Origin of the sequence: Acrocarpospora pleiomorpha (genome assembly GCF_009687885.1) — a bacterium.
Classification (GTDB): Bacteria; Actinomycetota; Actinomycetes; order Streptosporangiales; family Streptosporangiaceae; genus Acrocarpospora; species Acrocarpospora pleiomorpha.
Map to the genome: position 1 here is coordinate 1 of NZ_BLAF01000042.1, position 57,671 is coordinate 57,671.

A 57,671-nucleotide genomic window follows, 5' to 3' on the forward strand; every position below is an offset into this window, starting at 1 on the left:
CCCCAGGAGCCCCCGAATCCCACCCCGCCTGAGCTGCCCCACGCTCCCTCCGCGCCGAAATCGACTCTCCGCCACCTGGCAAACCGGGAGCGTCCAGATCCCACTCCGCCCGAGCGGCCGAGTCCCCCCGCCTCGGGCCTTCGGGAGCCCCCGAGTCCCGCCCCGCCTGAGCTGCCCCGCGCCCCCTCCGCACCGAAGCCGACTCCCCGCCACCCGGCAAACCGGGCGTCCCCAAATCCCACTCCGCCCGAGCCGCCCCACGCTCTCTGTACTCCGAAGCCGAGTCCCCGCGCCTCGACACCTCGGGAGCCCTCGAATCCCGCCCCGCCTGAGCTGCCCCGTGCTCTCTCCGCGTCGAAGCTGACTCCTCGCTACTCGACATGGGGGTGCCCAAATCCCACCCCGCCCGAGTTGCTCTGCCCCTCGGCGCCTCGGGAGTCCCCAAGTCTCGGTCCGTTCCGCGCTCTTTGGGTTCCGAAGCCGAGTTTCCGCCGTTCCATGCCGGAGGCGAACCCACGGCTAGATCACCCTGAACAGATTCATCGTTTGACGAACCCCCAGGGAACTCGCCGCCTTGTCGGCCTCGGGGTGGGCCTTCGGTCAGCGGGGCTCCCGACAAACCCGGAATCCGTCGGTCTGTCGGGAAGTTTCGGCCTTTTTGGTCCACCGTCGAATCCGGGTCCGGCCAGTTCACCTCGGAACCGGGGATCCGCTGATCGCGCGGTGAACCGTTTCCCTGGCGTCCTCCATTCGCTCCCACGCCTGGCCAAGGCCGCGTGTAGCCCTCTTGCCTGTCAGCGAACCCGGTGGCTTCGCGATCTTTCTGCGAGCCCGGTCCGTAACGATCACTTGGCCGATCCGTGCGACCTGAGTCCTGCGGTGGAATCTTGATGGAGTTCCAGGGTCTGGGGTCGCTGGACGGGTCTAGGGGTGGGCGTGGTGTGTGGTCGTCTTGGGGGGTTTCGGTCTTTCGGTCGGCATACCAGGCTCGGACCCAGTCGGTCTTGGGGGTTGGGGCGGGACGAGAGGGTTCGGGTGTGGTCGGCCGAGGCACGAAGGCACCCGCGACGGGGACGTCCCCTGGCTCGCCGGGGTTGCCTCGTTGGGGTGGGATTGAGGGTGTGGACTGGGATTGGGGTGAGGTTTGGGATCGGGGTGGGATCTGGGCTGGTGGTGGGATTTGGGCTGGTTGCCAGGGTGTGTCCGGGTCTGACTGAGGGTGAGGGGTGGGGTTGCTGGGCATGCGTCAGACCTCCCCGGGTGTGTGGGTGGTGGTTGGCCTTTTCAGGGTGGTGACCGGCCGTGGAGTAGGCCAGCGAGTCGACCGGATCGGCATAGGGATCATGCGTCCCCCTCGTCGGGGATCGCGGTCGCGGTGGCGACCATGTCAGCGCCGCCGAAGCCGATGACGGCCAGGAAGAAAGCGTCCCAGTGCACGCTGACGCCCACGGTCACCTCGGTCTGGCCGCCGCCGACCGTACATTCGGTCAACTGCACGCCGTCCAGGGCATGCGCGGTGATGATCTCCTCCGCTCGGCCGCAGACTTCAGTGTCGGCGAGCAGACGTACCTGACCAGTGGCCCGAAGCGTCTCAACATCGATCTGGTCAGCGGCCCCGCGCGCACCCTGCTCAGCGATGTCCGCCGCCTTGAGCCGCGAATTGATAGCAGCCCCACCATCGACAAGCAGCCCCGCAAGCAGGAATACCGCCACCGAGAACAGCACCACGAAAACGGACATCGACCCGCTATCGGCACGATGTGCACCTCTAAGGCGTGCGACCCAAAGGTGTGGGTGCCTCCGAACACCTAACGGAATGCCGCTACCACTCCTAGCGCCGATGCGGCGAGAACCACCGCCAGCGTTAACGGCGTCGGGTAACGCCGAGTAACCCAGCGACCTGCTCATCCTGCTAGGCGCCCAAAGCCACAGGCTCCTAACACCAAACAGAACGCCGCTGCTGCTCTTGGCGCCGGTGCGGCGAGGACCGCCGCCAGCGTTAACGGCGCCGGATAACGGCGAGCAACCCAGCGACCCGCTCAATGTGTTAGGTGCTCTGAAGCGTGGGTCTCTAAGGTTTGGGCTTCTCATTCGACCCTCCGGAACTGTTCCAGGGGGACCACTGAGTTGCCGGTCATTTGCTTGGTCGTACCGAATCCGAGGAAGTCCAGGTCGAGTTCGCAGGTGACGGTCACGGAGACGACGCCGCCTTCGACCCATTCGGTTCCGGTCATGCTGACCTGTGGTGGGCATTCGTCCCCCAGCACCGACTGAGCTGTCTGCTCGGCCGCTCCCGTGGCCTCGTCCTCGGTGCGCTGGACCGACGCCGCCCTGGCCGCGTCCCTGGCCGCTCCGTTGACCTCGCCCTGAGCCTCGACGACCCTGCCCGCCCCTACGAGGAACATGAGGAACAGCAGGAAAACCGGTGCCAGCATCACGGTTTCCGCGGTCATCGACCCGCGGTCGCGGCGGTTGGGAGAGGTCACTGGCATGTTTCGCTCCCGTCGTCGGGACGGAAACATTCGATCGGGCCGCCGGATCGGGCGGTGATGGTGAAGGCCAGCTCGGGGAGCAGCGGCACAACCTGAACGGCGGTGCCCCTCACCTCCACACCGCGCTGGTCTCCTTCCTCAAAAGCCGTCGCCGTCGCCGACTGCAACAGTTCCGGCCCGATCGCCTGAATGATCTGCGTCGCTTTGGCCTCGGCTTCCGACGGCCAGGCATCGGAATCGCCGGCCAATCTCGCCACTCGGGCACCCTCACGAGCAGCCGCGTCCGCAACCTGCCGACCGTGAAACCACAACGCCATCTGCACCACAAGCAGAACCACCACAAGAATGACCGGCATCAGAATGGCCAACTCGATCACCGTGGCCCCACGATCCCGACGATGGCACCCACAAGCCGTGGCCCCACGATCTGGATGACGGCGCTCTTCAGCCGTGGCACCCCAATCCCGATGGCGGCGCCCGGAGGCCGTGTCGCCGCCATCCCGGTGGCAGCACTCGCAGACCGCAACCCCGCCATCCCGACGAAGGCGCTCGTCAGCCGTGACCCCACGATCCCCGCGACGCCACCCGGAGGCTGCAGCGCCTCCATCCCGATGGCAGCGCTCGCAGACCGTAACCCGGCCACCCTGACGAAGGCGCTCGCCACCCGAGGCCCCGCTATCCCCACGACGGCACCCGCAGGCCATAGCGCCGCGAGCCCGACGGGGCTCGCGGGCCAGAGTCATGAGCGCCCTCGCGGTGCGCCAAGGGCTGCTCAAGGTCCATGAGATCCCTGAGGTTCTGAGGGTTCCCGGGGTTCTTGAGGGGGTTGGGGTTCGTTGGGTCATTGACCGACACCGCTCCCGTCGCCGCCACCGCCACCACCGCCGCCGCCGAAGTTGCTGGTGATTTCGGCGGATTTGCCTTCGACCAAGCCCCTGATGAGGGTGGCCAGGCCGAGGGCGACACCGGCGATGATCGCGGTGATGATGACCCATTCGACGGCGGAGGCGCCTCGGGTGGGGGCGTTGCGGGCGTGCTGGATTCGTACGTTCAGCAGGGCTATCAGGTACTCGATCATCTATGACCCCAACATCTTCATGGCTGCCGGAAAACTGAGAAAGATCACGAAGCCTGCGCACAGCAGGAGCTGGGCCACGAGCATCGATTGGGAGCGCTCGCCGGCCTTGCCCTCGATTTCGGCCAGTTCGCGCCGCCGGAGGGTGGCGGATCGGGCGGTCAGCGAGGTCCGGACCTTGGCGCCGTCGTCGGCCACCAGACCGAGCGCGGCCGACAGATCACGCAATTCGTCCACGTTGATCTCGTCCCCGAGCTGGCCAAGCGCCTGCCAGGGCGTGATGCCGACAATCCGGGCGTTCGACAGCGCTTCCCGGATGCGCTCCATCGCCCAGTTCGACCCGGCCGCATCGGCCATCGACCCATTCGATCCCGCAGAGCCAGCAGACCCAGATCCGCCCGAACCGGGGCTGCCGACGGAGACGGCCATCAGCAGGGCCTCGGGCACCCCCCGCCCCCCGGCCAGGTTCATCGCCACCAGGTCGAGGAACGCGCCGACCGCGTGCCGGAAATCGCGCCGCCGTACAGCCGCGTCCCGCCGGATCTGAGCGTCCGGCAGCAGGAAGAACACCACCGAAACCAGCAACGCCGACCAGAACGGCACATGCAGCGAAAGCCCCCACCCCATCACCGCCAGCCACCCGACCAGCAGCGGAAACGCGAACAACCCGGACACCGCGAGCAGCACCTTGGTGGCCAGGAAGCCCTCGAACGACTTCCCCAGCAGGGTGAGGTCGGCCCGTACCGAACGGGCTTCCCAGCCGCGCGCCAGGTAGAAGCGCGCCAGCCGGAGCCCCAGCGCCCGCCGGAACGCGCTGACCTGCTCGTCGGGCGCGACCAGCGGCGTGCGCACCACATCCTCGCCCGCCCTGGCCTGATCGAGCGCGGCCAGCCGCGTCACCAGCCCGGGCCGAGGCGGGAACAGGGCCCGGAACAGCAGAAAGATCCCCAGCCCGAGCACGGCCCCGGCGAGTACGGTCTCCGTCACACGATCACCTCGGCTTCCTCCTGGCGGGCGGGCGCCTCGGCACGGCGGTAGGGCGCGAGGATCCGGGCAGGCTGGTCGAATCTGGCCAGCCGCCGCATCCAGGCGAACCCCGCCCCGAACAGCCCGGCCACCACGACCAGGACGGCCTGACCCAGGAGCGAGTTGTACTCCTGGACGTACGAACGATTGAAGATCACGAGGAAGGCGGCGAAGGCGAGGGCGGTGCCCACCACGATCTGCACGCTGCGGCGGGTGGCCCGGCGTTCCGCCTCGACGCGGCGGCGCATGTCGAGCTCTTCGCGGGCCGACAGGGCCAGGGCGGAGAGCACGTCACGCAGGCCGGGGCCGCGGAGTTTGGAGTTGAGGATCAGGGCGGCCACCACCAGGTCGGCGGAGGGGTCGTCGAGCTCGTCGGCGAACATGCGCAGGGCGTCGGAGAGCGCCATCCGGGTGTGCATGCGGTCGACCAGGGAGCGCAGGTGCGGGCGCAGGCTGGGGGCGGCGGCCCGGATCGAGACGGGGATCGCCTGTTCAAGCCCGGCGGCCCCGGCGATGGTGTCGCGCAGGGATTCGGTCCAGGCGGCCAGGCCCTCCAGGCGGCGCATCGAGGCGCGTTCCTCGGCCGCGCCGCCGGTGAGACCGCGCCAGGCGATCACCAGCAGGGCCGAGCCGACGGCGACGACGGGCCAGCCGGTCAGGACCAGGACGACGGCGGCGGTGATGGCGGCGACCGCGGTTCTGGTGGAGAGCGTGCGCACCAGTTCCATCCGGCGGGCCGCGCCGTCGGGGCCGGCTGGGCGTGGGCGCACGCCGTACAGGGCGAGGCCGAGGAGGTAGAGGCCGGCGCCGATGGCGGCGCCGACGATCAGCACGAGCGGGTCCAGGAGGCCGGGTGGGATCATGACCAGGCTCCTTCGTAGCCGTGCGCGGCCAGTTCCTCGATGCAGGCGATGGGGGCGTGCGGCACCACGGATCCGTTCTCGGTGGCGATGAAGACCTCCGAGGAGAGCACCCGGCCGTCGCAGCCGGCCACCTCGCGGACCGAGGAGACGAACCGGCGCAACCGGCCGCCGCGGTGGTAGTCATTGCGCTTCTCGATGAAGACCACGAAGTCGATGGCGCCCGCGATGAGCATGTGGCTGGCCTCGATGGGGAGGCGCTCCTCGGCCTGCAGGGCGTAGGTGGCGATGCGGTTGAAGACCTCGATCGAGGAGTTGGCGTGGATCGTGGACAGCGAGCCGTCGTTGCCCTGGGTCATCGCGTTGAGCATGGTGACGATCTCGTCGCCCAGCACCTCGCCGACGATCACCCGGGACGGGTTCATCCGGAGCGAGCGGCGGACCAGTTCGGCCATGCTGATCTCGCCCTGACCTTCGGAGTTGGGCAGGCGCTGCTCGAACGCGACCACGTTGGGGTGCAGTTCGGGGAACTGGTCGAGGCCGAGTTCCAGGGCACGTTCCACGGTGATCAGGCGTTCCACCGGGGGGATCTCGTTGGCGACCGCGCGCAGCAGGGTGGTCTTCCCGGCGTTGGTGGAACCGGCGATCATGATGTTCTTCCTGGCCTGCACGGCCGCGGAGAGGAATCGCCCCAGTTCCGGGGAGAGCGTTCCATTGCCGACCAGATCGCTGAGGAAGACCTTGCCCAGCCGGGCCCGGCGGATCGAGATCGCGGGCCGGACCGTGACGTCCATCACGGCCGACAGGCGGGAGCCGTCCGGGAGGCGCAGGTCCAGCTGCGGGTTGGCGGTGTCGAACGGGCGCGAGGACAGGCCGGAATAGGCGGCGAGGATCTGGATGAGCTCGATCAGCTCCTCGTCGGATTCGGCCACCGGCTCGTGGGTGAGCTCCTGGCCGTCCGCGTAGCCGACGAAGACCCGGTCACAGCCGTTGATGTCGATGTTCTCGACCTCGGGGTCGTCCAGCAGCGGCTGCAGGCGGCCGACGCCGAACAGGGCCGCGTGGATCCCGGCGGCGAGCGCCTCCTCCTCTTCCGCGCTCGGCGGCGTACGGCCCACGCCGATCTCGCTGCGGGCGAACTCCTCCAGCACCTGCGCGATCAGCGCCCGGGCGAACTGCCGCTCGTCCTCGCCGCTCATCGGCCGCAGGCCGCTGGCCTGATCCAGCCGCCGCTGCTGGGCCAGCCGGTCGCCGACCTCCTGCCGGAACCGTTTCACCAGGGTGTGGTCGATGGTCATGGGCTCTCCTCGCGGGGCCCCGGCACGATCGGCCGCCCGTTGACCTGGCGCGGCTCCGGCGCGCCGACCCGGCCGGCCAGCCGCCCGGCCAGCTCGCGCGCGGTCCTGATCAGCATGCTGCGGTCCAGCCGCCCGCCCCACTGGCCGCGCAGCAGCTCGGCTCCCTTCGGGTCGTACGCGAGACCGCCGACGAACGCGACATCCCATCCCGAGACGATCCGGCGCACCTCGTCCAGCTCGGACCGGTACGCCCGGGGGTCGGCGATCACGACCACGCCCACCTGCTGTTTGAGCAGTGTGAGCCGTTCGCGCAGGTGGGCCACGTGATCGAGGCTGGCCCGGGTGAACAGCACGACCTGGTCGGCTTCGGCGAGCAGGTCGTTGACGGCCGGGTGCGCGCCCAGCCGCCCGCAGTCCGCCAGCACGTCGGTGTGGGGCAGCGCGGCCAGGGACCGCCCGAGCGGGCTCCACAGCCAGGTCAGCCCCGCGGCCTGCTCGGCATTGGTGAGCCCGGCCAGCACGTCGAGGCCGCCGACCAGTTTCTGGGTGTGCTCGTAGACCTGCTCGGCGTGCAGGCCGCGCCGGGCCACCGCGCCCAGGCTGAGCAGGCCGCGGCCCGGGTTGAGCACGCCGCCGTCGGCGGCCGGCAGCCGGTAGGCCAGATCGCCGCCGGAGGGGTCGCATTCGGCGAGCAGCACCGGACGCGGCCACACCGCCCCCAGCGCGGTCGCGGCCGTGGTCACTCCCGGTGCCCCCTTGTCGGCGGCCAGGACGATCAGTGCCATTCGCTACCGTGCCCCGGGCAGGACGGCCAGGGCGATCTCGCCGCTGGAGGCGTACTGGGCGACGGTGGGTGAGACCGCCTCGTCCACGATCACGGTCACCAGGCCGGTCGCCGTACGGCCCGGGGCGCCGACGCTGTGCACGAGGGCGTTCTGGGCGAGCACGCGCTGCTGGGTGGCGGCGGTGCCGCGCCCCGCGGCCGGGACGTAGATCACTTGGACGATGTCGCCCTTGGTGAGGCCGATCGGGGCCTGCCCGGATTTGAGGGCCAGGCCGACCTGGGCCTTTCCTGGGCCGAGCTGCTCGCTGGCGGTGCTGGTCATGTTCTCGGTGAGCAGGGTGCCCGGGAGCAGGGTGACCGACGCGTAGGTGGTGAGCACCTTGTCGCGGAAGCGCCAGGCGACGTAGTCGATGCCGGTTTCGGCGATCTGCACCTCCTGGAGGGCGGATGCCGGGATCTTCTCGCCCGCGCCGACCTGCTCGATGATCCGGACGGCCGAGACGCGGTCGCCGCTGCGCAGCACCAGCAGCGTGGTCGCCAGCGCGCCGCCCAGAATGAGGAGCACGGCCAGCGCCGCGAGGGCGGGTTTACGCTCGCGCGGCGGCACCGGCAGCTTCCGCGCGGCCGGCCCGGACAGGCCGGGCCGTTCCACCGGGCCGGTACGGCTTTCGCGGGCGGGCTTCTCGCTGATCCTCATGGGTGGGGGGCTCCCAGAGTCCAAGTCCACGCAGCACACGGCACAAGGCCACATGATCACGAGGAGGGTTGATCAAAACATTTTCGGATTCGCGCGGAATTTCACGCCATTATGGACATCCCCGATGGTCATGGTTCCGGTAAACGGGGGACCCATGCTTATCGGTTATAGGTCATCGCGTCAACGAGAAAAGTATTACCGCAGGTCAATGGATTGGGTTGTCACACTGGTAACAGAGGTAACATGACTACCGGATCTTCCTGAGATACTGCCTTAACACCACACAACCACAAAAAGTCAAGATGCTGTGAAATGTCAATGCAAATCGGCTTGACTGGTGTCTTGACAGAACTTGTTGACGGGGCTTCATTGTGGAGATCGTCGGATGATGATTGGTTGGCGGGGCTCTCTCGTTCGTCCCAGGGAATGGCGGTGGGTGCGAGTGGCAGGAGTTCTCCCACCCGCCGGCCCTCCGAGACGCTCGCCCTCGGCCATCCGCCTGACAGCCCCGCCCGGAGTCACATGCATGGGTCACCACAGCTCTCCCACCCCCGCCCGTTGGAACGCTCGCAGTCAGCCGCATGCCACGCTCCCAAGTTGGACCGTTTCTTGTGCCTTCACTTGTGGCTACGGGCATATCGCTCCCCGCGTTCACCGCAATCGCAGGCAAGTTCGATGAGCTCCTTCACGAGGAGTGGGCGCATTGTCACGCGAACCGGATGTGATGGGACAGCGGGTTCGTCCGGGATGGGGATCAAGCGGGTCGGGGACCCGGGTTGGAGACCGAGCGTGTCGAGGATCCGCCCAGAGTTATCCACAGGGGCGTTCAGTGAACGTGAAGGTGATTCGTGTTTATCGGAACGATTACGGGCACTTCATGCGCTGGTCGGACGTGGATTGGTCCAAGTTTGTCCACAGGGTCGGAAGTTATCCACAGCGATATCCACCGGTTCGAGTGGTCATCCACAGGGTGGCGCGGTGAGGTGTCCACAGGGGTGTTCAATGGCTCGCGTGTTACCGGATCCGCATAACCCGAGTGGCCTTCGGGCTGCTTCTGTACCTTGACCCCGCCCCCCACCATTGGAGCCGCAGATGCGGATAGCGATCACTGTGGTCGGAAGCCCCGGGACCGCCGCCAACCGGGATGTCATCGTCGAAGGGGACGAGAGCACGACCGTCGCCGCGCTGGCCAGGGCGCTGGAAAACCCGAATTCCCGGCCGTCGAACGTGGTACGTCTACCGCGCGCGCGGGCGCCGTACGGGATGGATCGCGAAGCCCAGGAGCCGACTCACACGGAGGTGTGGCTGGACGGGCAGCGGCTTGATCCGGCGGCGCGGGTCTTCGGGCTGCTGCGGGAGGGCGATCGGATCGCGCTGGACCGGCGGGCGGCGATGGCGACGGTCATCGAGGAGCCCGCGGGGATGGTGGAGTTGCGTGTCGTCGGGGGCCCCGGGGCGGGGGCGGTGCACCGGCTGGGCCTGGGCACCCATGTGATCGGATCGGATCCGGCGTGCGCGGTGACCGTGCCGGATCCGGGCCTGGGAGCCGAGGCGGTGATCATCCGCCTGGTTCCCTCGGGGATCACCATCGAGGCCGGATCATCGTTCAGAACCCCGCCAGACCCCGCAAAGCCCACAACACGATCTTCGTCCAGATCTCCGATGGATTCTCCGGCGACGTCCTCACCACGTTCTTCGCCCAAACGCCCCAAAGACACGTCGGAGTCCACCCCCAAGTCCCCAGCGGACCGTTCGGGCGCCACGCCCATACCCGGATCTTCGACCAAAGCTCCGATCGTTGGGGGTCATGCTCCGACGCTGGACGGGGAGCCGGTTGACGAGCCTGTCGCGTGGAGCGAGGGGGTGATGCTGGCGTGCGGCAATTCGGTTTTCTCTGTTGGCGCGATCGAGCCGCCAGACGCCCACCTGGACGCGTTGCCCGATGGCGGGCTCGCCTACAACCGGCCGCCACGATTGCGGTTGCCGGAGCGAGTGGTGTCGTTCGCGGTGCCGCAGGAGCCGAAACGCGCTGAGGGCATGCGGCTGCAGCTGCTGGCGGCGTTCCTGCCGGCGGTGCTCGGCGTGGTCATGATGATCGTCTTCAACTCCTGGTACTTCCTGTTGATCGCGTTCATGACCCCCATGATCATGATCGGCCAGTGGGTCAGCGACCGCAGGCACGGGCGCAAGCAGCACCGCCAGGCGCTCAAGGAGTTCCGCCAGGAGAGCGAGGATTTCACCCGACGCGTCGACGCCGCCCGCACCGAGGACGAGAAGGCACGGCGGGCCGCCGCCCCCGACCCCGCCGAACTGCTGCTGACCGCGACCGGCCCACGGCGGCGGCTCTGGGAGCGCAGAACCCACGATCAGGACGCGCTCCGCCTCCGCGTCGGCCTCGCGGACCTGCCCGCCGAGATCGAATTCGAACCGCCCCAGCAGGATCCGCCAATCGCGCGGAATGTCCCGGTGGCGCTGGCGATGCGCCGCCTAGGGGTGGCCGGACTCACCGGACCCAGGCGGGTCGCGCTCGGCACGGCCCGCTGGCTGGTCGGCCAGGCAGCGGCCCTGCACAGCCCCCGCGACCTGGCCATCGTCGTCATCTCCGCCCACCCCGACGGCGCCGACCAGTGGGGCTGGGTCCGCTGGCTCCCGCACTGCGTCACCCACGTCACCGACAGCGTCGCCCTCATCGGCGCCGACCCGGACGCCGCGGCCCGCCGGGTCGCCGAACTGGCGGCGCTAATCACCGAACGCCTGGACGAGGAGAACGCGCCGCTCCTGCGCCCCGGCCGCCTCACCGGCGGCCCCGCGGGCTGGAACGAACTCGGCCGGGGAACCCCGCGACCTGCGGAACCCACCTTCGGCACCTACGACGAGCGCCCCTACGACGTCCTCGTCGTGCTGGACGGCGCGCAGGTGCTGCGCGGCCTCCCGGGCATGCCGCAGGTGCTCAGGCAAGGCCCGCCCGCCGGGGTCTACACGATCGCCATCGACGACGACCAGGCGCTGCTCCCCGAGGAGTGCGCGACCGTGGTCTCCTGCGCCCAGGGCGGCACCCTGCGGCTCCGCGGCGGCGGCCTGGACGCCCTCGGCCGGATCCGCGCCGACCAGGTCTCCGCCCGCTGGGCGGACCGGATGGCCCGGGCCCTGGCCCCGCTCCGCGACGTGAGCCGCGACGACGCCGCCACCGCGCTCCCCTCGGCCGCCCGCCTGCTCGACCTGATCGACCTCACCAAACCCCCCGGCCGGGACACCCGCGCCATCATCGGCATCGGCCCCGAAGGTCCGTACGCGGTGGATCTGCGCCAGGACGGCCCGCACGCCCTGATCGCCGGAACCACCGGCGCGGGCAAGTCCGAACTCCTGCAGACGCTGATCAGCTCCCTGGCCGTGGCCAACCGCCCCGACGAGATGACATTCGTCCTGATCGACTACAAAGGCGGCGCCGCCTTCAAAGAGTGTGTACGGCTCCCGCACACCGTCGGCATGGTCAGCGACCTGGACGGCCACCTCACCCAGCGCGCCCTGACCTCCCTGGCCGCCGAGATCCGCCGCCGCGAACGCCTGCTCCTGGACGCGGGCGCGAAGGACATCGACGACTACCTGGAGGCCAGGGATGCCGCCGAGCGCGGCACGACCTGGGTGCTCGGCGCCTCCGGCGTGACCCAGACCAAGGTCACCGGCCTGTTCGACCGGCCGAGCGCGGGCGCGGTCTGGACGACCGCGAAGGACCAGCTGCCCCCACTCCCCCGGCTGGTGCTGATCATCGACGAGTTCGCGGCCCTGGTGGCCGAGCTCCCCGACTTCGTGGACGGCCTGGTGGACATCGCCAGACGCGGCCGATCGCTCGGCATCCACCTGATTCTCGCCACCCAGCGCCCCGGCGGCGTCGTCACCGCCGACATCCAGGCCAACACCTCCCTGCGCATCGCCCTGCGCGTCACCGACACCCACGAGTCCGCCGACGTGATCGACGGCCCTGAGGCCGCGCACATCCCGAAGACCCTGCCGGGCCGCTGCTACGTCCGCTCCGGCTCGGGCCCGGCGACCGCCGTGCAGGCCGCGCGAATCGGCGGCCGAGCCCCCGGCGGCGCGAACCCGAGCGGCGAGGTGCGGATCAGCGACCTCCCATGGGCGGCCCTCGGCCACCCGCTGACCAGCCGGAATATCGAAATTTCCGGCACGACCGACCTGGCGAGACTCGTCGACCAGGTCCGCACGGTCACCCGCTCGATCCCAGAACAACCCAGCCCCTGGCTCCCTCCCCTCCCCGACCAGGTCCTACTCCCCACCGGAAGCCCGATCGGAAGCTCCACCGAAAACCCCATCGGGCTCTCCACCAGAAGCCCCTCCGGGCTCTCCACCGAAAACCCCATCGGGCTCTCCACCAGAAGCCCCTCCGGACTCTCCACCGAAAACCCCACCGGAAGCTCTTCCGGGCTCTCCATCAGAAGCTCCACCGGACTCTCCACCGAAAACCCCACCGGAGACCCCATCGGACTCTCCACCAGAAGCTCCACCGGAAGCCCCACCGGAGGCCCCATCGGACTCTCCACCGGATTCCGCACCGGAGGCTCGACCGGAAGCCCTTCCGGGCGGGGAGACGAGATCCCGTTCGGCATCTCCGACCTCCCGTGGGCCCAGCGCATCCGCCCGCTGACCCTCGGCACCGGCCATCTCCTCATCGCCGGCACTGCCAGAAGCGGGCGTTCCACCGCCCTGCGCACGATCGCGGGCTCGATCGCCGCTCATACCTCCGCCGACGACATGCACTTGCACGTGATCGACTGCGGCTCCGGCGCGCTGCTGCCCCTGGTCTCCCTCCCGCACTGCGGTGCCGTCGTCACCCGCGACCAGCTGGACCGGGTGGAACGCCTGCTCACCCGCCTCCGTGCCGAGGTGGGCCGCCGCCAGCACGTGCTGGCCGACGCCGGTTACGCCTCGCTGGCGGAGGCCCGCGCGGGCGGCCTCCGCGAACCCTGGCTGGTCCTGATGCTCGACCGCTGGGAAGGCTACGTCGCCGCCTTCGAGAACTACGACTACGGCCGCATGATCGACGCCATGCTCCAACTGCTCCGCGAGGGCCCGGCCGTGGGACTGCGCGCCGTGGTCACCTCCGACCGCTCCGGACTGCTCGGCCAGATCTCCACCGTCTTCGAGGACCGTCTGGTGCTCCGCCTGGCCGACCCCGCCGACTACGGCCTGGCCGGGCTCCCACCGAAGAACCTCCCCGCGAACATGCCGAACGGCCGTGCGCTCGCCATGTCCGAGCAGGGCATCGTCGAAAGCCAGATCGCGCTCCTGGCCGAAGACTCCTCGGGCCCGGCCCAGGTCGCGGCCCTCCAAGCCCTGGCACGTGCGGCCAGCAAACCCCAGCACCAGCACCCCCTGCGGGTCGACGCCCTCCCCACCCGAATCACCGCGGCCCAGGTCATGGACCTGACCCCGGACTTCACCCCACCGTCCCCGCTGTGGACGTTGATCGGCGCAGGCGGCGACGCGCTCACCCCCTCGGGTCTCGACCTGCTGGCCCACGGCCCGGCCGCGGTAGTCGCCGGGCCTGCCCGCTCAGGCCGCTCCTCCACACTCCTGACAGCGGCCCAATCCTTCCTCGACCGAGACATCCCCGTCCTGATCATCGCCCCCCGCCGAAGCCCACTCCGAGAACTCCGCGGCGTCCTGGCCGTCCTGGACGGCAACGCCCGCAGCCTCCGCGAGGACGCCACCGGCGACGGCAGCTTCGGCGGCATCCCGGGCGCGATCGACCCCCTCGAACTCCTCGCCAAACACACCAAGCAGAACAAAGCCAACAAGAACGAAAATGGCAACGAGCAGGACAAACACCAGGACATCGAACAAGACCCGACCCAGGACAAGCACCAAGGCTTTGAACAGCACGCGACCCAAGCCAAGCGCCAAGACATCGAACTAGGCACAGTCCAAACCAAACATCAGGACGTCGAGCAAGGCGCGACCCAAGCCAGGCACCAGGGCGTCGAACAGAGCACGGCCCAGGGCAGATATCAGGGCGTCGAGCAGAGCGCGGCCGAGGACATGTATCAAGACGTCGAACCGGCCGTAGCCCAAGGCAACGAACACCACGAGCAAGGCGCGGGGCACGGCAAGGAACACCACGAGCAAGGTGCGGCGCACGGCAAAGGATCGGACCACGCGCAAGCCGCGACCCAGGGCATCGGACCGGGCTACGGACAAGGCGTGGGGCAGGGCAGGGAGCAGGGGAGATACGTCGTGATCGTTGACGACGCTGAGTTGATTTCGCCGGATTCGGCGTTGGGCTCCGCGCTGGACGAGATTCTCCGGACCGCGCGGGACGGCGAGCATGGGCTGCTGATCGCGGGGACGACGGGGGATCTGGCCACGGCATACCGCGGCTTCGTGGCGGAGGCCCGGAAGTCGCGGACCGGCGTGCTGTTATCGGTGCAGAGCCCGGCCGACGGCGACCTGTTCAACGTCCGGCTGCCCCGGGGTGCGACCGGGGGACCGCCGGGGCGCGGCCTGCTGGTTGTGTCGGGGAGTGCCACCCCCATCCAGGCCGCCGTCCCGAACCCGAGCTAGCGCGTGGCCGACTCGATGTTTCCTCGGTAGGTGTTGATCACCCGGGACGCCTCGTTGAGCTCTTCGGACATGCGCTGGAAGGCGGCGCGGTAGCTCTGCCAGGAATCCCGGAAGCGCTGCGCTCCTGCGCCGGTCCAGACGGTGCCGACCTTGGCCGCTTCGCGGTCCAGGGCCGCCATGGTCGCCCGGACCTGGTCTGCCTGCTGGGTGAACTGCGCGGCCATGCTCTGCATTTCCGCGGGATCGCCGCCGAGCAAGCTGTGACTCATCTCGTTTCCCTTCGCCGACGTTGGGGCGCCCCCACCGTAGATCTCGCAGACGGGAATTGCCCTGGTTATGCCCAGCGGTTATGAGAGCTGTCAGGAACCGTCACCCAGCCGTATGAGACGGGAACAACTTAAAGAGCAAGGGGGCGCATCGGAAAAACACTAAGCCCCTGCCTACACTCCCCATGTCAGGGTTGTAGTCAGGGAGGAGCTCCGGTGGAGAAAGTCCCCATCGTGCCGGCCCTCACGATCTACGTGCTCACGTTGTAGTCAGGGGAGGAACTCCTGTGGAGAAGGTCCTGATCGCCAATCGCGGTGAGATCGCCGTTCGGATCGCCCGCGCGTGCGCGGACGCGGGCCTGGGCAGCGTCGCCGTCTACGCCGACCAGGATCTGGACGCGCTACACGTGAAAGTCGCCGACGAGGCCCGCGCGTTGAACGGTCAGAGCCCGGCGGAGACCTACCTGGACATCGGCAAGCTGCTGGCGATCGCGCGGGAGACCGGCGCGGACGCGGTGCACCCCGGCTACGGCTTCCTGGCCGAGAACGCCGCCTTCGCCCAGGCTGTCCTGGACGCGGGGCTGACCTGGATCGGTCCGCCCCCGGCGGCGATCACCGCGCTCGGCGACAAGGTCCAGGCCAGGCACATCGCCCAGCGGGTCGGCGCGCCCCTGGTGGCGGGCACCCCCGACCCCGTCTCCGGCGTGGAAGAAGTCGTCGCCTTCGCCGAGGAACACGGCCTGCCGATCGCGATCAAGGCCGCTTTCGGCGGCGGCGGGCGCGGCCTCAAGGTGGCCAGAACCCTGACGGAGATCCCCAGCCTGTACGAATCAGCGGTCCGCGAGGCGGTTACCGCCTTCGGCCGGGGCGAATGTTTCGTGGAACGCTACCTGGACCGCCCCCGGCACGTCGAAACCCAGTGCCTGGCCGACAGCCACGGCAACGTCGTCGTGGTCAGCACCCGGGACTGCTCGCTGCAGCGCCGCCACCAGAAGCTGGTCGAGGAGGCCCCGGCGCCGTTCCTGACCGACGACCAGCTCACCCTGCTCTACGACAGCTCCAAGGCCATCCTCCGCGAGGCCGGCTACGTCGGTGCCGGGACCTGCGAGTTCCTGGTCGGCCAGGACGGCACGATCTCGTTCCTCGAGGTGAACACCCGCCTCCAGGTGGAGCACCCGGTCACCGAGGAGGTGGCGGGCGTGGATCTGGTCCGCGAGATGTTCCGGATCGCCGACGGGGAGGCGCTCGGCTACGACGACCCCGTGCTGTGCGGCCACTCCATCGAGTTCCGCGTCAACGCGGAGGACGCGGGCCGCGGTTTCCTACCCGCGCCGGGCACGCTGGTCGCGATGCGCGCCCCGGCGGGCCCCGGAGTGCGGCTCGACTCCGGCTACGAGGCCGGGATGACCGTCCCCCAGTCGTTCGACTCCCTGGTGGCCAAGCTGATCGTGACCGGGGCGACCCGGCGGCAGGCGCTGGAGCGGGCCCGCCGGGCGCTGGCCGAGTTCGAGATCGACGGCATGCCCACCGTGCTGCCGTTCCATCGCGCGGTGGTCGACGACCCGGCGTTCACCGGCGAACCGTTCTCCGTGCACACCCGATGGATCGAAACCGAGTTCGTGAACCAGATCCCGCCGTACGCCGGGGCGGTCGAGGTGGCCGAGGCCGAGGGGCGGGAGCGGATCACCGTGGAGGTGGGCGGGAAGCGGCTGGAAGTGGTGCTTCCGGCCGGGTTCGGGGGCGCCGGCCGTACTGAGACGAGGCAGGCGCAGCGGGCGCCCAGGCGGGCGGGTGGTGGGGCGAGGAAGGCGGCGGCGAGCGGGGACGCGCTGGTCAGCCCGATGCAGGGGACCATCGTGAAGGTGGAGCGCGCGGACGGGGACGCGGTGGCCGCCGGGGACGTCGTCGTGGTGCTGGAGGCCATGAAGATGGAGCAGCCGCTGACCGCGCACAAGTCCGGCACGATCACCGGCCTGGCCGCGGCGGTCGGGCAGACGGTGACCGCCGGGTCGGTCATCTGTGAGATCAAGGAAGCGTGACCGTGCGTGGGTTCTCCATTCGCCGGATACGGTGGGTTCGAGGGAACCATCGCGCATCGCCGTTCGTCCTGAAGGGCGAAGGAGGCCTGAAAGCCGTGACCAAAACCCATCCGCTGCGCCGCGTGGGGGCCGCCGCGGCGGCTCTGTTCGTCGGGCTGGCAGCGTTGTTCATGCTGAGCCCGGCGGCCCGCGCCGCCGCCCCGCCCGACGTGGCGACCGCGTTGGCCAGCTGGCAGTCCGGAGACCCGCTCTTCGTCCTGTCAGGCTCGCCGCTCAACTCCGAGCAGCAGGCCGGAGTCCGCGAGGCGCTGAAGGAATCCAAGGCCAAGATCTACGGAGTGGCGCTGCCCGACGGCTCGGTCGCCGAGGCCGAGGCGGGCCAGTTCATGATCCAGGCGCTCGACGCCCTGGACAAGGCCGGGCGATCGAACGCGACGGTGGTCGTGCTGGACGGCATGAGCCTGTTCGCCGCGTCGAAGGCCCTTCCGGCCGGTGCGCCCGCCACGCTGGCCAACCTGGCCACCTCTCACAACAGCGATGTCGTCGCCGGCATGAAGGACTTCACGAACCGGGTCAACCTGGTCATCGGCGGTGAGTCGCGCAAGGCGCGGAGCGCGGAGTCGCTGGCCAACCCGGGCGCGGGCTCAGCCGCGATCTGGTACGGGCTGCTGGGCGTCGCCGTGATCGGCGGCGGTGGCCTGTGGCTCATCTCCCGCCGGATGAAGCGGCAGCGTGAGGCCAAGGAAGCCGCCGAGCTGGCCGCCGTCAAGAAGACGGTGGAGGAGGACGTGACCAAGTTCGGCGAGGAGATCACCGCGCTGGACCTGGACGCTCGCATGTTGCCCGCGGCCGGCACCGACACCGACTGGCAGCACGCGCTCGACTCCTACGAGAAGGCCAAGACCGAACTGGCCGCGACCAAGCGCGCCGACGAGTTGCGCACGGTCACCGCCACGCTGGAGGACGGCCGCTACGCGCTGGCCGTGGTGAAGGCGAAGGTCAACAAGGAGCCGGTGCCGGAACGGCTGGCCCCCTGCTTCTTCAACCCGCAGCACGGGCCTTCGGTCCGCAACGTGCGCTGGGCTCCGCCCGGGGGCGCGCTGCGGGACGTGCCCGCCTGCGCGATGGACGCCCAGGCCATCGAGCGGGGCTTCGACCCGCAGATGCGCGAGGTCGTGCTGCCGAACGGGCAGCGCGCGCCGTATTGGAACGCCGGTCCGGCCTACCAGCCCTATGCGTCGGGTTACTACGGCGGATTCGACGGCGGCGGCCTGCTGACCGGCATGCTGGTCGGCACCATGCTCGGCAGCGCCTTCGGCGGCTTTGGCATGGGTGGGTACGGCGCGGGTTACGCCGACGGTCTGGCCGCTGACGGCGGCGGGGACTGGGGCGGCGGAGGCGGCGACTTCGGAGGCGGCGGCGATTGGGGCGGCGGCGACTTCGGCGGCGGAGATTTCGGAGGCGGCGACTGGTAGGTCGCCGCAGGAGTGCAGCCGCCGCGCGATGGTCAAGGCGGCTGCACGTTGCCGAGTTCTTGAGATTGTCGATATCCGGAGTGTGGCCGTAGCACGCGGTGGTCAAGGCGACCTGCCGGGCACGCCATAGACGTCGTCGATATCCGGAGTGCAGCCGTCACGCGGCGGTCAAGACGGCCTGCCGGGTGCGCCATAGACGTCGTCGGTATCCAGAATGCAGCCGCCGAGCGGTGGTCAAGGCGGTTGCAAGGGGGCTGTAAGTGGTCGTGGGAGAATCTTGGTGTTCCCCCTGGAGGCCCTCGTGCGACGCATTACCCCCCGTGTCACTCCGCTCTTTGTCGCCTTACTCGCCGTGCTCATCACCGTCCTGGTGGGCATCGTGCTGGCGATCATGCTGCCGGCGTCGGCGGCCGAATCCGCGGCCCGTCCCTGTGCGGTCGGCAGCGGTCCCAACCTGAGCGGCAAACGGTTCACCCGGGTCGAGCAGCTGCCGGCCAACCTGCGCTGTGCCACGCTCACCAACGCGAAGCTGGACGAGCTCGATCTGACCCAGCGCGATCTGACCGGCGCGGTGCTGCGCGGCGCGTCGCTCAAGGAGGCCGACCTCACCCAGGCCCACCTGGAGTACGCGGACCTGCGCGGGGCCGACCTCACCTCGGCCGATCTCGGGCAGCTGGAGGCCAAGCAGGCCGACCTGCGCGGCGCGATCCTGATCGACGCCGAGGCGGGCCAGGCCGAGTTCCCGCACGCGGATCTCAGCAAGGCGGTGCTGGCCAGGGCGGTGCTCACCCAGGCCACCTTCACCAACGCCAAGCTGGTCGGGGCCGACCTGAACCAGGCCACCATGGGCCAAATCAAGGCGCGCACCGCGAACTTCAGCCAGGCGAAGATGAAGGACGTCAAGCTGGGGCAGGCTCAGCTGCAGCACACGGTGTTCAAGGACGCCGACCTGACCGGCGCTACCTTCACCCAGGCCGAGTTGCAGGGCGCCGACTTCACCGGAGCGATTATCACGTCGGCCTCGTTCATCCAGGCCAGTGATGTGAATCTGACCGGGGCACGGGGTGAGGGCAGCAATGTCCCCTCCGACGCGATCGTGGCTCCAGCGGAAGAGACCCAGGCGGCCGAGGACGAGCGGCCCGCGTCCACCGATACCCCCCGTTCCTCCGGCGGGATCTCCCCGGCCTTGATGGTGGTGCTGGTCAGCGCTTTCGGCCTGAGCATGACGCTGCTGATATGGGGGCTCAGCAGCGGACGCAGGAAACGCTCCCACGCCACATTCGCGATGGCCAGGCACGCCGCCGAGGAGGATGTCACCCGGTTCGGCGAGGAGATCGACACGCTCGACTTCGAGATGAAGGTCAAGGCGGTGAGCGGGCCCAGTCACGACTGGCGGGCGGCGCTCGACGCGTACGAGGCGGCGAAGCAGGCTCTAATGCTGGCCCGCACGCCCGGCGAGCTGCACGCGGCCGCGGCGGCCGTGCATCATGGGCGGCTGGCGCTGCACCGGGTCAGGGCCAGCATGGGCAGGACCTACAGCTAGATCCCGGCGGTCAGTGGGGACATCAGGCGGCGGGCGGCTTCGGTGATCGAGCCGGACAGTGAGGGGTAGACGGCGAACGTGTGGGCCAGCTGGTCCACCGTGAGCCGGTGTTGCACGGCCACCGACAGGGCCAGGATCAGTTCGGAGGCGCGCGGTGCGACGACCACGCCGCCGAGCACGATGCCGGTGTTCGGGCGGCAGAACAGCTTGACGAAGCCGTCGTTGAAGCCCTGCATCTTGGCCCGCGCGTTGGTGGCCAGCGGCAGCTTGACGACTTTCGCCTCGATCTCCCCCGCCTCGACCTGCTTCTGCGACACGCCGACGGCGGCGATCTCCGGGTCGGTGAAGATGTTGGAGGCCACGGTGGCCAGCCGGATCGGCTGCACGGCCTCGCCGAGCGCGTGCCAGACCGCGATCCGGCCCTGCATGGCGGCCACCGAGGCGAGCATGAGCACGCCGGTGCAGTCCCCCGCCGCGTACACCCCCGGCGCGGAGGTCCTGGACACCTTGTCCACCTCGATGAAGCCGTTGCGGTCGAGTTTGACGCCGTTGTCCTCCAGGCCGATGCCGCTGGTGTTGGGCACCATGCCGACGGTCATCAGGCAGTGGGTGCCCTCGGCGGTCCTGCCGTCCTCCAGCGTGACGACCACGCCGTGCGCGGTGCGCTTGACCGAGGCGGCCCGGGACCGGCCCATCACGTTCATGCCGCGCCGCCGGTAGACGTCTTCGAGCACCTCGGCCGCGTCCGCGTCCTCGTTGGGCATCATCCGGTCGCGGCTGGAGACCAGCGTGACCTCCGACCCCAGTGACTGGTACGCCCCCGCGAACTCGGCCCCGGTCACCCCGGAGCCGACCACGATCAGATGTTCCGGCAACTCCGTCAGGTCGTACATCTGACGCCAGGTAAGGATGCGCTCACCGTCAGGCTCGGCGCCGACCAGCACCCGCGGGGTGGCGCCGGTGGCCACGATCACCACGTCGGCACGGATGGTGCGATTCCCCGCCCGCACCAGCTGGGGGTCGACCAGCCGCCCCTGCGCCCGGATGACCTCGACGTTCTCGGCCGCGAGCCGGGCCGCGATGTCGGCGGACTGGGCGTGGGCGAGTTCCTTGACCCGGCCGTTGACCAGCGGCATGTCGGCCACCGCGCCGCCCACGTCGCCGTCCTCGCCGCCGGTGAAATACACCCCCAGCGATTCGGCGTCCAGCAGCGCCTGCTTGCGCACGGACGTGGCGATCAGGGTCTTCGACGGCACGCAGTCGGTCAGCACGCACGCGCCGCCGGGCCCGTCCTGTTCGACGACGGTCACCTGGGCGCCGAGCTGAGCGGCGACCAGCGCCGACTCGTAGCCGCCTGGCCCGCCGCCGATGATCACTATCCTCGTCACATACCCCATTCTCCCGCATCGGAAGGGTAGCTAACGTAGGGGGCGCGAGGCGCGAGCATAAACACGTGGAATGCACGCGGGCGGGCGTGGCGGGGAGATCTTGGATTAGGCTAGGTCGCTGTGCCTGTCTACGCAGCGTTCGCCAGCAACATGGATCCCAAGCAGATGGCTGAGCGTGCCCCGCACTCTCCGATGCGGGGCTCTGGCTGGCTGGTCGGCTGGCGGCTGACCTTCGGCGGTGAGGACGTGCACTGGGAGGGTGCGCTCGCCACCATCGTGGAGGACCGCGACGAGCAGGTCTTCGTCGTGCTGTACGACGTGCCCGAGTGGGACGAGGCCTCCCTGGACCGGTGGACGGGCCTCGAACTGGGCCTCTACAAGCGGGTCCGGCTGCGGGTGGCGACGCTGGACGGCGACGTGCTGTCCTGGGTCTACGTGCTGGACTCCTACGAGGGCGGCCTGCCCTCGGCCCGCTACCTGGGCATCATCGCGGACGCGGCCGAGAAGGCGGGCGCCCCCGACGACTACGTCAAGGACCTGCGAAGCCGCCCCTGCAAATCCCTGGGCGACTAGCTGTGCTTATGGCCGATCCTCCGGATCGGCGGGCTGCCTATTGGGAAATTTCGCTGAAATTCGGATGAATGATTCTGGCAGGTGGGGCGGCTGGGAGACTTCATGCCGTTCTGTACGCTCGGTCCTGTGAGCAACGACGCGTATTCTCTCGCCGCCCAGGCCGCGGCCGCCCTGCAGGCCCGCACCGGGCTGGACGGTTTTGACGTGGCCCTGGTGATGGGGTCGGGCTGGGTGCCCGCCGCCGACGCGATCGGCGAGACGCTGGCCGAGGTGCCGGTGACCGAACTGCCCGGTTTCTCCGCGCCCGCCGTGGCCGGACACGCCGGCACCATCCGTGCGGTGCGCACCGAATCCGGCACCCACGCCCTGATCTTCCTGGGCCGCACCCACCTGTACGAGGGCCGCGGCGTCGAACCGGTCGTGCACGGCATCCGCACGGCCGCCGCCACCGGGGTGCGCGTGGTCGTGCTGACCAACGCGGCCGGCGGGCTGCGCCCGGAGACCCAGCGGGTCGGCGAGCCGGTGCTGATCAGCGACCACATCAACATGACCGGGGCCAACCCGCTCACCGGCTCCACCTTCTTGGACCTCACGAACGTGTACTCACCACGCCTGCGCGCCCTCGCCAAGGAGGCCGACCCGACCCTGGCCGAAGGAGTCTATGTGGCCTTCCGCGGCCCGACGTACGAGACGCCCGCCGAGATCCGGATGCTGCGCACGCTGGGCGGGGACATGATCGGCATGTCCACCGTGCTGGAGGCCATCGCGGCCCGCGAGGCCGGAGCCGAGGTGCTGGGCGTCTCGCTGGTCACCAACCCGGGGGCGGGCCTGGTCGGCGAGCCGCTCAACCACGAAGAGGTCCTGGCGGTGGGCAAGGCGACCGCGAAACGGATGGGCGTCCTGCTCAGCGAGGTCGTCAACAAGCTATGAGCATGGATCTCGAACTGCTGGCGGCCGACTGGCTCGCCCAGGACCCCGACCCGGTGACCCGGGCCGAGCTGGCGGGTCTGCTCGATGACCCGGAGGCGCTGCGCGACCGGTTCGGCGCCAAGCTGGAGTTCGGCACGGCCGGGCTGCGCGGCGAGCTGGGCGCGGGGCCGAACCGGATGAACCGGGTTACGGTGATGCGCGCGGCGGCGGGCCTGGCGGCCGTGCTCGGCCCTGGCAAGCTGGTCGTGGTCGGCTTCGACGCGCGGCACAACTCCGATGTCTTCGCCCGCGACACGGCCGCGGTGCTCACCGGCGCGGGCCTGCGCGTCGCGGTCATGGGCGGCCGCTACCCGACTCCGGTCCTGGCCTTCGCGGTACGGCACCTGCGCGCGGACGCCGGAGTCATGGTCACCGCCTCGCACAATCCGCCACGCGACAACGGCTACAAGGTCTACTGGGGGGACGGCGCCCAGATCGTGCCACCCCTGGACACGGAGATCTCCCAGGCGATCGACGCGGTCGGCCGGGTGGACGAGCTGCCGCTCGGGGACGACTGGCAGACGCTCGGGCAGGCGGCGATCCTGCAGCCGTACCTGGAGGCGGTGACCTCGCTCGCGTTGGGGGACGCGCGGGAGTTGCGGGTCGCGTACACGCCGTTGCACGGGGTGGGCGGATCCACGCTGGCGGCGGCGTTCATCGCGGCCGGGTTCAAGTCGCCGATGATCGTGGGGGCGCAGCATCGGCCGGATCCGGATTTTCCCACCGTGGCGTTTCCGAATCCGGAGGAGCCGGGGGCGATGGATCTGGCTCTTGAGCTGGCGTCCGCGCCCGCCGTACAGGCCGACATCGTGATCGCCAACGATCCGGACGCGGACCGCTGCGCGGTGGGGGCGCGCCAGCCGGACGGGCGGTTCCGGATGCTGACCGGTGACGAGGTGGGCGGTCTGCTCGGCGAACACGTGCTGCGCACCACGTCAGGGCAGGACAGGCTGGTGGCCACCACGATCGTGTCGTCGTCGCTGCTCGGCCGCATCGCCGACGCGTACGGCGTGCCCTACCGGGAAACCCTCACTGGCTTCAAATGGATCATGAAGGCGGGCCCCGGACTGATCTACGGCTACGAGGAGGCGCTGGGCTACAGCGTCGGCTCGGACGCGGGCCTGCCGGTGCACGACAAGGACGGCATCAGCGCCGCCCTGACCATCGGCGCGATCGCCGCCCAGGCCAAACGAGACGGCCGCACCCTCCTCGACCTCCTGGACGACCAGGCCAGAAAGTACGGCCTGCACGCCACATCCCAACTCTCGTTCCGCGTCGAGGACCTGTCCTTGATCACGAAGGCCATGCAGCGGCTCCGCGACACGCCCCCGTCCGAACTGGGCGGCCGGAAGGTCGAATCGGCCGAGGACCTGGCATCCGGAGCGGGCGGGCTGCCACCCACCGACGGCCTGCGCTACCGCCTCGCGGGAGGCGCGCGCATCGTGGTCCGGCCAAGCGGAACCGAACCCAAACTCAAGTGCTACCTGGAGGTCGTCCTCCCGGTAACCGGCGACGTGGCGACGACCCGCACTCAGGCCACCCAAGACCTCATCGCCCTCAAACAGGACATCGCCGAAGCTCTGGGCCTCTAGCGCCGCTTACAGGGCCAGCGCGATCGCAGCCGCGACAACGAGGATCACGGTTGCGGTGGCCGCGCCGATCGCGTACGGCGACCAGATCACGCTGGCCTCTCCGGTGGTCTTGCGCTTGTTCTTCTCGGCCAGCGCGCGGATCTGCTCGGCCGCCCAGTCGGCGTGGGTCCGCCCCGCCATCGCCTCGGCGGCGGCCTGCTCCCCCTTCGTCCGCACCGGTTCCGACGTCGGATAACGCCCCGACCGCCGGGACGAGCCGCCCTGCCGGACCGATTTCGCCCGCTCCCGCGCGGACGGCTGCGGCGTCCAGCACCGCACGGTCAGCTCCCCCGCCCTGATCGTGATCGCGTTCGACACCTCGACGCCATCCACCGTGTTCCACGGCAGGAACGCGGTACGGAACGGGTTGCGAACCCGGACCCCGCCCTCCTCGGTGATCGTCGCAGGCCGCAGCGACATCACGAAGACCAGGAACGTGATCACGCCCAGCACCGCACCGACCACCAGCGCGGTCGGCATCGTCCCCCGGGCGATCAGGTCCGCCGTGTTCAACGCGGCGAACGCCAGCCACACCCAGCCGAAAATCCAGGACGCCGTCGACCGGTACGTCATGCGCGCCACTTGAGCTGCGCGAACCCGGGCTTGATCACTCCGTTGATCAGCGCGAGCCGCTCGTCGAACGGGATGAAGGCCGACTTCATCGCGTTGACCGTGAACCACTGCAGGTCATCCCAGTCGTACCCGAACGCCTCGACCAGCTTGTGGAACTCCAGGGACACCGAGGTGGCGCTCATCAACCGGTTGTCGGTGTTGACCGTGACCCGGAAGTACAGGCGGCGGAGCAGCCCGATCGGGTGCGCGGCAATGGAGGCGGCGGCGCCGGTCTGCAGGTTGGAGGTGGGGGCCATCTCCAGCGGGATGCGCTTGTCCCGGACATAGGCCGCGAGCCTGCCCAGTTTGGCCTCGCCGTCCTCCGCCACCGCGATGTCGTCGATGATGCGCACGCCGTGGCCGAGCCGATCGGCGCCGCACCACTGGATCGCCTGCCAGATCGAGGGGAGCCCGAAGCCCTCACCGGCGTGGATGGTGAAGTGCGCGTTCTCGCGCTGCAGGTATTCGAACGCGTCCAGGTGCCGGGTGGGCGGGTATCCGGCCTCGGCGCCGGCGATGTCGAAACCGACCACGCCCACGTCCCGGTAGCGCACGGCCAGCTCGGCGATCTCCATCGACCTGGCCTGGTGGCGCATCGCGGTGAGCAGCGCCACGACCCTGATGTCCCGGCCCTGGCAGCCGAGCCGGAAGCCCTCGTTGACCGCGGTGACGACCTGGTCCAGGCTGAGCCCGCCGGAGGTGTGCAGCTCTGGTGCGTACCGCACCTCGGCGTAGACGACCCCGTCGTTGGCCAGGTCCTCGGCGCACTCGGCCGCGCACCTGATCAGCGCCTCCCGGGACTGCATGACCCCCACGGTGTGCGCGAAGGTCTCCAGATACCGCTCCAGCGATCCCGAGTCCGACGCCTCCTGGAACCACTGGGCCAGGTTGGCCGGATCTGTCGACGGCAGCTTGTCGTAGCCGGATTCCCGGGCCAGATCGATGATCGTGTCCGTCCGCAGTCCGCCGTCGAGATGGTCGTGGAGCAGGACCTTCGGGGCCTGGCGGATCTCCTCAAGAGTGGGCTGGGTCATCCCGGCATCCTACCGCCACCTGCGAAAACAACGATCTAGCAGAGTTTGCCGAAGAACGGCTCCGGCGTGGCGGTGCGGGACCGCCACGCCGGAGGACGATCAGACGGTTTCGAGCACCTGTTCCTGCTCCTTGACGGAGCGGAAGCGCAGCCCGCTGATCGCCACGCCGAGCCCGAGCAGCGCGAACACCACCGAGATCACGACTGCCCTGCGGAAGATGGCGATCGGGTCCCCCGACCCCGTGGTCAGCACCGCCGTCACGATCGCCAGCACGACCGCCCCGCCGACCTGCCCCGAGGTGTTGAGCAGTCCCGACGCCAGCCCCTGCTCGTCGTCGTGCACCCCCGCCACCGCCTGGATGTTCAGCGACGGGAACGACAGCGCGAACGCGATCCCCAGCAGCACCATGCCCGGGAACACCAGCCCCCAGAAGCTGGGCGTCTCGTCGACGCGCAGGAACATGACGTACCCGCCGATCAGCGCGACCGTGCCGGCCACGATCAGCCTGCCGGTGCCGAACCGGTCCGCCAAGCTGCCGATCTTGGTGGAGGTGATCGCCACCAGCAGCCCCGCCGGCAGGAACGCCAGCGCGGTCTCCAGCGCCGACCAGCCGAGCATGTTCTGGAAGTACTGCATGGCCGCGAACTGGAATCCGATGTACGACCCGAAAAGGATCATGATCCCGATATTGGCCCTGGCCAGGTGTCCGGCCCGGAGGATGCCGAGGCGGACGAGCGGATGCCGTACCCGGCGTTCGAGCCAGAGGAACAGGGCCAGCAGTCCGAGTGACGCGGCCCCCGTCAGAGCCGTACGCGTCACGCTGACCTCTGGCGCCTCCACCACGGTGAACACCAGCAGCAGCATGGAGGCCGTGATGGTGACCGCCCCCAGAACGTCGTAGCCGCCCTCGGCACGGTGGTCATTCCTCGGGATCAAGCGGCTGCCCAGGACCAGCGCCAGCAGCGCCACCGGGACCGGGCTCAGGAACGTCCACCGCCAGCCCAGCTCGGTCAGGAAGCCCGACAGCACGAGCCCGAGCGAGAACCCGCTGGCCGCGCACGCGGTGAAGATACTCAGCGCCCGGTTCCTGGCGGGCCCTTCCGCGAACGTGGTCGTGATGATCGACAACGCCGCCGGGGCCGTGAACGCCGCACTGACCCCCTTCACGAACCGCGCCGCGATCAGCAGCGCGCCATTGTCGACCAGCCCGCCCAGCAGGGACGCCCCCGCGAACACCCCCAGCGCGACGAGCAGCACCCGCCGTCGCCCCAGCAGATCAGCCGTACGACCACCAAGAAGCAGCAAACCCCCGTAACCCAGCACATAACCACTGACCACCCATTGCAGAGCGGCCGTCGACATCCCCAGCTCGGCCTGGATGGACGGCAACGCCACGCCGACCATCGAGACATCGAGCCCATCTAGAAAGACCACAGCACAGAGAACGGCGAGCAACCCCCAGAGGGAAGCCCCCCATCGCTGATCTCGGGCAGATGATTCCATGGCCGGGACATTACATGCACGCGCATTCAATGCACAAGCATTTAATGCATTTGCATGTATTGCCCGCGCATGCTATCTTCTGCCCCGGGAGGACTCATGAACGACACCGACGTCGTCACCGCCTGGCGCCACCTCCTGGCCCAGCACGCGACGATCGTGTGCGCCCTGGAGCGCGAACTACACGACAAACACGACCTGGGCGTCAGCGAGTTCGAGGTCCTCGACCGCATGTCCGAGGGCGACTGCAAATCCCCCGACGGCAAATTCCGCGTCCAGGAACTGGCCGAATGCGTCCACCTAAGCCAGAGCGCCCTCTCCCGCCTGATCGCCCGCCTCGAACGCGACGGCCTAGTCACCCGAGCCCTCTGCCAGGCCGACCGCCGCGGCATCTTCGTCACCCTCACCGAAAAGGGCCGACTCGCGTGCGCCGAAGCCCGGCCCACCCACCGAGCCGTCCTCGGCGAGCACCTCGAAGGACGTCAGGCGGAATCCTGGCGCTGAGCCGCGTTCTCAATCACGCTTCTATGCGGTCGATCACCAGCGGTAGCAGGGTGGGGTCGCTCGCGGCCGAGACCTCGTAGGCGCCGTCCAGGGACTGGAGGGCGCGGTCGAAGCGGGCGGTTTCGTCGGTGTGGAGGGTTAGGAGGGGTTGGCCCTCGCGGACGATGTCGCCGGGCTTGGCGTGGAGGGTGATGCCGGCGCCGAAGGAGACGGGGTCCTCCTTGCGGGCGCGGCCCGCGCCGAGGCGCCAGGCGGCTACGCCGACGCTGTAGGCGTCCAGGCGGGACAGGACGCCGGAGGTGGGGGCGGTGAGGGTCATGGACTCGGCGGCGTGCGGGAGGAGGGCGTCGGGGTCGCCGCCCTGGGCGGTGATCATGCGGCGCCAGGCGTCCATGGCGGAGCCGTCTTTGAGGGCCTGTTCGGGATCCTTGCCGGAGATGCCGGCGGCGGCGAGCATCTCGCGGGCCAGGTGGAGGGTGAGTTCGATGACGTCGGAAGGGCCGCCGCCGGCGAGCACCTCCACGGATTCCTCGACCTCCAGGGTGTTGCCGATCTTGAGGCCGAGGGGGCGGTCCATGGCGGTGAGCAGGGCCACCGTACGGACGCCCGCGTCGGTGCCGAGGGCGACCATGGTGGTGGCCAGCTCGCGCGCGTTGTCCACGGTCTTCATGAAGGCGCCCGAGCCCACCTTGACGTCCAGGACGAGGGAGCCGGTGCCTTCGGCGATCTTCTTGGACATGATCGACGAGGCGATCAGGGGGATGGACTCGACGGTGCCGGTGACGTCGCGGAGCGCGTAGAGCTTCTTGTCGGCGGGGGCGAGACCGGTCCCGGCCGCGCAGACGACCGCGCCGGAGGCGCGGATGACGGCGAGCATCTCGTCGTTGGAGAGGTTGGCGCGCCAGCCGGGGATGGATTCAAGCTTGTCCAGGGTGCCGCCGGTGTGGGCGAGGCCGCGGCCGGAGAGCTGCGGGACGTACGCGCCGCAGGCGGCCACCAGGGGGGCCAGCGGGAGGGTGATCTTGTCGCCGACGCCGCCGGTGGAGTGCTTGTCGGCGGTGGGCCGGTCCAGCGCCGACCAGTCCATGCGCTCGCCGGAGCGGATCATGGCCTGGGTCCAGTCGGCGATCTCGCGGCGGTTCATGCCGTTGAGCAGGATCGCCATGGCCAGCGAGGACATCTGCTCGTCGGCCACCTCGCCCTTGGTGTAGGCGTCGATCACCCAGTCGATCTGCGGGGTGGACAGCTCCCCCCGGTCCCGCTTGATCGAGATGATCTCGACGGCGTCGAATGCCATGTTCCCCCCATTTATCGTGACAAGTCGTCAGGCCCAAAGGCGAACGGCAGGATGTCGGCCATCCGCCACGGACCCTCCGGTGTCTCCACCAGCAACTCGGGGCCGCCCTGCTCGAACAGCAGCTGGCGGCAGCGGCCGCACGGCATGAGCAGCTCACCATGGCCGTCCACGCACGTGAACGCGACCAGCCGCCCCCCACCTGAGGCGTGCAGCGCGGAGACCAGGCCGCACTCGGCGCACAGGCCGAGCCCGTAGGAGGCGTTCTCGACGTTGCAGCCCACCACGATCCTGCCGTCGTCCACCAGGGCGGCGGCCCCGACCGGGAATTTGGAGTATGGCGCGTACGCGTGCGTCATCGCCTCCCCCGCGTGCTCCCGCAACAGCTCCCAGTCGATCGTCATTTCGCCTGTCCTCTCCGGTATGGCAAGCCATCCGCGGCCGGCATCCGCAACCGCTGCGAGGCCAGGGACAGTACCAGCAGAGTGGTCAGGTGCGGGGTGAACGAGGTGAACTGCTCGGGCACTGTGTCGGTGATCATGAACACCACGAACACCACCACCGCGCTCACCCCGGTGATCAGCGCGGCCCGGTTGCGTGCCAGCCGTACCAGCTGGTAAACGCCGACGGCAGCCAGCAGCAGGGCGATGACGAGCAGCAGCGCGTGCACGGAAGTGCCGCCCTGGCGGAGCTGGAGGGCGTCGGTGTAGCCGAACAGGCCCGCGCCGGCCGCGAGGCCGCCGGGGCGCCAGTTGCCGAAGATGACCGTGGCCAGGCCGATGAAGCCGCGCCCGCCGGTCTGGCCCTCCCGGTAGGTGCCGGCCGCCACGATGGACAGGAACGCGCCGCCGAGCCCGGCGAGCGCGCCGGAGACGACGACGGCCACGTACTTGTAGTAGTAGACGTTGACGCCCAGGGACTCGGCGGCCACCGGGCGTTCCCCGCAGGCGCGCAGGCGCAGGCCGAAGGAGGTCCGCCAGAGCGTCCAGAAGGTCAGCGGCACCAGCAGGATGGCCAGGATGGTGAAGAGCGAGACGTTGGTGGTCAGGCCGCGCAGCACCCCGGCCAGGTCGGAGACGAAGAACCAGCGCTGGCCTTCGAGGGTGCGCAGCGGGTCGGCGCCGTCGAACAGGACCCACCGGTTGTCCCCGCCGACGCCCCACAGGCCGATGGTCTGCATCGGGGGGACGCGCGGCGACTGGGTGTCGCCGCCGCCCGTCATGGTGGAGAAGATCAGGGCGGACAGGTATTTGGCGATGCCGGTGCCGAGCAGGATGATGGCCACGCCGGAGACCACGTGGTCGACGCCGAAGGTGACGGTGGCGATGGCGTGCAGCACCCCGGCCGCCGCGCCGCCGAGCGCCCCCGCGACGACCCCGACCCAGGGGTTGCCGGTGACCAACGCCCCCCACGCGCCGAACCAGGTGCCCAGGATCATCATGCCTTCGAGGCCGATGTTGACCACGCCGGAGCGTTCTGACCAGAGCCCGCCCAGACCGGCGAGCCCGATCGGCACGGCCAGGTAGAGCGCCGCGCTCACGGTGCCGCTGGAGGTGATGTCGTGCGCGCCGGTGACGATCCTGGTGAAGGACATCAGGACCAGCAGCCCGGCGACGCCGAGCAGGGCGACCGGCCAGGTCAGCCGGAATCTGCCCGCCGGCGGCGCGACCGCCGCCGGAGTGGTGGTGGCGGTGCTCACGCGGCTGCTCCTTCCAGGTGGACCGACGCCGACAGTTCCCGGCTGACCCGCCGCTGCTCGGCCGCGATCCGGTAGCGGTGCACCAGCTCGTACGCGATGACGACCGCCAGCACGATCACGCCCTGCATGATCGTAACGATCTCGGGTGACACCTTCTTGAGGCTGAGAATGTTCTGCGAGACGTCCAGGAAGCTCCACAGCAGGGCCCCGAAGGCGACCCCGATCGGGTTGTTCCGGCCGATCAGCGCGATGGCGATGCCGGTGAAGCCGAACCCGGGCGGGAAGTCGAGGCTGTAGGAGTAGGAGGAGCCGAGCAACTGCGGCATGCCGACCAGGCCGGCCATCCCGCCGGAGATCAGCATGGCGATGACGATCATCTTCTTGACGTTCACCCCGCTGGCCACGGCGGCCGGTTCGGACAGACCGGTGGAGCGCAGGTTGAAGCCGAACCGGGTGCGGTTGAGCAGCACGTGGAACCCGATCCCGACCAGGACGGCCAGGATGAACAGGCCGAACACCTCGTTCGGGGCCTGCGGGATGAGCGGGATGCCCGGCGCGTGCCCCGACTCGGGGATCGGGTTGGTGCCGATGTTGTTGCTCCCGGCCACCGGCACCGCCCACTGGGCCAGCAGCCAGGCGCCCAGCCCGGTGGCGATGGTGTTCAGCATGATGGTGGAGATGACCTCGCTGACCCCGCGCTTGGCCTTGAGCACGCCGGCGATGCCCGCCCAGGCCGCGCCGACCACCACCGCGACCACGATGATCAGCCCGATGTGCAGCGGTTTCGGCAGCGCGACCGCGCCGCCGACGGCGGCGGCGCACAGGGCGGCCAGCCGGTACTGGCCGTCCACGCCGATGTTGAAGAGGTTCATCCGGAAGCCGAGCGCGACGGCCATCGCGGAAAGGTAGTAGGCCGAGGCCAGATTGATGATCAGCACGATCGAGCGGGGAGTGCTGCCGTACTCGACCATGGCCAGCAACGTGTCGACGGGCGGGTGGTCGGTGAGGATCAGCACCAGCGAGGTGATCAGGCCCGCGAACAGGATCGCCAGCACCGGCGCGGCCAGCGCCATCAGCCCGTTGAGCTTGATCCGACCGATGAGCCGGTTGGCGAATGTGTCGCGATGGGGGGTTTGGGGGACTTCCTTGCCAGTGGTCATGCGTCCTCCCCGGCACCGGTCATGGCCGAGCCGAGCTGTTCCGGAGTCACGTTCGCGGGGTCGACATCCGCGACGATCTTGCCGCGCAGCAGCACCTTCAGCGTGTCCGACAGGCCGATCAGCTCGTCCAGGTCGGCGGAGATGAGCAGCACCGCGAGCCCGGCGGCGCGGGCGTTGCGCAGGTGGTCCCAGATGGCCGCCTGGGCGCCGACGTCGACGCCCCGGGTCGGGTGCGACGCGATGAGCAGCACGGGGTCGCCGCTCATCTCCCGGCCGACGATCAGCTTCTGCTGGTTGCCGCCGGAGAGCGCGGCGGCGTCCACGTCGATGCCGGGGGTGCGGACGTCGTACTGGGTGACGATGCGTTCGGTGTCGGCGCGGGCGCCCTTGCGGTCGATCCAGACGCCGCCGGAGTTGTGGCCGAGGATGCGGTTCTCCCACAGGGGGGCCAGCAGCAGCAGGCCGTGGCGCTGCCGGTCCTCCGGGATGTAGCCGATCCCGGCCTCGCGGCGGCGCAGCGTGGACCAGTCGCCGATGTCGGTCCCGGCCAGGGTGATGGCGCCGGAGGAGGGGCGGATGCCCATGATGGCCTCGACCAGTTCGGCCTGGCCGTTGCCCTCGACCCCGGCGATACCGAGGACCTCGCCCTTGTGGATGGTGAAGGAGATGTCGTCGAGCAGCGGCCGCCCGCCGTCGGTCCCCATGGTGAGGCCGGTGACCTCCAGCGCCACCGTGTCGGTGACCGTGGACTCGCGGGTCTCCGGGCTGGGCAGTTCGGAGCCGACCATGAGCTCGGCCAGCTGCCTGGCGGTGACCGAGGCGGGGTCCACGCTGGCCACCGTGGTGCCGCGGCGGATCACCGTGATCGCGTCGGCGACCTTGAGCACCTCGTCCAGATGGTGCGAGATGAAGATGATCGTGATGCCCTCGCGGACCAGGCCGTGCAGGTTCTCGAAGAGCTCGTCCACCTCGTGCGGCACGAGCACGGCGGTGGGCTCGTCCAGGATGAGGATGCGGGCGCCCCGGTAGAGCACCTTGAGGATCTCAACCCGCTGCCGCAGGCCGACGCCGATGTCCTCGACCAGCACGTCGGGGTCGACGTCCAGACCGTACGCGTCGGAGATCTCCTTGATCTTCTTGCGGGCGGCGGCGAAGTCGAGCGCGATGCCGCCCTTGCGCGGCTCGCTGCCGAGGACCACGTTCTCCAGCACGGTCAGGTTGTCGGCCAGCATGAAGTGCTGGTGCACCATGCCGATGCCGGCCGCGATGGCGTCTCCGGGGGTGTGGAAGGAAACCGGGGAGCCGTTGATGTGGATTTCACCCTCGTCCGGCCGCTGCATGCCGTACAGGATCTTCATGAGCGTGGACTTGCCGGCGCCGTTCTCGCCGACGATGGCGTGGATGTGGCCTTTGGTCACGCTCAGGTGGATGTCGCGGTTGGCGACGACGCCCGGGAATCGTTTGGTGATCCCGTCCAGGGCGACTGCGGTCTGGGTGCTGATCTCGGCCTCCCGAAGGAAAGTAAACCAAGGGGCCCGGCGTTGCAGCTACCGGGCCCCGCGGTGTCATCGGGTCAGGCGCCGGTGGGAACCGTGATCTCGCCGCTGATGACCTTGTTCTTGTACTCGTCGATCTGGGCCTTGATGTCGTCGATCTTGCCGCCGGTGAGGGAGTAGTCGACGCCGCCGGCCTTCAGGTCGTAGACGGTGATCCCGGGCTTGACGGTGTTGGCGGTGAAGTTCTTGATGAAGTCGAAGACCGCGACGTCGACCTTCTTCAGCATCGAGGTGATGATGACGTCGGCGACGGTCGGGTCGGCGGTCTTGGCCTGGTCGGAGTCGACGCCGATGGCCAGGCCGTTGGCGGCCTTGGCGGCCTCGAAGACGCCCGCGCCGGAACCGCCCGCGGCCTGGTAGACCACGTCGGCGCCCGCGTCGAACATGCCCTCGGCGGCGGTCTTGCCCTTGGCCGGGTCACCGAAGCCGGAGAAGTCCGGGGGCTGGGTCAGGTACTTCTTCTGTACGGTGATGTCCGGCTTGACGGCCTTGGCACCGGCTTCGAAGCCCGCCTCGAACTTGTGGATCAGCGGGACGTCCACGCCGCCGACGAAGCCCACGTTGTTCTTGGTGGACTTGAGCGCGGCGGCCACGCCGACCAGGAACGAGCCCTGCTCCTCGGCGAAGACCAGGTTGGAGATGTTCGCGCCCTCGGCGGCGTCGTCGACGATGGCGAACTTGACCTCGGGGAACTCCTTGGCGACCTTGGTGATCGCGGCGGAGTAGGCGAAGCCGACCGCGATGATCGGGTTGTAACCGCCGGTGGCGAGGAGGCGGAGGCGCTCCTCCTTCTGCGCGTCGGTCTCGCCGTTGGCGGCCTCGAGCTCGTTGACCTCGACGCCGAGTTCGGCCTTGGCCTTGTCCAGACCGGCCGCGGCGGAGTCGTTGAACGACTGGTCACCACGCCCGCCGATGTCGTATGCGAGGCCGACCTTCGCCGAAGCCGCGGCCGGGGCGGATGACGAGGCCGGTGCGCCGCTGGGCGCGGCCTCGGTGCCGTCACCGCCGCAGGCGGCGACGGCGAACAGCATGGCGCTCGCCGCGGTACCGGCGATGAGCCTGCCAAAACGATTGCGGAGCAAGGTGAACTCCCCTTCCGTGACGTCCAACTTCCGTCGCACGCGCGAAAGGAACGCACGGCAACCCTGCACGGAAGATAGTTGTTTGACCTGCAACTACCAAATGCTCACACAAGTCCGCAACAGGTCCGTTATCCAGCTAGGTCCTGCCTGTGACCAGGTCAACCGGTCGGAACCTTGATCGTTCCGTTGATGATCTGCCGCTTGAGCTCGTTGAGCCGGGGCACGAAGTTGCGAATGTGGCCGCCCGTGGTGGTGTAGTCCACGCCGCCCGCCTTCAGGTCGTAAGTGACCGAGCCGGTCTTCACCGCGCCCCGGAGCACGCTGAAGATGAAGTCGTACACCGCGACATCGACTTCTTTGACCATTGAGGTGATGATGCGGCCGCGGACCGAGGGGTTCGCGGTCTCGGCCTGATCGGTGACCACCCCGATCGCCCATTTTTCCGCGGCCAGCGCCGCCTCGAACACCCCCGCGCCGGAGGCGCCCGCGACCTGGAAGACGACATCGGCGCCGGAGCCGTACATTCTGGCGGCGACGGCCCTGGCCCGGGGCGGGTTGTAGAAGCCGGACAGGTCCGGCGGCTGGGAGAGGTACTCGACCTGGATCCGGTCCTTCGGCCGGACGTGCGCGATGCCCGCCCGGTAGCCGACCTCGAACGCGTGGATCCCCGGCGCGTTCACCCCGCCGACGAAACCCAGGCTGTTCTTGGTGGACTTGAGCGCGCCCGCCGCGCCGACCAGAAACGCGCCCTCGTTCACGGCGAACACCAGGTTGGTGATATTGGCCGCGGTCGCCGACGCGTCGTCCAGGAGGGCGAACCTGACCCGGGGGAACTCGGCCGCGACCTGCTTCACCGCGGCCGCGTTGGGGAACCCGACCCCGATGATCGGATTGCAGCCACTCCTGACGAGCAGCCGGAGCCCCTCGATCCTCGGGGCGTCACCCTCGCCCGCCAGAGCCCCCAGCTCCCTGGTCCGCAACCCGAACTCGACCTTGGCCCTGTCCAGACCGAACGCGACCGAGTCGTTGTACGCCTGGTCGCCGCGCCCACCCACTCCGTACATCAGCCCGACCGTCGTCATCGAGCTGCTGCTCGGCACGGGCTCGCTCTCGGGAGCCGGCCCGCCGCAGCCGACGACGGCCGAGACCAGCGGGATGATCAGGATCACGCGACGCACATGTCCCCCTCAGCGACGCCATGTATAAACCAGCGTCACCTTTAAGGCGCAACGCGTAGCTCGCCGCCCCGGAAAGCTTGGGTCACATGGCGGCAAGCGCGGTCGCGGACATCACCTTGACGCCGATCCCGATCGCCCGCTCGTCGATGTCGAACGCCGGGTGGTGGATGTCGGTGACCGCGGTCGCGCCCGGGGGCCGCACGCCCAGCCGGGCCAGCGCGCCGGGCACGGACTCGATGTACCAGGAGAAGTCCTCGCCGCCCAGGCTCTGCGGGGTGGGCACGGCGGCGCTCTCGCCGATGAACTTGCTCACCGCGTCGTTGAACATCTGGATGCTCTTGGCCTCGTTGACCGTGGCCGGGGTGCCCCTGCGGTAGTCCAGCTCGACGTCGAGCCCGTACGGCTCGGCCACCTGGTCCACCAAAGACTTGATCAGTTCCGGCGCGGTGTGCCAGGTGTCCTCGTCCAGGGAGCGCACGCTGCCCTGGGCGTACCCGACGTCGGGGATGGTGTTGAACGCGGACCCGGCCGAGATCTGCCCCCAGACCAGGCTGAGGCTGGACCGCGGGTCCACCCGGCGGGACAGGACGGCGGGCAGCTCGGTGACGATCTTGCTCAGCGCGAACACCAGGTCCACGGTCAGGTGCGGCCGGGCCGTGTGGCCGCCGGGCCCGGACACCTTGAGCTGCACGTTGTCGCAGGAGCCGGTGATCGCGCCGGTGCGCAGGCCGACCTTGCCGACCTCGATCCTGGGGTCGCAGTGCACCGCGAAGATCCGGTCGACCCCGGACAGGCCGCCCTCCTTGACGACTTCGAGCGCGCCGCCCGCGATCTCCTCGGCGGGCTGGAAGATCAGCCGGACCCGGCCGGGCAGCAGCCCCGCCTCGGCCTGAGACTGCAGGAAGAGCCCGGCCCCCAGCACGATCGCGGTGTGCGCGTCGTGCCCGCACGCGTGGCAGGCGTGCGGGTACACCGACCGGTACGGAACATCCTTCTCATCCTCCATCGGCAGCGCGTCGATGTCCGCGCGCAGGGCGATGAGCGGCCCGTCGCCCCGGCCGATGTCCGCCCACAGGCCGGTGCCACGCACGAGCGGGCGTGGGCTGAGCCCCGCGTCCTTCAGCCGCTGCGCGATCGCCTCGGTGGTGCGGTGCTCGTTGAAGGCGGTCTCCGGGTGGGCGTGCAGGTCACGCCGGAACTCGATCAGTTCCTCGTCGTGCTTGACGAGGAACTGGGCCAACTGCCCGGCGAGTTCGGTCCCCTCCGCGAGCGAGGTCGTCACTGGCGTTCCCTTTCACGTTCCTATGTGGTCAGTCGGTTCGCGGGAGGTGTGGCGGCCGGACGTCACGAACCGGTTCTCGGCGAACTCGGTGATGGTGGCGTCCACGACGTCTTCGAGCGTGCCGCCCCCGGCGCGGACGGCCCGCTGGCGTTCGCACGAGCTGCCCTGCTCCAGCACGTCGGACAGCACGGCCAGCTCGTCGGCGCAGCCGAGCCGGTCGGCAACGGGCTCGAGCTCGCGCTTCAGCTCGTAGAGCATGTCCCGCATCGGCGCGGTGGCGCCCCGGTCGTCGGTGATGACGGTGGCGTCCAGGCCGTATCGGGTGGCCCGCCACTTGTTGTCCCGGACCACCCAGGCGGCCGGTTGGGGTAGCGTGTAGCCGCGGTCGAGCTGCTGGTCGAACTGTTGCACGAGACACTGGGACAGCGCGGTGACCATCCCGACCTCCCGCAAGGTCGGAATGCCGTCGAACATCCTGATCTCGATCGTGCCGAAGTCGGGGTGTGGCCGAATGTCCCACCACACCTCTTTGATGCTTCTGATGGTGCCGGCACGCACCAGGGTGTCCATGTACTCCTCGAACTCCGCCCAATCCGCCAATAGATGCGGCGGTCCAGCTGTGGGCAGCGCACCAAAAACGATGGCCCGGCTGGAGGCGAGCCCGGTGTCTTGGCCGCCCCAGTACGGGCTAGAGGTCGTCAACGCCAGGAAATGCGGCAGGTAGGCCGCAAGTGCGTTGACTATAGGAATGACTTTATCTCTTTCCCGCACCCCCACGTGGACATGTACGCCAAATGTTTGGATGCGCCGCGCCAGCCACTGCAGTTCCACCACCAGTTCGGCGTAGCGCTGCATGGGCGAATACTCGGCGTCCTGCCACTCGCTGATGGCGTGAGTGCCCGTACAGGCCAGGGCGATTCCCCGGGGTTCCACCACGGAGCGTAACCGCTGGATGCTCTTGTCCAGATCGTGTACGGCTTCCGCCGCCGTGTGGCAGATATCGGTCACGATCTCGATCTGCGACTCCATGAGCTCGTGCATGGCCTTCGGCCGGGAGCTCTCACTCAGGTCAGGTACGGCGGCGAGCACGTCACGCGCATCCTGCCGGAGGCGCCGCGTACGCGTGTCGACGAGCTGCAGCTCCCATTCGACGCCCAGAGTGGCGCCACGGGATGGATTGAACTCAATCGCCACAACTACCTCCATAGTCCATCGTCTCAGGCACCGTCACTCGGCGTGGCAAAAATCGGCCATCCCGAATTCCTCACCATGAGCGGTTGCGTTCAGTGCATGGTCACTCAGGAGCCAAGATCCTCCAATACCCCCCAAACCGTCACACATCGCTAAGCCCTTGCGGCGTGCGCTCATCGATGCCCGGAGCCCAGTAGGGTCGGCGTGTCGCGATGCGTACGGCTGCGAGCTTTGGGGGAGATGTCCGGACATGCGAATTGGGACGAGCGCCCTCGGGGTCGCAGTACTGACGACTGCCCTGATCGGGGCAGGGCAATCGAGCGCCCGGGCGGACACGATCGGCGGCGAACAGCTGGCCGGAACCGGCCTGGTGCTCCCGCCCGGCGTGAAGGCCCCGCCGAAAAGCAAGGCCAGCGCGTTCGTGATCGCCGACGCCGAGACCGGGCAGGTGCTGGCGGCCAAGAACCCGCACGGGCGGTTCCTGCCGGCGAGCACGCTCAAGGCGCTGACCGCGGTCACGCTCATCCCCAAGCTGAACAAGAACAAGCGGGTCCAGCCGAGCCGGGAGGCCTGCAACATCGAAGGCAGCGCGGTCGGCCTGGTGCCCAAGCCGATCTACCAGGTGGACGATCTGTTCCGGGCCCTGCTGATGGTCTCGGGCAACGACGCCGCGCACGCCCTGGCCGAGGCCAACGGCGGCGTCCCGGCCACCCTGGCGGACATGAACGCCGAGGCCAGGCGGCTTCAGGCCAACGACACGGTGGCCAAGACCCCGAGCGGCCTGGACGAGCCCGGCCAGAGCAGTTCCGCCTACGACCTGGCGCTGATCGCCCGCGCGGGCCTCAAACTCCCCTCGTTCAAGAACTACATCTCCACCAAGACCGCGAAATTTCCGGCGCCCAAGGGCTACTACGAGATCGGCAACCACAACAAGCTGCTCTGGACCTACAACGGCATGGTGGGCGTGAAGAACGGCTGGACGTCCAAGGCCCTGGGCAGCTTCGTCGGCGCGGCCAACCGGAACGGGCACACCGTGATCGTCGCGATCATGCGCCACGAGGGCGCCTTCTGGAGCGAGGTGGCCGACCTGCTCGACTGGGGCTTCGCCCACCGCGGCAAGGTCGCCCCGGTCGGCACGCTCGTCGACCCGCTCCCCGACCCCACCCTGACGCCGCTCGCCGCCAGATCGGTCACGCCGATCCCCGCGGCCGCGGACGTCGCCACCACCACGGTCGAGAAGAGCGGCACCCCGCTGGTGGCCACCCTCGTCCTGATCGGCAGCCTGGCCGGCGGCCTGGTCTGGATCGGATACGGCATCCGCCGCCGCGCCCGCCGCTAGTAGTGTCCGTTCGACGGGATCGGCGAGGGTTCCGGCGGTGGTCCGAGGGCGGCGGTGGCCGTCCAGGCGGCCGAGTAGAGGATCACCCGGGCCGACAGGTTCATCCAGATCAGCAGGCCCACGATGACGGCGAACGTGCCGTACACCGGATTGCTCAGGGTGTGCGCCAGCAGCAGCGTGGCGAGCTGCTTGAGCACCCCGAACAGGATCGCGCCGAGCACCGCGCCCCGGAACACGAACGTGAACGGCTGGGCCGGCTTCGGCCTGGCCAGCCAGCCCAGCAGGACGAGGAACAGCAGAATGTCGGCGGCGAGGCTGACCAGGATGCCGACCGCGGCCACGCCGAACGTGCCGATCGCCGAGTGCTCCAGGCCGAACCAGCCCGCGACCGTGGTGGTCGCGCCGCCCGCGAAGCCGGAGATGAGCACCGAGGTGAGCATGATGACGCCGACCAGGATCAGCGCGACCAGGTCCCTGAGCTTGAGCAGGAAGAAGTTGACCTGCGGCTCGGTGCTCATCCAGATCTTGCGAAAGGCCGTCCGCAGCGCGTCCACCGAGCCCAGACCCGCGTAGAGCAGACCGACCAGACCGATGATCCCGGCGTTCACCCGCGCGTCCGCGAGCTGGTCGATCTGGAGCTGGCCGGCCAGCCCCGGCAGCTGCTCGTTGATCGCGGCGGTGATCGTCTTCTTGGCCTCGGGATCCAGCCAGCCGAACGCGACGACATACCCGAACAGCGCGAACACCAGCGAGATGAGCGGGAAGAACGACAGGAACGCGAAGTAGGTGACCGACCCGGCGAGGTGGTCGCCCGACTGCACCTGGTAACGCTGCACGGTCCGGATCAGGTGGTCGACCCACCGGAACCGGATTCGCGCGTATTCGACAAGTCCGCGCCCGCGCGCCTTGATCGACTCGAGTAGCTGCTTAAGGCGCGCGATCACACGTCTGTCTTACCCGCTCACAGCGTCGGCAGGAACCCGATGTTCTCCCGGACGTGCGCCATGGTCTCGACCGCGACCGCGCGCGCCTTGGCCGCGCCGATGGCGAGCATGCGGTCCAGTTCGGCCTCGTCGCCCAGCAGCTTCTCGGTGCGCTCCCGGATCGGCGCGAACGTCTCCACCACGACCTCGGCGACGTCCTTCTTGAAGGTGCCGTAGCCCTGCCCCGCATACCGCGCTTCCAGCTCGGGGATGGGCGTGCCGGTGATCGCGGACTGGATCCTGAGCAGGTTGGTGATGCCGGGCTTGTTCTCCTCGTCGGCGACCACCTCGGAGCCGGTGTCGGTGACCGCGCGCATGACCTTCTTCCGCAGCGGGCCCGGCTGCTCCAGCACGTCCAGAATGCCCTGCGGGCTGGAGGAGGACTTGGACATCTTCGCGGTCGGCTCCTGGAGGTCGGTGATCTTCTCGACCTCCTTCAGGATGTACGGGCTCGGCACCGTGAACGTGCGGCCGAACCGGCTGTTGAACCGCTGGGCCAGGTCGCGGGAGAGCTCCAGATGCTGCTTCTGGTCGGCCCCGACCGGCACCTGGTCGGCCTGGTAGAGCAGGATGTCGGCCGCCTGCAGGATCGGGTAGGTGAACAGCCCCACGCTGGCCGAGCCCTCGCCGACCTTGGCGGACTTGTCCTTGAACTGGGTCATCCGGCCGGCCTCGCCCATGCCGGTCTGGCAGATCAGGATCCAGGCCAGCTCGGCGTGCTCGCGCACGTGGCTCTGCACGAAGACCGCCGAGCGCTCGGGATCCAGGCCGCAGGCGAACAGCTGCGCGGCGGCGATCCTGGTCCGGCGGGTCAGCTCGGCCGCGCTCGGGTTGACCGTAAGCGCGTGCAGGTCCACCACCATGTAGAACGCGTCATGCGTGTCCTGCAGCGCGACCCACTGGCGCACCGCGCCCAGATAGTTGCCGAGGTGGAAGGAGTCGGCGGTGGGCTGGATGCCGGACAGAACTCGAGGACGGGCCATAGCCCTAGATTCTGTCAGGACTTCCCCGCCACTAGCGACTCGAATCCTCGACCGCCGGAGAGACCGGCTTCGGGGTCACCAGGACCCGGGAGACCCGGCGGCCGTCCATCTCGGTGACGGTGAGCCCGGCCCCCGGGCTGTCCACCGAATCGCCGACCGCCGGCAGGTGGCCGAGCACGGCCATCACGTAGCCGCCCAGCGTCTCGTACGGCCCTTCGGGCAGGTTGATGCCGGTTTCCTCGTGGAAGTCGACCAGGCGGACCAGGCCCTCGACCTCGATGTCCCCGGCGATCCTGCGCACCGGCACCTCGGCCTCGTCGTATTCGTCGCGGATGTCGCCGATGAGTTCCTCGACCAGGTCTTCCAGGGTGACGATGCCGTCGGTGCCGCCGTACTCGTCGACGACGATGGCCAGGTGGTGGCCCTCGTCGCGCATCTCGGAGAGGGTGATCAGCACCCGTTTGCTGCTGGGCAGCATCTTGACCGGGCGGATCTGGACGATCTCGCTGATCGGCTCGATCCGGCCGGTGAGCACGGGGTCGAGCAGGTCGCGCACGTGCACGAAGCCCACGATGTCATCGTAGGAGCCGCGGAACACCGGGAAACGGGAGTAGGGCATGCTGGCGGCTAGCACCGCCGCCTCGGCCAGAGGAGTGTCCGCGTCCATGAACTCGACCTCGGTCCTGGGCAGCATGACCTCGCGGAGCTGGCGTTTCCCGGCCGCGAATACCTCGCCGATGAGGTGCCGCTCGTCCTCGGTGAGCTCGGCGTGGCCGACCACCATGTCGCGGAGCTCCTCGGTGGACATCTTCTCGCGGTCGGTCTTGGGGTTGCCGCCGAGCAGCCGTACGACACCGTCGGTGGACTTGGACAGCGCCCAGATGACCGGGCGGGACAGCGCGGCCACCCGGTCCAGGAACGGCGCGATCACCAGGGACAGGCCTTCGGCGCGCTGCCGGGCCAGCCGTTTGGGGGCGAGCTCGCCCAGCACCAGCGAGACGTACGAGATGGCCAGGGTGACCAGCACCAGGGCCACCACGGGCGCGGCCTGGCCGGACAGGCCCCAGCCTTCGAGCACGGGGGTGAGCTCGCCGCTGAACCGGTCGGCGCCGAACGCGGCCGACAGCACGGTGGCGACGGTGACCCCGATCTGCACGGCGGACAGGAACCGGTTGGGGTCGCGGGCCAGCTTGGCCACCCGGGCGCCGCGGCGGCCGAACGAGGCCAGGCGGCGCACCTGGCTCTCCCGCAGGGAGACCATGGCCATCTCGGCGGCGGCGAAGAAGCCCCCGATCAGAATGAAGATCAGGACGAGGGCGATGTTCATGAGGAGAGTGTTCACTGGGGTTCCCGCCCGGGCCGACAGAATGATCTGCCAGCGTACTCGGCTAGGCTGGTCGGACAGATTCAAACAGAACTGAACAGGATCAAACGTGAAGCTTTTGGTAACCGGGGGCGCGGGATTCATCGGGAGTGTCGTCGCGGCGCAGCTGGTCGAGGCCGGGCACGCGGTCACCGTGCTGGACGACCTCTCCACCGGCCACGCCGACGCGGTCCCCGCGGGAGCGACCTTCGTGGAGGGTTCGATCACCGAGCCCGGAGATCTGACCGGTTTCGACGCCGTGCTGCACTTCGCCGCCAGATCCCTGGTCGGCGAGTCGGTCGAGCATCCTGACCGCTACTGGGCCAACAATCTCGGCGGCACGCTCACCCTGCTGGACGAGATGCGCGGCGCGGGCGTCGGCCGCATCGTCTTCTCCTCCACCGCCTCCGTGTACGGCGAGCCCGAGCGCACCCCCATCCGGGAATCCGACCCGACCCGCCCCGGCAACCCCTACGGCGCGTCCAAACTAGCCGTGGACACCGCCCTCACCACCTTCGCCAACCTGTACGGCCTGGCCGCCGTCAGCCTGCGCTATTTCAACGTCGCCGGCGCGTACGGCCGCTTCGCCGAACGCCACACGCCCGAGACGCACCTGATCCCCAACGTGCTCAAGGTCGCCCTGGGCGAGCGCGACTCGATGAACCTGTTCGGGTCCGACTACCCCACCCAGGACGGCACCTGCGTCCGCGACTACGTGCACGTCGCCGACCTGGCCCGAGCCCACCTGCTGGCCCTGGACGCCTGCACGCCGGGTATACACCGAATCTACAACCTGGGCAACGGCACCGGTTTCTCCAACCAGGAGGTCATCGACGTCTGCCGCGAGGTGACCGGCCACGAGATCCCGGTCGTGGCCGCGCCCCGGCGGCCCGGCGACCCGGCCGTGCTGGTGGCCTCCTCGGACCTGATCCAGCGCGAGCTGGGCTGGAAGCCGGAGCACAACACGCTCCGCAGCATCGTCGGGGACGCCTGGGCGGCTCTTCGGTAATTGCCCCACTTCAATCCGTTAAATGTGATGAGATCTCATCATGAGGGAACTGCTTCCCAAGCTGGGTCTTGTGGCCCTCATCGTGCTGGGCAGTCTCATCGCCGCCGCCGGTGTGGTGTTCGCCACCGGCGGCCCGGAGCCCCAGCCGTCCGTCAAATGCCCCTCAGCGGGATTTGGCGGGGCTTAGCGGGACGGCGAGCCGCAGGTGCGCCTGGTTGTTGGCGGGGCGGCGGTCGCCCAGGTCACGCGAGTAGACGGTGGCCTGGGTGCGGACCGGGCGTTCCGGGGCGCGGAAGGCCAGCTGGAACCGGGCCGAGGCGCCCGACCTGATCGGTGGGAGCTCGCAACCGATCAGCTCCGCGCGGATCTGGCAGCGCGCGCCCGTCCCGGTCAGGAAGCGGGCCCGGCCCGACTGCACGTAAACGATCGCGTCCCGGACCTCGCGAGGCCCCCGGTTGTGGACGACCGCGTCGACGGAGTACTCCTCGCCCGGACGGGCGGCGCGCCGGGCCGGGGCGAGCCGGACGGCGAGATCGGCGCCGTCGTCCACCTTGGTGAGGGCGTTGACCTGGTTGTTCTTCTCATCGGCGTCGACCACCTCGGAGCTGAGCGTGGCGTGGGCGCGGAGCGGGCCGCTCGCGCTGGGCCGGACCAGGCCGGTGATGGTCACCCCGCCCTTGCCGCCGGCCAGGATGTCGCGCGGCGAACGGCAGACGACCTCGTTGTAGCCGCGACCGGGCTGGCACTCGGCCACGTCCACGCTCATGATCTCGACATCGCGCGGGATCCGGACGGTGAGCACCGGCAGCACCGCGTCGCCGGGCCCGGCGTTGCCGACCGTGACCCGGTAGGTGATCGTCTGCCCGGGTTGCGCTATCGGCGGGAAGGACTGGATCTTCACCGTCAGATCAGCGCCGCCGAACGGCCCTTCGGCCCGTGCGGGCGGCGCCGCGACCCCCGTGAGCAGGCTGACCAACGCGGCAACGACCCAACGACCCATGAATTCCCCCGAACTCTCGGATCCAATTCAAACCCGGACGGTCGGTGAGATCGTGCTGACACGCCGCTAACAGGCCACCCGTTCCGGAGTGTCTGTCTCGGGGGTGAAGGCGACCCTGCCGAAGAAGCGTTTCAGCAGCGTGCGGGCGGCGCCGCTCTCGTACATGTCGAGGATGGCCTGCCGGATCGGCACGCAGGTCCGGGTGTCGCCCTTGGGCAGCGCGACCGCGTAGCGGATGTCGTCCAGGCCCAGGCCGAGCACCCGGAACTTGAGGGTCCGCTCGCGGTTGGCGAAGCCGGCCAGCATCAGGTCGTCGCCGGGGACCGCGTCGACCAGACCACCCTTCAGGAGGTTCATGCAGTCGCCGTAGTCGCCCCCGGCGACCGGCGTCATCTTCACCCGGGCCAGGACCTGGTCGGCGCTGGTGCTGTCCTTGCGCACGCAGAGCCGTTTCCCGGCCAGCTGGGCCTCGGTGGTGATCCCGGCGTCCTGCCGTACCAGCACGTCGGTCCTGGCCTGGTAGTACGGCCCGGCGAACGTCACCTCGTCGGTCTTGTGATCGTCGTAGGAGTAGGTGGCCAGCACCAGGTCCACCTGGCCCAGCTTCAGCGCGTCCTCCCGGGTGTAGCGGGAGACGGTCTGGAAGCTCACCCCGCTCGCGGGCACGCCGAGCTTGTCGGCGATGTATCTGGCCACCTCGACCTCGAAGCCGCTGACCGTCCCCGGTTCGCCGAGCGCGAGCCCCGGCAGGTCGTTCCTGACCCCGATGGCCAGCTTGCCGGTGGCGGCGGCTTTGTCGAAGACCGAGGTGAACGCGGACGGGCTGTTCCGCGTCGGCGTCGGGGAGCGGGTGGGGGTCGGGGTGGGGGTGACGCCGCTGGGCAGCAGCTGCGTGGCGGCCACCACCCCGCCGATCACCAGCACGGACGCGCCCACCGCGAGACCGGCGGGCAGCCAGCGCCGCCGCTTGCGCTGCGGGGGGAGCACGATCGTGGCAGGCGCGCCCTCGTCCGCGCGGCCGAGCAGCCGGGCCAGGATGTGGTCGGCCGTCGGCCGATCGGCGGGGGCCTTGTTCAGGCAGGCCCGGACCACCCCGCGCAGCGGCTCGGGCAGCGGGGTGACATCGATGTCATGGTTGAGGATGCGGTTGAGCACCACCGCGATCGAGGAGCCGCCGAAGGCCACCTGGCCGGTCGCCGCGTAGGCCATGGTCGCGCCCCACGCGAACACGTCGGTGGCCGGGCCGATGTCGTCCCCGGAGATCTGCTCGGGCGCCATGTAGGCCGGCGTGCCGACCGCCCTGCTGGTGATCGTCCCGGTCGAGTCGATGATCCGGGCGATGCCGAAGTCGACCACCCGGGGGCCGTCGGCGGCCAGCAGCACGTTGTCGGGCTTGAAGTCGCGGTGCACGATTCCGGCGTTGTGGATGGCGGTGAGCGCGGTAGCCGTACCGACCGCGAGGCGGTCCAGCTCGGCGCCGCCCAGCGGGCCCGAGCCCTCCACCGCGTGCCGCAGCGACTGGCCCTCGATGTACTCGCTCGCGATGTACGGCGTGTCGCCCTGCAGGTCGGCGGCGATCACCCGGGCGGTGCGCTCGCTCGCCACCCGCTGCGCGGCCCGCAACTCCCGGGCGAACCGGGACCTGGCGATCGCGTCCCCGGTGAACTTGACGTGCAGCAGCTTGATCGCGGCCCGCTCCCCGGCCTGGTTCTCGCCCAGGTAGACGATGCCCTGACCGCCCTCACCGAGCTGCCCGGAAATAGTGAAGGGCCCGATTTCTTTCGGATCCCCCGGCCCGAGCGGAACGATCATCTCATCCCCATGATTCTGCAAAGTACCGATGTGCAGCACTTTACGACCCCGAGAGACATGATGATCCCCCGTACGCGAAAGGGCCACCCTCGGGCGGCCCTTCACGCGAAACGGGGGTCTAGCGCGCCATCTTCTTCTTCAGGTTCTCGTCCAGCGCAGCCAGGAAGTCCTGCGTGGTCAGCCACTCGGCGTCGCCGCCGACCAGGAGCGCCAGGTCCTTGGTCATCTGGCCGCCCTCGACGGTCTCCACGCAGACCTGCTCCAGCTTGTCCGCGAAGTCGATCACCTCGGGCTGGTTGTCCAGCTTGCCGCGGTGCTGCAGGCCGCGGGTCCAGGCGAAGATCGAGGCGATCGGGTTGGTGGAGGTGGGCTTGCCCTGCTGGTGCTGGCGGTAGTGCCGGGTGACCGTGCCGTGCGCGGCCTCGGCCTCCACGGTCTGGCCGTCCGGGGTCATCAGCACCGAGGTCATCAGGCCGAGCGAGCCGAAGCCCTGCGCCACCACGTCGGACTGCACGTCGCCGTCGTAGTTCTTGCACGCCCAGACGTAGCCGCCCTCCCACTTGAGCGCGGCGGCCACCATGTCGTCGATCAGGCGGTGCTCGTAGATGATCCCGGCGGCCTCGAAGTCGGCCTTGAACTCCGACTCGAAGATCTCCGCGAAGATGTCCTTGAACCGCCCGTCGTACGCCTTGAGGATCGTGTTCTTGGTCGACAGGTAGACCGGGAAGTTGCGGTCCAGGCCGTAGCGGAACGAGGCGCGGGCGAAGTCGCGGATGGACTCGTCCAGGTTGTACATGGCCATGGCCACGCCGCCGCCGGGGAAGTCGAACACGTCCAGCTCGATCGGCTGGCTGCCGTCGCTGGGGGTGAAGGTCAGGGTGAGCGCGCCCTCGCCGGGGATCACGATGTCGGTGGCGCGGTACTGGTCGCCGAAGGCGTGACGGCCGACCACGATCGGCTTGGTCCAGCCCGGGACCAGGCGGGGGACGTTGGACATGATGATCGGCTCGCGGAAGATGACGCCGCCGAGGATGTTGCGGATCGTCCCGTTCGGGGAGCGCCACATCTTCTTCAGGCCGAACTCCTCGACCCGGGCCTCGTCCGGCGTGATCGTGGCGCACTTGACGCCCACGCCGTACTGCTTGATCGCGTGCGCGGCGTCGATGGTCACCTGGTCGTCGGTGGCGTCCCGGTGCTCGATGCCGAGGTCGTAGTACTTGAGGTCGACGTCCAGGTAGGGCAAGATCAGCTGGTCCTTGATGAACTGCCAGATGATCCGGGTCATCTCGTCGCCGTCAAGCTCGACGACCGGGCCCGCTACCTTGATCTTGGGCATGCGTGGGGTTCCCCTTCTGAACGAACACAATCCTGCTACGGCAGTCCTTTTTGCGGCGCCGTCGAGGCTATCGAACCGGTGTAACCGGTCCGCGACTAGGTCGCGTGAAACTTGATGAGGAAGGCGAGCGACCCGACCACGAGCAGCAAGCCGAACGTGGCGAGGGTGAGCACATCCGTCTTTCTGCGCCGTACGCCCAGCGCCCCGGTGCTGCGGACGGGCACCACCAGGCGCAGCCCGGCCCCGGCCAGCATCGTGAGGCCCATCACCATGCCGCCGGTGATGTGACCGAGGCCCAGGCCGATCAGCCCAAGCCCAGTAGCCGCACCCACTGCCACCAGCAGGTACGGCCACCAGGAGGTCTTGTCACCGTTCGTCAATCGGGGTCCACTTCTGGTCGCGCTCGCCGATGTACTCGCTGTCGGGGCGGATCAGCCGGTTGTCGGCGTGCTGCTCGATCACGTGCGCGGTCCACCCGGCCATCCGGCTGACCGAGAAGACCGGCGTGAAGAGATCAGTTGGGATCCCAAGATAGTGGTAGACGGTGGCGGCGAAGAAGTCGACGTTGGGGTAGAGGCCCTTCTCGGCGAGGACGACCTCCTCCATCTCCTTCGACATCCGGTAGTAGGTGTCGTCTCCGGACGCCTCGCCCAGCTCCCGTGACATCGCGCGCAGATGGGTGGCCCGCGGGTCCTCGACCTTGTAGACGCGGTGCCCGAACCCCATGATCTTCTCGTGCGCGGCCAGCTTGTCGCGCACCGCCTGGGCCACCCCGGTGGGGTCGAGGCTCTCCAGGGTCCGCATGACCTGCTCGTTGGCGCCGCCGTGCAGGGGGCCCTTCAGGGTGCCGATGGCGGCCACCACGGCCGAGTGCATGTCCGACAAGGTAGCCGCGCAGACCCGGGCCGCGAAGGTGGACGCGTTCATGGTGTGGTCCGCGTGCAGCACCAGGCACTCGTCGAAGATCTCCACTTCCCGGTCGGACGGCAGTCGCCCGGTGATCTGCAACAGGAAGTTGGCCGCGATGCTCAGCTCGGGATCGGGCTCCGGGATCTCGGTGCCGGTTCTGGAGGCGTGGTAGCGGGCGACCAGGAGCGGCTGCTGCGCGGTGAGTCTGGCCGCCTTGCGCAGGTTCGCGTCGGCGGCGTTGGAGTCCTTGTCCGGATCGTCGGCGCTGGCCAGCGAGACCAACGTGCGCAGGGCCTCCATCGGCTCCTGCTTCTCGGCGATCTCCGCCACGTTGGCCTGAACCAGGTTGCCGAGCCTCCGGCCACGGACCAATTCGTCGCCATATGCGGCGAGTTGTTCCCTGTTGGGAAGTTTTCCATGCTGGAGCAGGTGAGCGGTTTCCTCGAAGGTGGTACGGCCGGCCAGATCGTGGATGTCGTAGCCACGATAGAAGAGCCGGCCCGCCTTGCCGTCGATGTCGCTCAGCGCTGTGGACGCGGCGACGACATCTGCCAGGCCTTTGGTGGGCTTGTCCGCCATAAGTGTTTCCTCCACTTATCTACGCTGGAAGTCTACCTGTGAGCAGGTAAAGGGCTTTGCAGAGGTCCAAACCAATTTCGTGAGAGATTCTCCGTTGGGCAAAGGCGATTCCCCATCACCACGTTTGGGTAAGCCGGAGGTGTAGGGAAAGTAACGGCGGGCTACCTGGGGAGGAACTGCCGTGGAGGGGCCGTTCATACGGATCGAGGACACCGGCGAGGTGGTGCCCTTGCGCCCCGAGATCACCACGATCGGCCGGGGCCGAGGGGCCGACATCCGGCTGACGGATCCGAGCGTGTCACGACTGCACGCCGAATTCGTCCGCCGCGGGCCGTACCTGTATGTCGTTGACCTGGGCCTGTCCAGGAACGGCACGCGGGTGAACGGCAGGCCGATCGCCCGGAGGGTGCTCGACGACGGCGACGTCGTGTCGTTCGGCGCGGCCAGGGCCAGGGTCGGCGGAGTGCCCCGCGAGGACATCGCGCCCGAGGTCGAGCTGCGGCGGGCCGCCGCACCCGAACTCACCCGGCGCGAGGTCGACGTGCTCACCTCACTGTGCCGCCCGGCACTGTCGGACGAGGCGTTCGTGGCTCCGGCCACGGCCCGCGAGATCGCCGACGACCTGGTGGTGACCGAGGCGGCGGTCAAGCAGCACCTGCTCCGCCTCTACCAGAAGTTCCGCATCCCGGAGGGCACCAACCGGCGCACCCGCCTCGCCAACGAGGTGGTCGCGCTGGGCCTGGTCCGGCCGACACCGGTGGTCCCGCCGCAACGGACGACCGAGTCGGCGGCCCCCACCGGGGCGCCCGCGCAGCCCGCGGCGGGAGCCGCGAGCCGCCGGGCCAGTTAACACCTCGGCGCGGTGTGTTCGCCACCGCGCCGAGTAGTGACGGCTAGTGGAAGAAGTGCCTGGTGCCGGTGAAGTAGAGCGTCACTCCGGCGGCTTCGGCGGCGGCGATGACCTCCTCGTCCCGGATCGAACCGCCGGGTTCGACGACGGCACGCACGCCCGCCTCGATCAGCACCTGCAGGCCGTCCGCGAACGGGAAGAACGCGTCCGACGCGCCGACCGCGCCCACCGACCGGTCCCCCGCCCGGGAGACCGCCAGGCGCGCCGAGTCGACCCGGTTCACCTGGCCCATGCCCACCCCGACCGACGCGCCGCCCGAGGCCAGCAGAATCGCGTTGGACTTGACCGAGCGGCAGGCCCGCCAGGCGAACGCCAGGTCGGCCAGGACCTCCTCGGAAGCGGGCTGACCCGCCTTGAGCTCCCAGTTCTCCGGCTGGTCGCCGGGGGCCTGGAAACGGTCGGTGCGCTGCACCAGCAGGCCGCCGTCGATCCGCCGGAACTCGGCCGGGTTGGCCGGGCCCTGCGGGCAGGCCAGCAGGCGCAGGTTCTTCTTGCCGGTCAGCAGCGGCAGCGCGTCCGCGGCGTACGACGGGGCGATCACGACCTCGGTGAAGATGGGCGCGATCTGCTCGGCCAGCTCTCGGGTCACCTCCCGGTTGACGGCGATCACCCCGCCGTAGGCGGAGACCGGGTCGCACGCGTGCGCCTTACGGTGGGCCTCGGCCACGTCGTCGGCGACCGCGATGCCGCACGGGTTGGCGTGCTTGATGATCGCGACGGCGGGCCGCTCGAAGTCCCAGGCCGCCCGCCAGGCGGCGTCGGCGTCCACGTAGTTGTTGTAGGACATCTCCTTGCCCTGCAGCTGCTCGGCGTTGGCCAAGCCGCCGGTCTGGCCGGAGTACAGGGCGGCCTGCTGGTGCGGGTTCTCGCCGTACCTGAGGGCGGCGCGGCGCTGCCAGGACGCGGCCATGAAGTTCGGCCAGGCCTCCTCCGCCGCGTACACGTTGGCGAACCAGGAGGCGACCTCGATGTCGTAGGAGGCCGTGTGCGCGTAGGCGCGGGCGGCCAGCCTGCGGCGGTCGGTGAGGGTGAAGCCGCCCTCGGCCAGGGCGGTCAGCACCTCGGGGTAGGCCCTGGGGTCGGTCACCACGGCGACCGTGCTGTGGTTCTTGGCGGCGGCGCGGATCATCGCGGGGCCGCCGATGTCGATCTGCTCCACGCAGTCGGCGTCGGACGCGCCGGACTCCACCGTCTCGCGGAACGGGTAGAGGTTGACCACGGCCAGCTGGAACGGCTCGATCTCCAGCTCCTCCAGCTGCTTGACGTGGGACGGCTTGGCGCTGTCGGCGAGCAGGCCCGCGTGCACCCGCGGGTGCAGGGTCTTGACCCGGCCGTCCAGGCACTCGGGGAAGCCGGTGAGCGACTCCACCTTGGTGACCGGGATGCCGAACGAGGCGATCGCGGCGGCCGTGCCGCCGGTGGAGACGATCTCCACGCCGCTCGCCTCCAGGCCCCTGGCCAGCTGCTCCAGCCCGCTCTTGTCGTAAACGGCGATCAACGCGCGCCGGATGGCGATCCGAGTCACGGGTGCTCCTCCTGTGTTGTGTCCCCTGGTTGCGCTACCCGGCCGAACCGCACGCGCCGGCCCCGGGTGTGCCAGCCCTCGCGGGCCAGCCGGCCCACGACGTCGACCAGCAGCCGGCGCTCGACCGTTTTGATCCGCTCGTGCAGCGTGCCCTCGTCATCCTCGTCCCGTACGGCGACCGCCTCCTGGGCGATCACCGGGCCGGTGTCCACGCCCGCGTCGACCAGGTGCACGGTGCAGCCGGTGACGCGCACGCCGTACGCCAAGGCGTCGTGGACGGCGTGCGCGCCCGGGAAAGCGGGCAGCAGGGCGGGGTGGGTGTTGACGACCGGCCAGGCGTCCAGCACGCTCGGACCGAGAATCTTCATGAATCCGGCGGAGACCACGAGATCCGGTTTGTACTCGGCGATGCGGGCGGCCAGCGCCGCATCCCAGGCCGCGCGGGTAGCGTGGTCGCCGACCCGGACGACGAACGTCGGGACGGCGGCGCGCTCGGCGCGGGCCAGGCCCTCGATGCCGTCGCGGTCGGCCCCGACGGCGACGACGGCGGCGCCGAAGGCGTCATCTGCCGCGGCGTCCAGCAGGGCTTGTAGGTTGGTCCCCGAACCCGAAACGAGGACCACGAGCCGGGAAGACAGGACGAATCTCCTAACGGCGAGTCAACGGGTGCGGGAAAAGGGTATCGGGCGAGGAGAACGTGACTACACCGCTGCAAGTGTCGACGCCGGAACTGGGCGGGCGCCGGGCGCTGACCCTGGCCCTGATGGCACTGATCTTCACATTCATGCTGCCCGCCGCGGGCCTGGCGCTGTCGGTGTTCGGCTTCGTGGTGGGCGTGCGGGACACGCGCCTGCTCGGCCGGGCCAAGCAGCGCACCGGCATGGCGGTCAGCGCCATCGTGATCTCCGTGATCGCGTTCCTGCTCGGGGCGGTGACCACGCTCGTGCAGGTGTACTTCTCAGCCGAACTCACCGCGTACGCGGAGTGCCGGAAGGGGGCGGGGACGGTTACCGCCGAGCAGGAGTGCACGGGGGCGTTGAAACGCGCCCTGGAGAACAAACTGGGCGTGCCGTGGCCGTCGGACATGCCACTGCCTGGGTGACCCAGTCTTTCTGGATGCGGGTTGTCTGCTCTTGGGCTGATCAGTCCTTGTCCCACGCGTAGGGGTCGACGTAGATGACGTGGCCGCCGCGGTCGTCGGTTTCGTCGACGATGTCGTTGCGGCCGGGGCGTACCGGCTCGGAGCGTTTGCGGGGGAACGCGTCGGTGTCGGCGTGTTCGTCGGTCCAGTCGTCCTTGATGACCGGGATGGGCATGGTGTCGGCCTCGGTGGCGTCCATCCAGTGACCGGGGAGCGGTTTGACCGGCTTGACCTTCTTGGCGACCTTGCCGACCGCTTTCTTGATCGGGGCTGCCGGGGAGCGGGACATCAGCCACCAATTGGCCAGGCCCGCCGAGATGCCCGCGGCCACGCCCACCTCCAGCGTCACCGACAGCGCGACCTCCCACGGAGACGGCCCCACCGCCGACAGGCGCGCCCCGCCCAGCGGCCCGCCGGACAGCGCCGCCAACAGCCCTGCCACCCCACCCGAGGACAGCCCGCAGACGAACCCCCACAGCGGCGCCGCCTCCAGCGACGGCGTCGGGGCGATCCTGGCGACCACCACCCCCGCCACCGTCCCCGCCGCGAACGGCACGGCGATCACCGCCATCAGCCACGGCGGCACCGCGCCGGACTCGGGCAGCGCGCCCAGCAGCGGCAACGTCGGCAGCGTGCTCAGCTTCACCCCCGTCGGCGCGACCAGCGTGCCCGCACCGATCGCGAACCCCGGGCCCGCGATGTACGCCATGCCCCAGATAACCGCGTTGAACAGATAAAGCCCCTCAACCAGAAGCAGCAGCATTCCGCCGACGAACCCCGGGCTGAGCACGTCCGACAGCTGCTGGATCTCGTCGAAGTTGACCACGATCGACCCCAGCACCAGCAGCAGACCCGCGGCCAGCATCATCGACATGGCCACCGCCGTGCCCACCACCACCGACCTCGGCCGCTCCGGCAGCAGCCGCAACATCGACCGCCACGGCCCGATCGTCCGGGCCACCGCCACCGAACCGGCCACGAACGCCAGCAGGAAGTGGCTGACCAGCGCCTCCCCCAGGAACGGCTGGGTGACCTCGTTCGAGGCCACCAGCGCGATCATGCCCGCCAGCAGCGCGTACGGCGCGGCCAGCGAGATGCCCGCCCGCGCGATCAACACGAACTGCGCCCGCCGCCGCGCGTTCGCCAGATCCTTCGGCGTCCCTTTGGGCAACCGCGCGGGCATCCGCAGCCGCAGGTCCGCGTCCCTGGCCATCCACAGCCCCGCCCGGTAGAGCAGCGTCCCCGGCAGGATCATCAACCCCAGCGGCAGCAGCCCCACCCGTCCCCCCGGAATGGCGAACCCCGCATGGTGCGCCGCCAGCCACAACTGGCACGCCGTCCGGAACACCCCCGGCAGCCCCTGCCCGAACGCCGTCCGCGGCGCCGCTATCCACCCAAGCAGCGTCAGCGTGGTCAACACGGCCAACCCCACACCAAGCGTCAAAGCCGCCGCCAACATCCCCGAAACCGGCAGCGGCCGCCGATCCTCGTCACCGAAGACGGCCCTGGGGACAGTCCGAATCTGGTCAAGAAGCGCCGTCACAGTACCCGATGTTCTCAAGCCCCACCGCTCAGGTGGTCACGCCGCGCCGTAAATATGGATGATCCTCCGGATCGGTAGGACAGGAGATCCACGATCCTATGGCTGTCATTTCGCCCCGCGACCACGGTGCTGGCGGGGCGGGCGGAGCCCGAGGATAGGCAAGTGGAAGAACCACCTGCCGTCAAAGTTGTTCGTCTCGGGCAACCACGGCGACGACGGGGGCGGGCGGAGCCCGAGCGAAATCAAAGAGCTGAGCGGAACCACCTGGCGTCATAGTCGTTCGTCTCGGACGACCACGGCGACGACGGGGGCGGGTGGAGCCCGAGGATAGGCAAAGGGCTGGGCGGGTGGGAGAACCACGCTGTCATGACGGTCGTGCCGTTTGGGTGACCACGGCGATGACGGGGTCGGGCGGAGCCCGAGGGAAAACAAAGGGCTGGGCGGGTGGGAATAACCCGGTAAGCCCGGAGGCTTGAACGCCCCTTGGTGCCGGTGCAGTGAGGACCGGCACCAAGGATTCGTCGAGAGTCAGCGAGCCTGCATGACCTCGCGCATGAGGCGGGCGGTTTCGCTGGGGGTCTTGCCGACGCGGACGCCGACCTTCTCCAGGGCTTCCTTCTTGGCCTGGGCGGTTCCGGCCGAGCCGGAGACGATCGCACCCGCGTGGCCCATGGTCTTGCCCTCGGGAGCGGTGAAACCCGCCACGTAGGCCACGACGGGCTTGGACACGTGCTGCTCGATGTAGGCGGCGGCACGCTCCTCGGCGTCGCCGCCGATCTCACCGATCATCACGATGGCGTCGGTGCCCGGGTCCTCCTGGAAGGCCTGAAGCGCGTCGATGTGAGTGGTCCCGATCACCGGGTCACCCCCGATGCCCACGGCCGTGGAGAAGCCGAAGTCACGCAGCTCATACATCAGCTGATAGGTCAACGTGCCCGACTTGGAGACCAGACCGATGCGACCGGGCGTGGTGATGTCAGCCGGGATGATGCCCGCGTTGGACGCGCCCGGGGAGGCGATTCCGGGGCAGTTCGGGCCGATGATCCGAGTCTTGTTGCCCTTGGACACCGCGTACGCCCAGAACTCGGTCGTGTCGTGGATCGGGACGCCCTCGGTGATCACGACGGCCAGCGGAATGCCCGCGTCGATGGCTTCCCTGACGGCGTCCTTGGTGAACGCCGGCGGCACGAAGATGACGCTGACGTCGGCGCCGGTGGCCGCCATCGCCTCGGCGACCGTGGCGAAGACGGGCAGCCCCTCGTGCACGGTCCCGGCCTTACGCGGGTTCACCCCGCCGACGACCTTGGCACCGGAGGCGAGCATGCGCAGCGTGTGCTTGGTGCCCTCCGACCCGGTGATCCCCTGCACGATGATCTTGCTGTTCTCGGTGAGCCAGATCGCCATTACGCACCTACCGCAGCGAGTTCGGCGGCCCGCTTGGCCGCCTCGTCCATCGTGTCGACCAGTTCCACGCCGGGCAGCCCAGCGCCCTGCAGGATGTCGCGGCCCAGCGCCGCGTTGTTACCGTCCAGCCGGACGACCAGCGGCCGGGTCACAGCCTCGCCACGGTCCCCGAGCAGCTTGAACGCCGACACGATGCCATTGGCGACCGCGTCGCAAGAGGTGATCCCACCGAACACGTTGACGAACACCGACTTGACCGCCGGATCGGACAGAATGATCTCCAGCCCGTTCGCCATCACCTCGGCCGACGCGCCACCGCCGATGTCCAGGAAGTTGGCCGGCTTGGGCCGCCCGGAAACCGACTCCCCCGCGTACGCGACGACGTCCAGCGTCGACATGACCAGGCCCGCGCCGTTGCCGATGATCCCAACGGACCCATCCAGCTTGACGTAGTTGAGGTTCTTCTCCTTGGCCCGTGCCTCCAGCGGATCCTCAGCCGCCTTGTCCACGTAAGCCTCGTGCTCCTTCTGGCGGAACTCGGCGTTCTCGTCCAGCGTGACCTTGCCGTCCAGCGCCTTGACCTGCCCGTCAGCGGCCAGGATGAGCGGGTTCACCTCGACCAGCGAGGCGTCCTCGTCCACGAAGACGGCCCAGATCTTCTCGATCAGCGCGGCCGCCCCGTCCAGCGACCGCTCCGGCAACCCACCCGCCTTCGCGATCTCCCGGGCCTTCGCCAGGTCCACCCCGGTAATCGGGCTGACCGGGATCTTCGCCACCTTCTCCGGCGCGGTGTGCGCGACCTCTTCGATGTCCATCCCGCCAGCAGCGGAGCAGATCGCGAGGAATGTGCGGTTCGCCCGGTCGAGCAGGAAGGAGAAGTAGTACTCCTCCGCGATATCGCTCGCCTCCTCGATCAGGACCTTGTGGACCGTGTGGCCCTTGATGTCCATCCCGAGGATCTGACCCGCCTTCTTTTCGGCGTCGGCGGCGTCATCGGCCACCTTCACGCCTCCGGCCTTACCCCGGCCCCCGGTCTTGACCTGGGCCTTGA

General features: G+C 69.3%; 49 protein-coding genes (1 of these 49 running past the window's edge). 13 read left to right on the plus strand and 36 right to left on the minus strand.

Annotation, left to right across the window (positions count from 1 at the left end; genetic code table 11):
- Positions 1-1,341 precede the first annotated feature (1,341 nt).
- From Aple_RS31450 to Aple_RS31490, 9 genes are all read right to left on the minus strand, one after another.
- Positions 1,342-1,740, minus strand: a complete 399-nt coding sequence (locus Aple_RS31450) for a pilus assembly protein TadG-related protein (protein ID WP_155348352.1) — start codon at positions 1,738-1,740, stop codon at positions 1,342-1,344.
- A gap of 347 nt (positions 1,741-2,087) precedes the next feature.
- The gene (locus Aple_RS31455) at positions 2,088-2,492 is read right to left on the minus strand and encodes a TadE/TadG family type IV pilus assembly protein (protein WP_170321748.1); all 405 of its coding nucleotides are present in this window, start codon (positions 2,490-2,492) and stop codon (positions 2,088-2,090) included.
- Positions 2,483-2,869, minus strand: coding sequence for a TadE family protein (locus Aple_RS54830; RefSeq protein ID WP_246264914.1), 387 nt, complete (start codon positions 2,867-2,869; stop codon positions 2,483-2,485). The genes Aple_RS31455 and Aple_RS54830 overlap by 10 nt, the downstream gene beginning before the upstream one ends.
- A gap of 464 nt (positions 2,870-3,333) precedes the next feature.
- A complete protein-coding gene (locus tag Aple_RS31465) occupies positions 3,334-3,570 on the minus strand; it encodes a hypothetical protein (protein ID WP_155348354.1) in 237 nt (78 codons plus the stop codon).
- Entirely contained in the window at positions 3,571-4,554 is a 984-nt protein-coding gene (locus tag Aple_RS31470) for a type II secretion system protein (RefSeq protein ID WP_155348355.1), read from the minus strand.
- The gene (locus Aple_RS31475) at positions 4,551-5,456 is read right to left on the minus strand and encodes a type II secretion system F family protein (RefSeq protein WP_155348356.1); all 906 of its coding nucleotides are present in this window, start codon (positions 5,454-5,456) and stop codon (positions 4,551-4,553) included. The genes Aple_RS31470 and Aple_RS31475 overlap by 4 nt, the downstream gene beginning before the upstream one ends.
- The gene (locus Aple_RS31480) at positions 5,453-6,751 is read right to left on the minus strand and encodes a TadA family conjugal transfer-associated ATPase (RefSeq protein WP_155348357.1); all 1,299 of its coding nucleotides are present in this window, start codon (positions 6,749-6,751) and stop codon (positions 5,453-5,455) included. The genes Aple_RS31475 and Aple_RS31480 overlap by 4 nt, the downstream gene beginning before the upstream one ends.
- The gene (locus tag Aple_RS31485; RefSeq protein WP_155348358.1) at positions 6,748-7,536 is read right to left on the minus strand and encodes a MinD/ParA family ATP-binding protein; all 789 of its coding nucleotides are present in this window, start codon (positions 7,534-7,536) and stop codon (positions 6,748-6,750) included. The genes Aple_RS31480 and Aple_RS31485 overlap by 4 nt, the downstream gene beginning before the upstream one ends.
- Positions 7,537-7,539: 3 nt before the next feature.
- On the minus strand, positions 7,540-8,232 hold the full coding sequence (locus Aple_RS31490; protein WP_155348359.1) for a hypothetical protein: 693 nt from the start codon (positions 8,230-8,232) through the stop codon (positions 7,540-7,542).
- Between the two features lie 1,092 nt (positions 8,233-9,324).
- On the opposite strand from Aple_RS31490, the gene Aple_RS31495 reads away from it, so the two are divergent.
- Positions 9,325-14,808, plus strand: a complete 5,484-nt coding sequence (locus Aple_RS31495; protein WP_155348360.1) for an FtsK/SpoIIIE domain-containing protein — start codon at positions 9,325-9,327, stop codon at positions 14,806-14,808.
- On the opposite strand, the gene Aple_RS31500 is transcribed toward Aple_RS31495, so the two are convergent.
- The gene (locus Aple_RS31500; protein ID WP_155341381.1) at positions 14,805-15,077 is read right to left on the minus strand and encodes a WXG100 family type VII secretion target; all 273 of its coding nucleotides are present in this window, start codon (positions 15,075-15,077) and stop codon (positions 14,805-14,807) included. The two genes, Aple_RS31495 and Aple_RS31500, sit on opposite strands and share 4 nt — an antisense overlap.
- 284 nt (positions 15,078-15,361) lie before the next feature.
- Between Aple_RS31500 and Aple_RS31505 the strand changes: the two genes are divergently transcribed.
- From Aple_RS31505 to Aple_RS31515, 3 genes are all read left to right on the plus strand, one after another.
- Positions 15,362-17,113 (plus strand): acetyl-CoA carboxylase biotin carboxylase subunit, encoded by a 1,752-nt coding sequence (locus tag Aple_RS31505; protein ID WP_155348361.1) that lies wholly within the window; start codon positions 15,362-15,364, stop codon positions 17,111-17,113.
- Between the two features lie 95 nt (positions 17,114-17,208).
- Positions 17,209-18,588, plus strand: coding sequence for a hypothetical protein (locus Aple_RS52325; protein WP_170321749.1), 1,380 nt, complete (start codon positions 17,209-17,211; stop codon positions 18,586-18,588).
- A 301-nt stretch (positions 18,589-18,889) separates the two neighbouring features.
- Complete coding sequence (locus Aple_RS31515; protein ID WP_170321750.1) at positions 18,890-20,131, plus strand: pentapeptide repeat-containing protein; 1,242 nt, start codon at positions 18,890-18,892, stop codon at positions 20,129-20,131.
- On the opposite strand, the gene Aple_RS31520 is transcribed toward Aple_RS31515, so the two are convergent.
- The gene (locus Aple_RS31520; RefSeq protein ID WP_155348363.1) at positions 20,128-21,519 is read right to left on the minus strand and encodes an NAD(P)H-quinone dehydrogenase; all 1,392 of its coding nucleotides are present in this window, start codon (positions 21,517-21,519) and stop codon (positions 20,128-20,130) included. The genes Aple_RS31515 and Aple_RS31520 overlap by 4 nt on opposite strands.
- A gap of 120 nt (positions 21,520-21,639) precedes the next feature.
- On the opposite strand from Aple_RS31520, the gene Aple_RS31525 reads away from it, so the two are divergent.
- From Aple_RS31525 to Aple_RS31535, 3 genes are all read left to right on the plus strand, one after another.
- Positions 21,640-22,092, plus strand: a complete 453-nt coding sequence (locus tag Aple_RS31525) for a gamma-glutamylcyclotransferase family protein (RefSeq protein WP_155348364.1) — start codon at positions 21,640-21,642, stop codon at positions 22,090-22,092.
- 126 nt (positions 22,093-22,218) lie between these two features.
- On the plus strand, positions 22,219-23,022 hold the full coding sequence (locus Aple_RS31530; RefSeq protein ID WP_218038582.1) for a purine-nucleoside phosphorylase: 804 nt from the start codon (positions 22,219-22,221) through the stop codon (positions 23,020-23,022).
- A gap of 2 nt (positions 23,023-23,024) precedes the next feature.
- Complete coding sequence (locus tag Aple_RS31535) at positions 23,025-24,653, plus strand: phospho-sugar mutase (RefSeq protein ID WP_373869659.1); 1,629 nt, start codon at positions 23,025-23,027, stop codon at positions 24,651-24,653.
- Positions 24,654-24,659: 6 nt separating this feature from the next.
- On the opposite strand, the gene Aple_RS31540 is transcribed toward Aple_RS31535, so the two are convergent.
- The 3 genes from Aple_RS31540 to Aple_RS31550 form a co-directional block, all read right to left on the minus strand.
- A complete protein-coding gene (locus Aple_RS31540; protein ID WP_155348367.1) occupies positions 24,660-25,265 on the minus strand; it encodes a PH domain-containing protein in 606 nt (201 codons plus the stop codon).
- Positions 25,262-26,338: an adenosine deaminase gene (locus Aple_RS31545; RefSeq protein ID WP_155348368.1), complete on the minus strand. Its 1,077-nt coding sequence runs from the start codon at positions 26,336-26,338 to the stop codon at positions 25,262-25,264. Before Aple_RS31545 ends, Aple_RS31540 begins: the two co-directional genes overlap by 4 nt.
- A 99-nt stretch (positions 26,339-26,437) precedes the next feature.
- Positions 26,438-27,772: an MFS transporter gene (locus Aple_RS31550; RefSeq protein WP_308805527.1), complete on the minus strand. Its 1,335-nt coding sequence runs from the start codon at positions 27,770-27,772 to the stop codon at positions 26,438-26,440.
- 165 nt (positions 27,773-27,937) lie between these two features.
- Here Aple_RS31550 and Aple_RS31555 point away from each other — a divergent pair, with 165 nt between their 5' ends.
- Positions 27,938-28,342 (plus strand): MarR family winged helix-turn-helix transcriptional regulator, encoded by a 405-nt coding sequence (locus Aple_RS31555; RefSeq protein ID WP_155348370.1) that lies wholly within the window; start codon positions 27,938-27,940, stop codon positions 28,340-28,342.
- A gap of 13 nt (positions 28,343-28,355) precedes the next feature.
- Here Aple_RS31555 and Aple_RS31560 read toward each other — a convergent pair whose 3' ends face one another.
- From Aple_RS31560 to Aple_RS31600, 9 genes are all read right to left on the minus strand, one after another.
- Positions 28,356-29,639 carry a thymidine phosphorylase gene (locus Aple_RS31560; RefSeq protein ID WP_155348371.1) on the minus strand — a complete coding sequence of 428 codons (1,284 nt, stop codon included), beginning with the start codon at positions 29,637-29,639 and terminating at the stop codon, positions 28,356-28,358.
- An 11-nt stretch (positions 29,640-29,650) separates the two neighbouring features.
- Entirely contained in the window at positions 29,651-30,040 is a 390-nt protein-coding gene (locus tag Aple_RS31565) for a cytidine deaminase (protein WP_155348372.1), read from the minus strand.
- Complete coding sequence (locus Aple_RS31570) at positions 30,037-31,335, minus strand: ABC transporter permease (protein ID WP_155348373.1); 1,299 nt, start codon at positions 31,333-31,335, stop codon at positions 30,037-30,039. Before Aple_RS31570 ends, Aple_RS31565 begins: the two co-directional genes overlap by 4 nt.
- A complete protein-coding gene (locus tag Aple_RS31575) occupies positions 31,332-32,495 on the minus strand; it encodes an ABC transporter permease (protein WP_155348374.1) in 1,164 nt (387 codons plus the stop codon). Before Aple_RS31575 ends, Aple_RS31570 begins: the two co-directional genes overlap by 4 nt.
- Complete coding sequence (locus Aple_RS31580) at positions 32,492-33,997, minus strand: ABC transporter ATP-binding protein (RefSeq protein ID WP_155348375.1); 1,506 nt, start codon at positions 33,995-33,997, stop codon at positions 32,492-32,494. Before Aple_RS31580 ends, Aple_RS31575 begins: the two co-directional genes overlap by 4 nt.
- Before the next feature lie 71 nt (positions 33,998-34,068).
- The gene (locus Aple_RS31585; RefSeq protein WP_246264915.1) at positions 34,069-35,172 is read right to left on the minus strand and encodes a BMP family lipoprotein; all 1,104 of its coding nucleotides are present in this window, start codon (positions 35,170-35,172) and stop codon (positions 34,069-34,071) included.
- Between the two features lie 119 nt (positions 35,173-35,291).
- Positions 35,292-36,311 (minus strand): BMP family lipoprotein, encoded by a 1,020-nt coding sequence (locus tag Aple_RS31590; RefSeq protein WP_155348376.1) that lies wholly within the window; start codon positions 36,309-36,311, stop codon positions 35,292-35,294.
- Positions 36,312-36,393: 82 nt separating this feature from the next.
- Positions 36,394-37,593 (minus strand): amidohydrolase, encoded by a 1,200-nt coding sequence (locus Aple_RS31595; protein ID WP_155348377.1) that lies wholly within the window; start codon positions 37,591-37,593, stop codon positions 36,394-36,396.
- Between the two features lie 12 nt (positions 37,594-37,605).
- The gene (locus Aple_RS31600) at positions 37,606-38,787 is read right to left on the minus strand and encodes a glutamate--cysteine ligase (protein WP_155348378.1); all 1,182 of its coding nucleotides are present in this window, start codon (positions 38,785-38,787) and stop codon (positions 37,606-37,608) included.
- A gap of 247 nt (positions 38,788-39,034) precedes the next feature.
- Between Aple_RS31600 and Aple_RS31605 the strand changes: the two genes are divergently transcribed.
- Positions 39,035-40,123, plus strand: a complete 1,089-nt coding sequence (locus tag Aple_RS31605; protein ID WP_155348379.1) for a D-alanyl-D-alanine carboxypeptidase family protein — start codon at positions 39,035-39,037, stop codon at positions 40,121-40,123.
- On the opposite strand, the gene Aple_RS31610 is transcribed toward Aple_RS31605, so the two are convergent.
- From Aple_RS31610 to Aple_RS31620, 3 genes are read right to left on the minus strand one after another with little or no spacing between them, the layout of a single operon-like run.
- Positions 40,120-41,067 (minus strand): YihY/virulence factor BrkB family protein, encoded by a 948-nt coding sequence (locus Aple_RS31610; RefSeq protein ID WP_246264916.1) that lies wholly within the window; start codon positions 41,065-41,067, stop codon positions 40,120-40,122. The two genes, Aple_RS31605 and Aple_RS31610, sit on opposite strands and share 4 nt — an antisense overlap.
- 17 nt (positions 41,068-41,084) lie before the next feature.
- Positions 41,085-42,089: a tryptophan--tRNA ligase gene (gene trpS / locus Aple_RS31615; protein ID WP_155348380.1), complete on the minus strand. Its 1,005-nt coding sequence runs from the start codon at positions 42,087-42,089 to the stop codon at positions 41,085-41,087.
- A 31-nt stretch (positions 42,090-42,120) separates the two neighbouring features.
- The gene (locus Aple_RS31620) at positions 42,121-43,416 is read right to left on the minus strand and encodes a hemolysin family protein (RefSeq protein WP_218038583.1); all 1,296 of its coding nucleotides are present in this window, start codon (positions 43,414-43,416) and stop codon (positions 42,121-42,123) included.
- A gap of 106 nt (positions 43,417-43,522) precedes the next feature.
- On the opposite strand from Aple_RS31620, the gene galE reads away from it, so the two are divergent.
- Positions 43,523-44,461, plus strand: coding sequence for a UDP-glucose 4-epimerase GalE (gene galE / locus Aple_RS31625; RefSeq protein ID WP_155348382.1), 939 nt, complete (start codon positions 43,523-43,525; stop codon positions 44,459-44,461).
- Between the two features lie 40 nt (positions 44,462-44,501).
- A complete protein-coding gene (locus Aple_RS31630) occupies positions 44,502-44,648 on the plus strand; it encodes a hypothetical protein (protein ID WP_155348383.1) in 147 nt (48 codons plus the stop codon).
- On the opposite strand, the gene Aple_RS31635 is transcribed toward Aple_RS31630, so the two are convergent.
- From Aple_RS31635 to Aple_RS31655, 5 genes are all read right to left on the minus strand, one after another.
- Positions 44,625-45,461, minus strand: a complete 837-nt coding sequence (locus Aple_RS31635; RefSeq protein WP_155348384.1) for a CARDB domain-containing protein — start codon at positions 45,459-45,461, stop codon at positions 44,625-44,627. The two genes, Aple_RS31630 and Aple_RS31635, sit on opposite strands and share 24 nt — an antisense overlap.
- Before the next feature lie 66 nt (positions 45,462-45,527).
- Positions 45,528-47,273 carry a serine/threonine-protein kinase gene (locus Aple_RS31640; RefSeq protein WP_155348385.1) on the minus strand — a complete coding sequence of 582 codons (1,746 nt, stop codon included), beginning with the start codon at positions 47,271-47,273 and terminating at the stop codon, positions 45,528-45,530.
- A 118-nt stretch (positions 47,274-47,391) separates the two neighbouring features.
- Complete coding sequence (locus Aple_RS31645) at positions 47,392-48,609, minus strand: NADP-dependent isocitrate dehydrogenase (protein WP_155348386.1); 1,218 nt, start codon at positions 48,607-48,609, stop codon at positions 47,392-47,394.
- Between the two features lie 95 nt (positions 48,610-48,704).
- On the minus strand, positions 48,705-48,989 hold the full coding sequence (locus tag Aple_RS31650) for a DUF3017 domain-containing protein (RefSeq protein ID WP_155348387.1): 285 nt from the start codon (positions 48,987-48,989) through the stop codon (positions 48,705-48,707).
- A complete protein-coding gene (locus tag Aple_RS31655) occupies positions 48,976-50,097 on the minus strand; it encodes a citrate/2-methylcitrate synthase (protein WP_155348388.1) in 1,122 nt (373 codons plus the stop codon). The genes Aple_RS31650 and Aple_RS31655 overlap by 14 nt, the downstream gene beginning before the upstream one ends.
- Before the next feature lie 181 nt (positions 50,098-50,278).
- Between Aple_RS31655 and Aple_RS31660 the strand changes: the two genes are divergently transcribed.
- A complete protein-coding gene (locus tag Aple_RS31660; protein WP_155348389.1) occupies positions 50,279-50,947 on the plus strand; it encodes an FHA domain-containing protein in 669 nt (222 codons plus the stop codon).
- Positions 50,948-50,990: 43 nt separating this feature from the next.
- On the opposite strand, the gene purH is transcribed toward Aple_RS31660, so the two are convergent.
- Together purH and purN are read right to left on the minus strand one after the other, a co-directional pair.
- On the minus strand, positions 50,991-52,532 hold the full coding sequence (gene purH, locus Aple_RS31665; RefSeq protein ID WP_155348390.1) for a bifunctional phosphoribosylaminoimidazolecarboxamide formyltransferase/IMP cyclohydrolase: 1,542 nt from the start codon (positions 52,530-52,532) through the stop codon (positions 50,991-50,993).
- Entirely contained in the window at positions 52,529-53,170 is a 642-nt protein-coding gene (gene purN / locus Aple_RS31670) for a phosphoribosylglycinamide formyltransferase (protein ID WP_155348391.1), read from the minus strand. Before purN ends, purH begins: the two co-directional genes overlap by 4 nt.
- 59 nt (positions 53,171-53,229) lie before the next feature.
- Between purN and Aple_RS31675 the strand changes: the two genes are divergently transcribed.
- Complete coding sequence (locus Aple_RS31675) at positions 53,230-53,634, plus strand: hypothetical protein (protein ID WP_155348392.1); 405 nt, start codon at positions 53,230-53,232, stop codon at positions 53,632-53,634.
- A gap of 40 nt (positions 53,635-53,674) precedes the next feature.
- Here Aple_RS31675 and Aple_RS31680 read toward each other — a convergent pair whose 3' ends face one another.
- From Aple_RS31680 to sucC, 3 genes are all read right to left on the minus strand, one after another.
- Positions 53,675-55,093 (minus strand): cell division protein PerM, encoded by a 1,419-nt coding sequence (locus tag Aple_RS31680; RefSeq protein ID WP_246264917.1) that lies wholly within the window; start codon positions 55,091-55,093, stop codon positions 53,675-53,677.
- A 651-nt stretch (positions 55,094-55,744) separates the two neighbouring features.
- A complete protein-coding gene (gene sucD / locus Aple_RS31685; protein ID WP_155348394.1) occupies positions 55,745-56,620 on the minus strand; it encodes a succinate--CoA ligase subunit alpha in 876 nt (291 codons plus the stop codon).
- Positions 56,620-57,671 carry the 3' portion of an ADP-forming succinate--CoA ligase subunit beta gene (sucC, locus tag Aple_RS31690; protein ID WP_155348395.1) on the minus strand. Its footprint extends 130 nt past the window's final position, so only the last 1,052 of its 1,182 coding nucleotides appear in the window; its start codon lies beyond the right edge, outside the window; the stop codon is at positions 56,620-56,622. Before sucC ends, sucD begins: the two co-directional genes overlap by 1 nt.

Excerpts from the sequence above, each read along its gene's own strand:
- Aple_RS31455 (WP_170321748.1), bottom strand. The coding sequence starts at position 2,492 with ATGCCAGTGACCTCTCCCAACCGCCGCGACCGCGGGTCGATGACCGCG.
- Aple_RS31500 (WP_155341381.1), bottom strand. The coding sequence starts at position 15,077 with ATGAGTCACAGCTTGCTCGGCGGCGATCCCGCGGAAATGCAGAGCATG.
- Aple_RS31465 (WP_155348354.1), bottom strand. The coding sequence starts at position 3,570 with ATGATCGAGTACCTGATAGCCCTGCTGAACGTACGAATCCAGCACGCC.
- Aple_RS31635 (WP_155348384.1), bottom strand. The coding sequence starts at position 45,461 with ATGGGTCGTTGGGTCGTTGCCGCGTTGGTCAGCCTGCTCACGGGGGTC.
- Aple_RS31480 (WP_155348357.1), bottom strand. The coding sequence starts at position 6,751 with ATGACCATCGACCACACCCTGGTGAAACGGTTCCGGCAGGAGGTCGGC.
- Aple_RS31645 (WP_155348386.1), bottom strand. The coding sequence starts at position 48,609 with ATGCCCAAGATCAAGGTAGCGGGCCCGGTCGTCGAGCTTGACGGCGAC.
- Aple_RS31540 (WP_155348367.1), bottom strand. The coding sequence starts at position 25,265 with ATGACGTACCGGTCGACGGCGTCCTGGATTTTCGGCTGGGTGTGGCTG.
- Aple_RS31560 (WP_155348371.1), bottom strand. The coding sequence starts at position 29,639 with ATGGCATTCGACGCCGTCGAGATCATCTCGATCAAGCGGGACCGGGGG.
- Aple_RS31655 (WP_155348388.1), bottom strand. The coding sequence starts at position 50,097 with ATGGCGGACAAGCCCACCAAAGGCCTGGCAGATGTCGTCGCCGCGTCC.
- Aple_RS31640 (WP_155348385.1), bottom strand. The coding sequence starts at position 47,273 with ATGATCGTTCCGCTCGGGCCGGGGGATCCGAAAGAAATCGGGCCCTTC.
- Aple_RS31565 (WP_155348372.1), bottom strand. The coding sequence starts at position 30,040 with ATGACGATCGACTGGGAGCTGTTGCGGGAGCACGCGGGGGAGGCGATG.
- trpS (WP_155348380.1), bottom strand. The coding sequence starts at position 42,089 with ATGGCCCGTCCTCGAGTTCTGTCCGGCATCCAGCCCACCGCCGACTCC.
- Aple_RS31485 (WP_155348358.1), bottom strand. The coding sequence starts at position 7,536 with ATGGCACTGATCGTCCTGGCCGCCGACAAGGGGGCACCGGGAGTGACC.
- Aple_RS31555 (WP_155348370.1), top strand. The coding sequence starts at position 27,938 with ATGAACGACACCGACGTCGTCACCGCCTGGCGCCACCTCCTGGCCCAG.
- Aple_RS31620 (WP_218038583.1), bottom strand. The coding sequence starts at position 43,416 with ATGAACATCGCCCTCGTCCTGATCTTCATTCTGATCGGGGGCTTCTTC.
- Aple_RS31605 (WP_155348379.1), top strand. The coding sequence starts at position 39,035 with ATGCGAATTGGGACGAGCGCCCTCGGGGTCGCAGTACTGACGACTGCC.
- Aple_RS31475 (WP_155348356.1), bottom strand. The coding sequence starts at position 5,456 with ATGATCCCACCCGGCCTCCTGGACCCGCTCGTGCTGATCGTCGGCGCC.
- Aple_RS31630 (WP_155348383.1), top strand. The coding sequence starts at position 44,502 with ATGAGGGAACTGCTTCCCAAGCTGGGTCTTGTGGCCCTCATCGTGCTG.
- Aple_RS31545 (WP_155348368.1), bottom strand. The coding sequence starts at position 26,338 with ATGACCCAGCCCACTCTTGAGGAGATCCGCCAGGCCCCGAAGGTCCTG.
- sucD (WP_155348394.1), bottom strand. The coding sequence starts at position 56,620 with ATGGCGATCTGGCTCACCGAGAACAGCAAGATCATCGTGCAGGGGATC.
- Aple_RS31490 (WP_155348359.1), bottom strand. The coding sequence starts at position 8,232 with ATGAGGATCAGCGAGAAGCCCGCCCGCGAAAGCCGTACCGGCCCGGTG.
- Aple_RS31450 (WP_155348352.1), bottom strand. The coding sequence starts at position 1,740 with ATGTCCGTTTTCGTGGTGCTGTTCTCGGTGGCGGTATTCCTGCTTGCG.
- Aple_RS31575 (WP_155348374.1), bottom strand. The coding sequence starts at position 32,495 with ATGACCACTGGCAAGGAAGTCCCCCAAACCCCCCATCGCGACACATTC.
- Aple_RS31495 (WP_155348360.1), top strand. The coding sequence starts at position 9,325 with ATGCGGATAGCGATCACTGTGGTCGGAAGCCCCGGGACCGCCGCCAAC.
- Aple_RS31535 (WP_373869659.1), top strand. The coding sequence starts at position 23,025 with ATGGATCTCGAACTGCTGGCGGCCGACTGGCTCGCCCAGGACCCCGAC.